This is a genomic window from Burkholderia sp. SIMBA_062 (assembly GCF_046534765.1).
Taxonomy (GTDB): Bacteria; Pseudomonadota; Gammaproteobacteria; order Burkholderiales; family Burkholderiaceae; genus Burkholderia; species Burkholderia ambifaria.
The window spans coordinates 56634-113909 of sequence record NZ_JAWRYD010000021.1; the positions used below are offsets into that span (position 1 = coordinate 56634).

The 57276-nt window shown below is 66.0% G+C and carries 54 protein-coding genes and 5 pseudogenes (2 of these 59 running past the window's edge); 40 read left to right on the forward strand and 19 right to left on the reverse strand.

All coding sequences use genetic code 11. From position 1 onward, the window contains the following. A protein-coding gene (locus SB786_RS22690) for a LysR substrate-binding domain-containing protein (protein WP_410729439.1) crosses the window boundary here: on the reverse strand, positions 1-64 show its start. 821 nt of this gene lie to the left of the window's left edge; only the first 64 of its 885 coding nucleotides appear in the window; the start codon lies at positions 62-64; the stop codon falls past the left edge of the window. A gap of 127 nt (positions 65-191) precedes the next feature. On the opposite strand from SB786_RS22690, the gene SB786_RS22695 reads away from it, so the two are divergent. Next, a complete protein-coding gene (locus SB786_RS22695; protein WP_410729440.1) occupies positions 192-917 on the forward strand; it encodes a pirin family protein in 726 nt (241 codons plus the stop codon). A 66-nt stretch (positions 918-983) separates the two neighbouring features. After that, entirely contained in the window at positions 984-1586 is a 603-nt protein-coding gene (gene wrbA, locus SB786_RS22700; protein ID WP_410729442.1) for an NAD(P)H:quinone oxidoreductase, read from the forward strand. Between the two features lie 134 nt (positions 1587-1720). Here wrbA and SB786_RS22705 read toward each other — a convergent pair whose 3' ends face one another. Further along, complete coding sequence (locus tag SB786_RS22705) at positions 1721-2038, reverse strand: hypothetical protein (RefSeq protein ID WP_410729443.1); 318 nt, start codon at positions 2036-2038, stop codon at positions 1721-1723. Positions 2039-2282: 244 nt separating this feature from the next. Further along, a pseudogene (locus SB786_RS22710) lies at positions 2283-2621 on the reverse strand (LrgB family protein); the annotation flags it as partial. A gap of 141 nt (positions 2622-2762) precedes the next feature. Between SB786_RS22710 and SB786_RS22715 the strand changes: the two are divergent. Then, positions 2763-2807 (forward strand): annotated as a pseudogene (locus SB786_RS22715) (hypothetical protein); the annotation flags it as partial. A 267-nt stretch (positions 2808-3074) separates the two neighbouring features. Continuing rightward, positions 3075-4247, forward strand: coding sequence for a porin (locus SB786_RS22720; RefSeq protein ID WP_410729493.1), 1173 nt, complete (start codon positions 3075-3077; stop codon positions 4245-4247). Positions 4248-4324: 77 nt separating this feature from the next. On the opposite strand, the gene SB786_RS22725 is transcribed toward SB786_RS22720, so the two are convergent. The 4 genes and pseudogenes from SB786_RS22725 to SB786_RS22740 all read right to left on the reverse strand — a co-directional run. Next, on the reverse strand, positions 4325-4816 hold the full coding sequence (locus tag SB786_RS22725) for a hypothetical protein (RefSeq protein WP_410729444.1): 492 nt from the start codon (positions 4814-4816) through the stop codon (positions 4325-4327). Between the two features lie 154 nt (positions 4817-4970). Then, a complete protein-coding gene (locus SB786_RS22730; protein WP_410729445.1) occupies positions 4971-5438 on the reverse strand; it encodes a sodium:proline symporter in 468 nt (155 codons plus the stop codon). A 37-nt stretch (positions 5439-5475) separates the two neighbouring features. Continuing rightward, the gene (locus SB786_RS22735) at positions 5476-6135 is read right to left on the reverse strand and encodes a hypothetical protein (protein ID WP_006749736.1); all 660 of its coding nucleotides are present in this window, start codon (positions 6133-6135) and stop codon (positions 5476-5478) included. Between the two features lie 127 nt (positions 6136-6262). Beyond that, positions 6263-7012 (reverse strand): annotated as a pseudogene (locus tag SB786_RS22740) (LysR substrate-binding domain-containing protein); the annotation flags it as partial. Positions 7013-7133: 121 nt separating this feature from the next. Here SB786_RS22740 and SB786_RS22745 point away from each other — a divergent pair. From SB786_RS22745 to SB786_RS22755, 3 genes and pseudogenes are all read left to right on the forward strand, one after another. Further along, positions 7134-7301: pseudogene (locus SB786_RS22745) on the forward strand (EamA/RhaT family transporter); the annotation flags it as partial. 598 nt (positions 7302-7899) lie between these two features. Next, positions 7900-9054 (forward strand): branched-chain amino acid ABC transporter substrate-binding protein, encoded by a 1155-nt coding sequence (locus tag SB786_RS22750; protein ID WP_006756574.1) that lies wholly within the window; start codon positions 7900-7902, stop codon positions 9052-9054. An 87-nt stretch (positions 9055-9141) separates the two neighbouring features. After that, positions 9142-9444, forward strand: a complete 303-nt coding sequence (locus SB786_RS22755) for an XRE family transcriptional regulator (RefSeq protein ID WP_410729446.1) — start codon at positions 9142-9144, stop codon at positions 9442-9444. A gap of 313 nt (positions 9445-9757) precedes the next feature. On the opposite strand, the gene SB786_RS22760 is transcribed toward SB786_RS22755, so the two are convergent. Beyond that, entirely contained in the window at positions 9758-10561 is an 804-nt protein-coding gene (locus SB786_RS22760; RefSeq protein WP_410729447.1) for a thioesterase II family protein, read from the reverse strand. A gap of 56 nt (positions 10562-10617) precedes the next feature. Further along, entirely contained in the window at positions 10618-11244 is a 627-nt protein-coding gene (locus SB786_RS22765) for a hypothetical protein (protein ID WP_410729448.1), read from the reverse strand. A gap of 179 nt (positions 11245-11423) precedes the next feature. On the opposite strand from SB786_RS22765, the gene SB786_RS22770 reads away from it, so the two are divergent. The 12 genes from SB786_RS22770 (at position 11424) to SB786_RS22825 (ending at position 21014) form a co-directional block, all read left to right on the forward strand. Next, a complete protein-coding gene (locus tag SB786_RS22770) occupies positions 11424-11687 on the forward strand; it encodes a hypothetical protein (RefSeq protein ID WP_157768468.1) in 264 nt (87 codons plus the stop codon). Between the two features lie 69 nt (positions 11688-11756). After that, a complete protein-coding gene (locus SB786_RS22775) occupies positions 11757-12179 on the forward strand; it encodes a DUF4902 domain-containing protein (RefSeq protein WP_006756570.1) in 423 nt (140 codons plus the stop codon). Positions 12180-12243: 64 nt separating this feature from the next. Beyond that, entirely contained in the window at positions 12244-12849 is a 606-nt protein-coding gene (locus tag SB786_RS22780) for an acyl-homoserine-lactone synthase (RefSeq protein WP_410729450.1), read from the forward strand. Between the two features lie 79 nt (positions 12850-12928). After that, positions 12929-13789 carry an alpha/beta fold hydrolase gene (locus tag SB786_RS22785; protein WP_410729451.1) on the forward strand — a complete coding sequence of 287 codons (861 nt, stop codon included), beginning with the start codon at positions 12929-12931 and terminating at the stop codon, positions 13787-13789. Beyond that, positions 13786-15306 carry an amino acid adenylation domain-containing protein gene (locus SB786_RS22790; RefSeq protein ID WP_410729452.1) on the forward strand — a complete coding sequence of 507 codons (1521 nt, stop codon included), beginning with the start codon at positions 13786-13788 and terminating at the stop codon, positions 15304-15306. The genes SB786_RS22785 and SB786_RS22790 overlap by 4 nt, the downstream gene beginning before the upstream one ends. 16 nt (positions 15307-15322) lie before the next feature. Then, complete coding sequence (locus SB786_RS22795; RefSeq protein ID WP_006756566.1) at positions 15323-15571, forward strand: acyl carrier protein; 249 nt, start codon at positions 15323-15325, stop codon at positions 15569-15571. 78 nt (positions 15572-15649) lie between these two features. Then, positions 15650-16576, forward strand: a complete 927-nt coding sequence (locus tag SB786_RS22800) for a chlorinating enzyme (RefSeq protein WP_410729454.1) — start codon at positions 15650-15652, stop codon at positions 16574-16576. A gap of 72 nt (positions 16577-16648) precedes the next feature. Further along, complete coding sequence (locus tag SB786_RS22805) at positions 16649-16915, forward strand: phosphopantetheine-binding protein (protein WP_006749752.1); 267 nt, start codon at positions 16649-16651, stop codon at positions 16913-16915. A gap of 47 nt (positions 16916-16962) precedes the next feature. After that, positions 16963-17784: a hypothetical protein gene (locus tag SB786_RS22810; protein ID WP_410729455.1), complete on the forward strand. Its 822-nt coding sequence runs from the start codon at positions 16963-16965 to the stop codon at positions 17782-17784. Then, on the forward strand, positions 17784-18833 hold the full coding sequence (locus tag SB786_RS22815) for a succinylglutamate desuccinylase/aspartoacylase family protein (protein WP_410729456.1): 1050 nt from the start codon (positions 17784-17786) through the stop codon (positions 18831-18833). The genes SB786_RS22810 and SB786_RS22815 overlap by 1 nt, the downstream gene beginning before the upstream one ends. Positions 18834-18857: 24 nt before the next feature. After that, positions 18858-19679: a hypothetical protein gene (locus tag SB786_RS22820; protein WP_410729457.1), complete on the forward strand. Its 822-nt coding sequence runs from the start codon at positions 18858-18860 to the stop codon at positions 19677-19679. Positions 19680-19811: 132 nt separating this feature from the next. Then, positions 19812-21014: a PLP-dependent aminotransferase family protein gene (locus SB786_RS22825; RefSeq protein WP_410729458.1), complete on the forward strand. Its 1203-nt coding sequence runs from the start codon at positions 19812-19814 to the stop codon at positions 21012-21014. 63 nt (positions 21015-21077) lie between these two features. On the opposite strand, the gene SB786_RS22830 is transcribed toward SB786_RS22825, so the two are convergent. After that, positions 21078-22322: a cation:proton antiporter gene (locus SB786_RS22830; RefSeq protein WP_410729460.1), complete on the reverse strand. Its 1245-nt coding sequence runs from the start codon at positions 22320-22322 to the stop codon at positions 21078-21080. Positions 22323-22534: 212 nt separating this feature from the next. Beyond that, positions 22535-23440, reverse strand: a complete 906-nt coding sequence (locus tag SB786_RS22835) for a LysR family transcriptional regulator (protein ID WP_410729461.1) — start codon at positions 23438-23440, stop codon at positions 22535-22537. Positions 23441-23599: 159 nt separating this feature from the next. Between SB786_RS22835 and SB786_RS22840 the strand changes: the two genes are divergently transcribed. Then, the gene (locus tag SB786_RS22840) at positions 23600-24199 is read left to right on the forward strand and encodes a LysE family translocator (RefSeq protein WP_006756557.1); all 600 of its coding nucleotides are present in this window, start codon (positions 23600-23602) and stop codon (positions 24197-24199) included. A gap of 493 nt (positions 24200-24692) precedes the next feature. Continuing rightward, complete coding sequence (locus SB786_RS22845; protein ID WP_410729462.1) at positions 24693-25379, forward strand: autoinducer binding domain-containing protein; 687 nt, start codon at positions 24693-24695, stop codon at positions 25377-25379. Positions 25380-25601: 222 nt separating this feature from the next. On the opposite strand, the gene SB786_RS22850 is transcribed toward SB786_RS22845, so the two are convergent. Beyond that, positions 25602-28646, reverse strand: coding sequence for an FAD-binding and (Fe-S)-binding domain-containing protein (locus SB786_RS22850; RefSeq protein WP_410729463.1), 3045 nt, complete (start codon positions 28644-28646; stop codon positions 25602-25604). A 153-nt stretch (positions 28647-28799) separates the two neighbouring features. Here SB786_RS22850 and SB786_RS22855 point away from each other — a divergent pair, with 153 nt between their 5' ends. Beyond that, the gene (locus SB786_RS22855) at positions 28800-29690 is read left to right on the forward strand and encodes a LysR substrate-binding domain-containing protein (protein ID WP_410729464.1); all 891 of its coding nucleotides are present in this window, start codon (positions 28800-28802) and stop codon (positions 29688-29690) included. Positions 29691-29714: 24 nt separating this feature from the next. On the opposite strand, the gene SB786_RS22860 is transcribed toward SB786_RS22855, so the two are convergent. Continuing rightward, on the reverse strand, positions 29715-30566 hold the full coding sequence (locus SB786_RS22860) for a LysR substrate-binding domain-containing protein (RefSeq protein WP_410729465.1): 852 nt from the start codon (positions 30564-30566) through the stop codon (positions 29715-29717). A gap of 111 nt (positions 30567-30677) precedes the next feature. On the opposite strand from SB786_RS22860, the gene SB786_RS22865 reads away from it, so the two are divergent. Further along, positions 30678-31325, forward strand: a complete 648-nt coding sequence (locus tag SB786_RS22865; RefSeq protein ID WP_410729466.1) for a LysE family translocator — start codon at positions 30678-30680, stop codon at positions 31323-31325. Positions 31326-31487: 162 nt separating this feature from the next. Here SB786_RS22865 and sfnG read toward each other — a convergent pair whose 3' ends face one another. From sfnG to SB786_RS22880, 3 genes are all read right to left on the reverse strand, one after another. Further along, a complete protein-coding gene (sfnG, locus tag SB786_RS22870; protein WP_410729467.1) occupies positions 31488-32591 on the reverse strand; it encodes a dimethylsulfone monooxygenase SfnG in 1104 nt (367 codons plus the stop codon). A gap of 29 nt (positions 32592-32620) precedes the next feature. Further along, the gene (gene msuE, locus SB786_RS22875; RefSeq protein ID WP_410729468.1) at positions 32621-33181 is read right to left on the reverse strand and encodes an FMN reductase; all 561 of its coding nucleotides are present in this window, start codon (positions 33179-33181) and stop codon (positions 32621-32623) included. 188 nt (positions 33182-33369) lie between these two features. Then, complete coding sequence (locus SB786_RS22880; RefSeq protein ID WP_410729469.1) at positions 33370-33606, reverse strand: hypothetical protein; 237 nt, start codon at positions 33604-33606, stop codon at positions 33370-33372. Between the two features lie 86 nt (positions 33607-33692). Between SB786_RS22880 and SB786_RS22885 the strand changes: the two genes are divergently transcribed. The 8 genes from SB786_RS22885 to SB786_RS22920 all read left to right on the forward strand — a co-directional run bounded on the left by SB786_RS22885 (position 33693) and on the right by SB786_RS22920 (position 46163). Next, a complete protein-coding gene (locus SB786_RS22885) occupies positions 33693-34829 on the forward strand; it encodes a sigma-54 interaction domain-containing protein (protein ID WP_410729471.1) in 1137 nt (378 codons plus the stop codon). Positions 34830-35277: 448 nt separating this feature from the next. After that, positions 35278-36996 carry a dihydroxyacetone kinase family protein gene (locus tag SB786_RS22890; protein WP_410729472.1) on the forward strand — a complete coding sequence of 573 codons (1719 nt, stop codon included), beginning with the start codon at positions 35278-35280 and terminating at the stop codon, positions 36994-36996. A 493-nt stretch (positions 36997-37489) separates the two neighbouring features. Continuing rightward, positions 37490-38506 carry an AraC family transcriptional regulator gene (locus tag SB786_RS22895; RefSeq protein WP_410729473.1) on the forward strand — a complete coding sequence of 339 codons (1017 nt, stop codon included), beginning with the start codon at positions 37490-37492 and terminating at the stop codon, positions 38504-38506. A 494-nt stretch (positions 38507-39000) separates the two neighbouring features. Further along, positions 39001-40689 (forward strand): tannase/feruloyl esterase family alpha/beta hydrolase, encoded by a 1689-nt coding sequence (locus SB786_RS22900; RefSeq protein ID WP_410729474.1) that lies wholly within the window; start codon positions 39001-39003, stop codon positions 40687-40689. Positions 40690-41134: 445 nt separating this feature from the next. Next, positions 41135-42493 (forward strand): MFS transporter, encoded by a 1359-nt coding sequence (locus SB786_RS22905; RefSeq protein ID WP_410729475.1) that lies wholly within the window; start codon positions 41135-41137, stop codon positions 42491-42493. Positions 42494-42573: 80 nt separating this feature from the next. Continuing rightward, positions 42574-43338, forward strand: coding sequence for a nitroreductase (locus tag SB786_RS22910; protein ID WP_410729476.1), 765 nt, complete (start codon positions 42574-42576; stop codon positions 43336-43338). 14 nt (positions 43339-43352) lie between these two features. After that, positions 43353-45005: an AMP-binding protein gene (locus SB786_RS22915; protein WP_410729477.1), complete on the forward strand. Its 1653-nt coding sequence runs from the start codon at positions 43353-43355 to the stop codon at positions 45003-45005. A gap of 225 nt (positions 45006-45230) precedes the next feature. After that, positions 45231-46163, forward strand: a complete 933-nt coding sequence (locus SB786_RS22920; RefSeq protein WP_410729478.1) for an MBL fold metallo-hydrolase — start codon at positions 45231-45233, stop codon at positions 46161-46163. Positions 46164-46288: 125 nt separating this feature from the next. On the opposite strand, the pseudogene SB786_RS22925 reads toward SB786_RS22920, so the two are convergent. Then, a pseudogene (locus SB786_RS22925) lies at positions 46289-46478 on the reverse strand (aspartate aminotransferase family protein); the annotation flags it as partial. Between the two features lie 280 nt (positions 46479-46758). On the opposite strand from SB786_RS22925, the gene SB786_RS22930 reads away from it, so the two are divergent. From SB786_RS22930 to SB786_RS22965, 8 genes are all read left to right on the forward strand, one after another. Beyond that, entirely contained in the window at positions 46759-47238 is a 480-nt protein-coding gene (locus SB786_RS22930) for a MarR family winged helix-turn-helix transcriptional regulator (protein ID WP_410729479.1), read from the forward strand. Beyond that, on the forward strand, positions 47235-49376 hold the full coding sequence (locus SB786_RS22935) for an FUSC family protein (RefSeq protein ID WP_410729480.1): 2142 nt from the start codon (positions 47235-47237) through the stop codon (positions 49374-49376). The genes SB786_RS22930 and SB786_RS22935 overlap by 4 nt, the downstream gene beginning before the upstream one ends. 34 nt (positions 49377-49410) lie before the next feature. Beyond that, complete coding sequence (locus SB786_RS22940) at positions 49411-49623, forward strand: DUF1656 domain-containing protein (protein WP_006755496.1); 213 nt, start codon at positions 49411-49413, stop codon at positions 49621-49623. 2 nt (positions 49624-49625) lie between these two features. Beyond that, positions 49626-50609, forward strand: a complete 984-nt coding sequence (locus tag SB786_RS22945) for an efflux RND transporter periplasmic adaptor subunit (RefSeq protein ID WP_410729481.1) — start codon at positions 49626-49628, stop codon at positions 50607-50609. Beyond that, positions 50606-52105, forward strand: a complete 1500-nt coding sequence (locus SB786_RS22950) for an efflux transporter outer membrane subunit (protein WP_410729482.1) — start codon at positions 50606-50608, stop codon at positions 52103-52105. The genes SB786_RS22945 and SB786_RS22950 overlap by 4 nt, the downstream gene beginning before the upstream one ends. Before the next feature lie 182 nt (positions 52106-52287). Further along, positions 52288-52713 carry a TOBE domain-containing protein gene (locus SB786_RS22955; protein ID WP_410729483.1) on the forward strand — a complete coding sequence of 142 codons (426 nt, stop codon included), beginning with the start codon at positions 52288-52290 and terminating at the stop codon, positions 52711-52713. A 107-nt stretch (positions 52714-52820) separates the two neighbouring features. Beyond that, a complete protein-coding gene (locus SB786_RS22960; protein ID WP_410729494.1) occupies positions 52821-53117 on the forward strand; it encodes a nitrogen fixation protein NifQ in 297 nt (98 codons plus the stop codon). Between the two features lie 118 nt (positions 53118-53235). Beyond that, on the forward strand, positions 53236-53601 hold the full coding sequence (locus SB786_RS22965) for a bleomycin resistance protein (protein ID WP_410729495.1): 366 nt from the start codon (positions 53236-53238) through the stop codon (positions 53599-53601). 108 nt (positions 53602-53709) lie between these two features. Here the strand turns inward: SB786_RS22965 and SB786_RS22970 are convergent, their stop codons facing one another. Both SB786_RS22970 and SB786_RS22975 read right to left on the reverse strand, forming a co-directional pair. Continuing rightward, on the reverse strand, positions 53710-54771 hold the full coding sequence (locus tag SB786_RS22970; protein ID WP_410729485.1) for a DMT family transporter: 1062 nt from the start codon (positions 54769-54771) through the stop codon (positions 53710-53712). A 681-nt stretch (positions 54772-55452) separates the two neighbouring features. After that, complete coding sequence (locus tag SB786_RS22975; protein ID WP_410729496.1) at positions 55453-56112, reverse strand: ProQ/FINO family protein; 660 nt, start codon at positions 56110-56112, stop codon at positions 55453-55455. 673 nt (positions 56113-56785) lie between these two features. Here SB786_RS22975 and SB786_RS22980 point away from each other — a divergent pair. Further along, positions 56786-57276, forward strand: partial view of a DUF2889 domain-containing protein gene (locus tag SB786_RS22980; protein ID WP_410729486.1) — the 5' portion only. Its footprint extends 94 nt past the window's final position; 491 of the gene's 585 nt are visible here — the first part of the coding sequence; it begins with the start codon at positions 56786-56788; its stop codon lies off the right edge, out of view.

A 57276-nucleotide genomic window follows, 5' to 3' on the forward strand; every position in this document is an offset into this window, starting at 1 on the left:
CCGCCGCCGTGAAGCTGCCCGCATCGACGGTCGAGACGAAGATCCTGAGGTCGTTGAGTTCCATATTGTCCACCTGAAAGTGACAGTCATTATCTCTACAACCATTTATTTGTCAAATCGATTGACCTAAGATTCATCTCAACGAACGGCCGGGCCCACTTTCGAGGTCCGGCGACAACCAGGACAAAATCATGATCGAGACTCGTGCAGCAAACCAACGTGGCCAAGCCGAACATGGCTGGCTCAGCTCCCGTCACACGTTTTCGTTCGCGAACTACTACGATCCGAAGCAAGTCGGCTTCTCCGACCTGCTGGTGATCAATGACGACCGCGTCGCACCGGGCCGCGGCTTCGGCACGCACCCGCACCGCGACATGGAAATCCTGTCGTACGTGCTCGACGGTGCGCTGGAGCACAAGGATTCGATGGGCACCGGGTCGGTGATCGTGCCGGGCGACGTCCAGTTGATGAGCGCGGGTACCGGCGTGCGTCACAGCGAGTTCAATCACTCGCACGAGACGCCCGTCCACTTCCTGCAGATCTGGGTCGGACCGTCCGAGAAGGGTGCCGAGCCGCGATATCAGCAGACGAATGTCGCGGCAGCCGACAAGCGCGGCAGGCTCACGCCGATCGTGTCGCCCGACGGTAACGGCGGTTCGCTGAAGATCCGCCAGGACACGCGGATCTACGCGGGCCTGTTCGACGGCGACGAGCGCGCCACGCTCGAACTGGCACCGGGCCGCTTCGCCTACGTGCATGTCGCACGCGGCAGCGTGACGGTCAACGGCGTGACGCTCGGCGAAGGTGACGGCGCACGCATCCGCGGCGAACAGGCGCTCACGTTCGCCGACGGCAAGGACGCCGAGGTGCTGGTATTCGACCTGCGTCCGGTCGAAGTGACGGCCGAGTGGGCGTGACGCCCGTTCGGAAAACCAGGCCCCGCTGAGCGCGGGGCCTTACCTTATCAATCGGAGATTCGCATCATGGCCAAGGTACTCGTTCTTTACTACTCGTCCTACGGGCACGTCGAAACGATGGCGCAGCACGTCGCGGAAGGCGCGAAATCGGTGCCCGGCGTCGAGGTCACGCTCAAGCGCGTGCCGGAAACCATCCCCGCCGACCAGGCGAAGGCGATCGGCGTGAAGGTCGACCAGGCCGCGCCCGTCGCAACCGTGGACGAGCTCCCGGACTACGACGCGATCATCTTCGGCACGCCGACCCGCTTCGGCAACATGGCCGGCCAGATGCGCACGTTCCTCGACCAGACCGGCGGCCTGTGGATGAAGGGCGCGCTCGTCGGCAAGATCGGCAGCGTGTTCGCGTCGACCGGCACGCAGCACGGCGGCCAGGAAACGACCATCACGTCGTTCCACACGACGCTGCTGCACCAGGGGATGGTGATCGTGGGCGTACCCTACGCATGCAGCGGGCTCGTCAACATGAGCGAGATCACGGGCGGCACGCCGTATGGCGCCACCACGCTCGCGGGCGCCGACGGCAGCCGTCAGCCGAGCGCGAACGAGCTCGACATCGCGCGCTACCAGGGCAAGCACGTCGCGGAACTGGCCACGAAGCTCGCGTCGTAACGCGGGCGCCGCCGGCCCCGGCCAAGCCCGGGACCACGGCGCGTGCCGCCTGCGCGGGACGCACACGAACCAACGGCGCCGGTTGAACCGGCGCCGTTCGTCATTGCGCGAACGCCGGCCGTGAACCCCGGCCCTTACTGGCCCGATGCCGGCGCGGCAGGAGCGGCAGCCGGCGCCGCCTTCGTCGCGGGCGCCTTTTCGACCGCGTTCTGCGGGTAGTTGCTCTGGTCGTTGGTCAGCCGGTAGCCGCTGCCCGTGCCGATCGCGTTCAGGTCCTTCGCGTGGCGCGCGCGGGCTGCCTTGCGGGCGGCCTTCTTCTGCGCCTTGTCGAGCTGCTTCTGCGTCGGCGCGGACGCCGGATCCTGCGCGTATGCCGCCGGCGCCGCGGTCAACAGCAGACCGAACGACGCCGTTACTGCCACTGCCACCGAAACCACGCGAAACTTCGTCATCGCCGGTTCTCCTTGTCGATTGTTGGATGTGGGTCGAACGCCGGCACGCACGCGACGGGTGTCGGCATGCGACGACGGCGCCGATGCAACGTTAGCCGATCGCCGCACGAATGTCCGTGCCGGTTCCTGAATTTTCCTGATAACGGCAGCGATACGTGCGCGGCAGGCGCCCGGCCGGCCGGCGCGGCGCACGCGGCCATCAGGGAAACCGATAGCCTCACGCGCGGCCGGCGCGCGCCGCCGCTCAGATCCAGCGCGACAGCACCGGCAGCAGGATCGGCACGACGAACGCGGTCAGCACGCCGTTCAGCCCCATCCCGAGCCCGGCGAACGCGCCGGCTTCCTCGCTGACCTGGAACGCGCGTGCGGTGCCGATCCCGTGCGACGCGACGCCGAGCGCGAAACCGCGCACGGCCGGCTCCTCGATACGCAGCGCGTTCAGGATCCCGCGTGCGCACACGACGCCGAAAATCCCGGTCGAGATCACCAGCACCGCGGTCAGCGACGGAATCCCGCCGATCGCCTGCGCGACGGCCATCGCGATCGGCGTGGTCGCGGATTTCGGCGCGAGCGATGCGATCGACGCGCCGCGACGGCGCTGTCTGCGCGGACGAAGGGGCCGCGCGACGAATTCGATCTCGACCTCGTCGCGCAATGGCTTACGGAACTGCAGGAACGGCTGACCGCGCGCGAGATGCATGCGTGCGCATCGTTCATCCAGGGCATGACGTCGGCGGCGGTCGCACCGTCGATGGGGCTCAAGACGTCCACCGTCGACACCTATGCGAAGCGTGCATTCGCGAAACTCAGCGTCGATTCACGCCGGCAGCGATGGCGCTCGTGCTCAGGAATGCATCGCGTCGGCACGCTGCGGGAAGGCCCGGCGAGCGCGCCGCCGTCCGGTTGCGCACGCAACGATACGGCGATACGCCGCCCCCCTCATAACGATCCGAAAATTTATTGGTTCCCTCGACGATGCGCGGTCCGTATCGTTCACCGACTCGTCAGACCTATCGACCAACGGGGGAATCCAATCATGAAACGAATCCGGTCATTCGCGCTGCTCGCCCTGCCGGCCTCGCTCCATGCCGCCGGCGCGCACGCGCAAAGCAGCGTCACGCTGTACGGCATCGCCGATGCGGGCATCGCGTACGTGCACAACGTGCGCGACGCGAACGGCAGCAATGCGTCGAACCTCGTCAGGTTCAGCAGCGGCAACCTGTCCGGCAGCCGCTGGGGCCTGCGCGGCATCGAGGATCTCGGTGGCGGGCTGTCCGCGCTGTTCCAGCTCGAGAACGGCTTCAACCTCGGCACCGGCGCGCTCGGCCAGGGCCAGCGCGAATTCGGCCGCAAGGCCGTCGTCGGCCTCGCGAACAGCACCTACGGCACCGTGACGCTCGGCCGCCAGTACGATCCGGTCGTCGATCTCGTGCAGGGCCTCACCGAGGACAACTACTTCGGCGGCGTGTTCGCGACGCCGGGCGACCTCGACAACTACGACAACAGCCTGCGCGTCAGCAACTCGGTGAAATACACGAGCCCGTTGATCTCCGGCTTCCAGTTCGCCGCGCTGTACGGCTTCGGCGGCGTCGCGGGCGCGACCGGCAGCGGCCGCACGTACAGCTTCGGCCTGAGCTACGCGAACGGCCCGCTGTCGCTCGGCGCCGGCTACTTCTTCGCGAACGGCGGTTCGACGGTCGCGAGCGGCGTGCGCACGTGGTCGAGCAGTTCGGACACGCTGTTCAACACCGTGATCAACCAGGGCTTCTCGAGCGCGAAGTCGATCCAGATCGTGCGCGTGGCCGGCCAGTACGTGGCCGGCCCGGCGACCTTCGGCCTCGCGTATTCGAACACGCAGTACGGCGCGGACACGCTGTCGGCCTTCACGCAGAACGCGAAGTTCAACAACGGCTCGGCGTTCTTCAACTGGCAGTTCTCGCCGGCGCTGCGCGCGGGTGTCGGCTACAACTACACGTCGCTGACGGGCCCGGCCTCCGCGCACTACAACCAGGTGAACCTCGGCGCGGACTACGCACTGTCGAAGCGCACCGACCTGTATGCGCTGTTCGGCTATCAGAAGGCGAGCGGCAATACGCTGAACGCGAGCGGCGCGATCGTGAAAGCCGCGGCATCGGTCGGCTCGTATGGCGTGAACTCCGGCACCGATACGCAGGAACTCGCGATCGTCGGCATCCGCCACAAGTTCTGACGGCGCACGTCGCGTCGCGTCGACGCGGCGGAAGGCACGTTGCGGTGTGCGTCCGCCGCGCGCCGTGTCGTTCAGATCTAATGCCGTCGCATCCCGCCGAATCCGTGGCCGCCGCCTACGAAGGCCGGGCCATGGTGAAAGCCCGCGCCCATCGGAACGCCGACGTGGCCGTGCCCCACCCCGTCGAAGTGACTGAAGTGACTGAAGTGGCTGAAGTGACCGAAGTGGTCGAAGTGATGGCGATGATGGAAGCGGTCGATGAAGACGAAACTCACGCCCGTGCCGACGAAAACCGCCGGCCCCCAGTACCACGGGTCGGTGTACGGATAGGCGGTGTCCGGGTACCACACGATGCTGCCGTCCGGGCTTTGCACCATCTGCCAGGTGCCGTCGCTTTGCCGGCACGCGCGCCCGACGATCTGCTGTTCCGTGCCGTCGATTTCCGCTTGCGCGACGACCGCACGACAACGGGCGCCTTCTTCCAGCGCGTCGTCGTACGTTTGCGCAAGGACGCACACCGAACACCCGAGACAGACGACGCCCATCCCGAACCGAAACAAGTTACACATGATCGGCTCCCGCATTGTTGCCCCCGACCATTCGACCGTTGGCGTCACGCACGGCGCCGGCTTCGTATAGGGTCACCCGACGATTGAACGACGGGGCACGCCGGATTATTCCAGGGGTCGTGATGCGAAAGCGTGACGCGGCAACCGCTGTCGGTCAGGCACGCGGCGAGCGCCGCACGATGCAGTAGATGCCCGCGGCGGTCACGCCGAAGGCCAGATGGGCGACCAGCGTGATCGCGCCGCGTACCGGAACGAACCACGGAAAGATCGCGGTGAACGCGTGCAGGTTGACGCCGTAGAGAACGAGTCCGAACACGCCGCCCGCAAGCAGCGCCGCGCCGGGCGACAGGTTGCGGACCAGCTTCGCCAGCACGGCCGCGTAGGCAAGCGACAGCGCGGCATGCACCAGCGTCGCCACGCCCATGATCAGCGGACCGAACCCCAACGACGGGCCGAGCACGGCTCGCCCCATCACGATGGCGGCCGTCAGGCGCGCATCGCGAAGCAGGTTGTGAATCGCATTCTCGCCGGCGATCGGCCAGAGCATCAGCTCGATGACGGTCGAGCCGACCGCCGCGCCGAACGCGGCCCAGAGAACCGGCACCGGACCGTTCCGCTTCAAGCGCCCTCCGCGATGGCCGCCCGCCGCACGGCGGGGCCTACAACGGACGTTCGCAGTCCGTCCAGTACGCGAACGGATCGCGATGCTTCGGATAATGCTCGTCGAGCCATTTCAGCAACGTCGCACGCGCGTTGTCCATGTCGGCCTTCGACGACGACGTCGTCAGCTCGTGCACTTCGACGGACTTTTCCCGATCCATCACGTAGCAGTTCCAGTCCGGGCCGTCACCATCCGGATCGTCGGACGCCTTCGACGACTTGCCCCAGCCGAACCCCTTGCGCGCATCGATGTAGTAGCGCGGATGCACTTTCAGATACGACATCTCGCCGCCCTGCAGGCTGCTTTCCGCGCGCAGCACGTCGCGCTCGTCGACGATCTGCGTGACGTCCGGAAGCCGGCGCGAGCGCCAGCCGGCCGGCAGCGTCGCCGTCGCGCGAACGGCGTCGTATGCGCCCCACGTGAGGCCCCAGGCTTCGGCCATGCGCTTCATGAACGCATCCGCACCCGGATAGCCGCGCAGTTGGATCCGCGTCGACAACGTGACTTCGACCCGGCCGTCGGGGCCGGCGGGGTCGCCTGCCGCTTCGAACGGGTTGCCCGGACGCGACGCGCGCTGCTGCGCGTCCGCGGGCGCCATGCCCGAAAACAGCTGGTCGAGCGCCGCACGCGCTTTCGACGACTTGTCTGGTCTATTCATTACTCACTCTCTCCCTTTGCATCCGTACGTCTGCAAAAACTGTCGATTCTCATTCATTATCGGATCTCGCGGTTTCCCGCGATCGCATTGTCGATCATCCGGCATCCCGGGTCGAGCCGCGGCGACGTCAGGCGCCCTTCGTCGCGCGCGCCGCCGGCTGCACCACCTGCCCTAGCGCCGCCCGCATGCGCTCCATCAGCGCGAGCACCTTCGGACGATTCTCGCCCTTCGCATGCACGAAGTGATACCTGAGCGGCGACTCGACCTCGTGCTGGCTCACGCGGACGAGCGCGCTGCGCTCGAGATACGCATCCGCGAGCGGCATCCGCGCCAGTGCCACGCCGAGCCTCGCTTCGGCCGCCGCGAGCACCAGGTTGTAATCCTCGAAACGGCGATCCTGCGCACGCGGCTTGAACGGTATGCCGAGCGCGTCGAACCAGGTACGCCAGCCGGTCACGTCGGAATCGTGCAGCAGCGGCATCGCGAGCAGCGCGGCGGCGCCGCTTCGACGGCGCAGCGCGGCCAGCTGCGCGGCGAGCCGTGGATGCGCGACCGGATGGCGCGTCTCCGGCATGAACGCGCGGGTTTCGAGCTGACGCCAGTTGCCGCGCCCGTAGCGGATCGACAGATCCGCCTCGCCGGCGGCGATATCCACGTTGCGCACTTCGATGCCGAGCTCGATGCGCAACGCGGGCGCTTCGCTCTCGAGTGCATGCTGCCGCGCGAACAGCCAGAGCTGCGCGAATGCCGGCACCACGCTCAGCTTGACGAGCCGCGGCGCACGCGGCAAGCGCCACTGGTCGGCCGCGCCGTCGATGATCGTGAACGCCTGTTCGATCCGGCCGACGAAGCGCTGGCCGTCCGGCGTGACGCGCACGCTGCACCATTGTCGCATGAACACCCTTTCCTCCTCGCCCCGCAGCACGCGGCAGCCGCTCGTCCCGGCCGGCGCGGTGGCGTTCGCGATCGCCTCGTGGGCCTCCGCCTTCTCCGCACCCGGCCACTTCGGCGCGGCGCGCGCCGCCAATTTTCTCTACCTGACGCAGGCGGTCGCGACGGCATTGTCGATCGTGCCGACGGGCCAGCGGCCGGGCATCGAGACGGTGTGCGGCGGCCTGCTGGCGATTGCGGGCGTGATATTCGTCGCGTTGCGCGGCCGGACGTAGGCTCGCGATTTCATCGAACGGCAAGACCGATCCGAAGAACGATCCGGCAACGGTCCGGCAACGTCGGGCCCGGTTATCTGCAAAGCTGAATGCATACCCCCGCTCATGTCGGCCCGCCCCAATTCGCCGACGCCAACGGGCTTGACCGTTAGTTGCATCAAACGGATGGCGGTGAAAGTGTGCAGACAAATCGACCGAACAGTTCTCGAGTGATTGCCTCGCACTGTCCATGGCCATCGGCATCGGCCCGGTCGAATAATCGGACCAATCGACAGCGGCGCGAGACGGCCATGAACCTGCCCGACCGGCCGGCGCAACAATCGCGCGATAGCCTCACATTTGGGCAAGGCTACGCAATTCGGCGAAGCGGGCGCATAGGCGTTCGGATATATTCATACCAATTGCGTGTCGTCTGACGAAAGCATCCCGCTCGCTCGGGAAACGTTCGGCGCCGGCGTTTTCCGTCGACGTCGAAAGCCCGCGGCATGCAAGCCGGCCCCCTCACGGGTCATGGAAATTCGTCCGGCACGCCGGCCGCCTCACAAGGGCGCGCGAACGACCGGACGGCACTAGAAATATCAATCAACGGAGATGGCAGATGGAACGAAGCACTGTCGGCATGCGCTGCAAACCCCTGATCACCGTCGCACTGGCAGCCGCCGCATTCGCGGCCGCGTCCGGCGCGATGGCCGACCAGGTCGTGAAGATCGGCAGCGTCGAACCGACGACGGGCGGCATTTCGCACCTGGGCAAGGACAACGAGAACGGCGCGCGCCTCGCGGTCGAGGAAATCAACGCGAAGGGCCTGACGATCGGCGGCAAGAAGATCACGCTGCAACTCGACGCACAGGATGACGCGGCCGACCCGCGCCAGGCCACGCAAGTCGCGCAGAAGCTCGTCGACGACAAGGTCGTCGCCGTCATCGGCCACCTGAACTCGGGCACGTCGATCCCCGCGTCGAAGATCTACAGCGACGCGGGCATCGTGCAGATCTCGCCGTCGGCCACCAACCCGACCTATACGCAGCAGGGCTTCAAGACGACCTACCGCGTGGTCGCGACCGACGCGCAGCAAGGTCCGGCACTCGCGAGCTACGCGCAGTCGAAGGGCGTGAAGAGCGTCGCGGTGATCGACGATTCGACCGCGTACGGCCAAGGCCTCGCGAACGAATTCGAGAAGAAGGCGAAGGCGCTCGGCCTGAAGGTGCTGTCGCACGACGCGACCAACGACAAGGCCGTCGACTTCCGCGCGATTCTCACGAAGGTCAAGGGCGAGAACCCGGACGCGATCATGTACGGCGGCATGGACGCCACCGGCGGCCCGCTCGCGAAGCAGGCGCGGCAGCTCGGCCTGCGCGCGAAGATCCTGTCCGGCGACGGCGTGTGCACCGACTCGCTGGCCGAGCTGGCCGGCCCGGCGGCCGACAACGTGCTGTGCTCGCAGGCGGGCGCCGCGCTCGAGAAGATGCCGGGCGGCGCGGCGTTCCTCGCGAAATACCAGAAGCGCTTCAACCAGGGCATCAAGTTCGATGCGCCGTTCGCGTACGACGCGGTCTACATCGCGGTCGATGCGATGAAGCGTGCGAACTCGACCGACCCGGCGAAGGTTCTCGCCGCGATGCCGTCGACGAAGTACGAAGGCGTGATCGGCACGACGACGTTCGACGCGAAGGGCGACTTGACGCACGGGATCATCTCGATCTACGGCTACAAGAGCGGCAAGAAGACCTTCCTCGACCAGGTGAAGATGTAACCCGCCGCGACGCCGGCACGACGGGCACGCCACCCGTCGGCGCCGGCGCCGCGCGGGTCGATTCGCGTTTTGCGGAGATGAAGCGACATGTGTGCAATGGCGTACGCGGAATTTCAACAGGAGTTGAAGAAAGCGCAGTTGACGGCGCGGGAATTCGCCCGTTTGATCCGGATGAACGAAAGTTCCATCACGAACTATTCGAGCAAGGGCACCGTCCCCTCCCACCTCGCGGTCATCGCGACCCTGATCGGCGCGCTCGCCGCGCACGAGATCGATTTCCGGCACGTGATCGGCAACACGGCGATCGAACCGAAACGCCCGCGCGGCGTCGGCGCGTTTCCGGCGGCGAGCAGCACGCCGGCCGGGAAAAAGAATCGCGGCGCGTCGTGATCGGCCGCGCCTGACAGTAGCACGCTCGATCGACGCCGCGACATCCGGCGCTGTCTGGGGGCAAGTGAACGGCGTACCATTCTTGCGGGCGGCGCGGCCCGCATCGCAATGCGTACCCATCGGGCAGCGGTCTGACCTTCTCGAGCAGCACCGCCAGCGCGGCCCGTTCCGACCAGTTGCGGCGACCGTCGCGTCGGAACGCGCGCTGCGCCAGTGTCGCCGCGCCGACCACGCCGGTGGCCAGCACGCTGCAGCAGTCCCGCCCTTCGGTCAGCCGCGCGTCGAACCGGGGATGCCGTTTCTGGGTCGTCTTCTAGACGATCCGTTCGGCGGTTGATGTCGATGCCCGCTTCACCGCACCACCGCCGGCCGGCGCCGGCGGCTCGCCGAGGATTTCGCGCAGATGCGCAAGCACCTCCGCGCGATGCGAGTCGATGAAAAAATGCTCGCCGCCGAACACCCGCACGCTGACCGGCAACGACGAATACCGTTGCCATTCGCCCAGATCATCGAGTGCGACGAGTGCATCGTCCGCGCCGGCGAGCACATGGATCGGGACCGGCACCGCGCGAATCGCCGCACGCCAGGTTTCGCGGCACTCGAGGTCCGCCCGGATCGTCGGCAGGAACAGATCGATGAAGGCATCCGCATCCAGCATCCCCGCAGGCAGCCCTTCCAGCAGATTGAGTTCCTGCACCAGTTCGTCGCGGGGCAGATCGTGCAGCCGGCGCCGGCGTCGCGACGGCAGATGCGGCGCCGCGCATCCGGACACGGCGAGGGTCGACGGCGGCATGCCGAGGTCGACGAGCCGGCTCGCCAGCTCGAGCGCCAGCGCGCCGCCCATGCTGTGTCCGAACAGCACGACGCCCGCGTCGGCGAGTGGCAGCAGGCTTGCCATGACATGGTCGGCGAGCGCGTCCATCGTGCGCAACGGCGGCTCGCGGAACCGCGCGCCGCGCCCGGGCAGTTCGACCGCGCACACTTCGACGTCGTCCGGCAACCCGGCATGCCAATGGGCGTACGCGGAAGCGTTGCCGCCGGCGTACGAGCAGCACACGAGCCTGATACGCGGCGCGCGAACCGGCATGAAGACTTTCAACGCAGCGATCGGGGTCATGAGTGTCGGGGTCGGGAGGTCGGGTTCATCGGTCGAGCACGCGCCGGACGCGTACGTCACGCAGGCGAGCCGGTATGCCGCCGCGCTTCCCACAGTGCTTCCATGCGCGCGGTAATGGCCGGCAGCTGATCCCGCGTCACGCAATACCTGACCGTACGCAGCGGCGTGCGCAGGATCGGCAGATCGAACACGCCCTCTCCTTGCGCGTCGATGCCGAGCCGCGTCTTGACCCGATTGGCGCCCACGTTGTCGGCCGGCGACTCGAACCGGATCGAATCGAGCGAGAAGCGCGCGAAGAATGCCGCCATCGCCTTCACGTACGACACGATGCCGATGCCGAGTCGCCGATGTTCCGGGCTCCAGATATGCGCGTGCATGACGCCGCTCACGTACTGCCCCGGCGCGGCCCCGACGCGCGGTTCGAGATGCGTCAGTTCGTGCACGCCCACGGTCTGTCCTTTCAGCGCGACGCTCAGGATCGCGTTGCGCGGCATGTCGGCGCGCGTGTCCCGCTCGATGTTGAGCGCGAGCATGTCGCGCATCTGGCGGCGGCCGGGCAGCCGCGCCGGGTCGACGCCCATTTCGATCAGATGGCTGTCGCCGCTGTCGTACCAGTACGCGATGAAGCCGTCGATGTCGCTGCTGTCAAAATCTCGTACCTCAATATCCGCTACGTCGATCACACCACACTCCATTTGTCGCTTCGCCGCGGTCGACCGGGCCTTTGGTGCCCCGCTCGGGCCATGCCGTGCAGCGGCCTGCCAATCCGTCTGTCGCGATGATGCAGATATCCGGCACCGACCGTCAGCTGTAGTTTTTTGCAGGATGAAAGGAATTGCGCGCCGCCACGGTTAGTCGCAGAATGTCTTCCAAATCCGGCCATTCATGGCATCGAGTCCGCACAGTTGCATCGCAGCGGATCGCGCGGCCGCATGGCCGTTTTGGTATCCGAACCAATCCCGTCCGGATCACCGCGATTCAGCCGGATCACCTCCGGCATCACACCGCACATCGTCGCGCCAACGGCTACTTCCCGCCGCGCGATCCGATCCGTTCCGCATCGATGTTTTTCCGCTTCCGGCCTGCCGTGGCGACGCTGCGCGGCCAGTCGTCCGCCCATGTTTGAAGGTCACGGTCGTCATTCGCGCGCCATGCGCACATCGGCCGGGACACACGCCAAACAAGGAGGTTGCTCTTGGATCTGAAATCGGACGGACGTGCGGTGCCGGCTTACTTCGACACGTGTTCACACGACGGATACGTCCGCGTGTCCGCTACCCAGCTCGCATCGGTCACGCTCGGCCTGCTCTACGCAGCGCGCGACGAACGCGTACTGAGCGACGCATGGGATCTCGGCCTTCCCGCGTGCCACGCCGGCCATTGCGAATGGATCGATACCAACTGGCGCCCGCCGATGACCTTCGGCTGGTCCTGGTTGACGGATCGCGATCGCACTTGCCGAATGTTTCCGAACAGCGTGACCTCCAACGTGATGATCGTCTGCGCAAGAGGCTACGACGTCGGGCCCGACCACACCCGATCGCTGCTCGCGGACTGGATCAATACGCTGCCGTGGACCGCGAGTGTCCGCGCGCATCTCGCATTGCCGGTCCTGTAAAAAGTTGCAGTTTCGACGCGTCCTCCATTTCGCATTTAATGCGTACGTCAATTGGAGTTCGCACATGCACCACACCACTATCGGAAACGCGTCGCAACTGTCCGCATCGAACCTTGCGGCACTCGCGTCGTATCGACACGCAATCTTCATCGAGAAGCTGGGCTGGCAGCTTCCGGTAGTCAATCAGCAGGAGTTCGATCAATTCGATCGACCGGACACGATTCATATCTTCGGTCGCGAGGAAAGCGGCGCGATCTGCTCGTGCGCCCGACTGCTGCCGACGACCCGACCGTACCTGCTGAGCGAGATTTTTCCCGGGCTGATGGGCGCGGCACCGGTTCCGAATGCGCCGGATATCTGGGAACTCTCGCGCTTTTCGTCCTACATCCTCGGTGCCGATTCCGGCGGCCTCAAGCGCGCGCATGCGAATACGCGCAGATTGCTGGCGGACGTCGTGGGTTTCGCGCGATCGAATGGCGTTCGACGGCTCATCACGGTGTCGCCGCTCGGCGTCGAACGGCTGCTGATGCGTCTGAACGTTCACGCGCACCGTGCGGCGCCCCCGCAGATCATCGACGGAAAGCCGGTGTTCGCGTGCTGGATCGAGATCGATGAAATCACCTGCGCGTCGCTGGGCATCGAATGTCCGCGCACGCCGACGCCGAGCTGAAATCCGGCCGGCTTCGGTCCAAAGGCATGCCGTCCCGCGCGACGCGGCGACGCCCCTCCTTCCCTACGATATTCGCCTCATGCAGCGAGAGACCATTCCGGCCTTCGACGGTCGGCCCCTGCGAGTGTTTCATACGGAGCGCTCGACCGGCCGACGCAACCTGATGCTCGTTTTGCCGTTCGGCGTGCGTCATGCGATGGTCGAGCGACTGTGCAACGCGCTCGAGCCGCACTTCAATGTGATCACGTGGGAATCGCGGTTCGTGCTCGACCTGCAGGATGATGCGACCGACGACGCATTCGACGTCGAATACCACGTGCGCGATCTCGTGACGGTCGCCGCGCATGCGAACGACCGCGTCGGTCACGACGGCCCGATCGATGTGATCGGCTATTGCTCCGGCGCCGGCGTCGGCCTGCTGGCCGCCGCGCGCTACCCCGACAGCGTACGCCGGCTCGCGCTGGTGTGCGGCGAATTCATGCTGAAGCCGTCGGTCTGTCCGCCGAGCAGCTTCCAGCGTGAAGTGGACGTGCTCCTTCCGGTCGCGGCGACGAGCAAGGAGATGGCCGGCATGCTGTTCGACAAGATCTCGTCCGGCCGCAGCGCGCCCCAATCCGAATTTCATTCGTTCATCTCGGTGCCGTTCTCGAGCGCGGCGCACCTGCACCGCTACGGACTGAACTACGTCGCGTACCGGCGCACCGACTTCCTCGACGAAGCCGCCACCGTCACGCAGCCGACGCTCGTGATCGCGACGCGAAGCGATCGACAGGTGCTGCCGGAAAGCGCACACATCATCGTGGCGCACCTGCCGGACGCGAGCGGCGTGCATGAATTCGACGGCGACCACTACGAGCTGTGCCGCGCGCAGCCGGCCATGACCGACACGCTGCTGCAATTCTTCGGAACGCAAGCCAACCGATCGGGACCTGTTCAATGAACCACTCGACAATCGACGGCCGCTTCGCCGAGCAGGTGCGCCGCACGCCGGAGCGCATCGCATTGGCAGGAACGGAGCACGCGGCGCCACTCACTTACCGCGAACTCGACCGATGCGCGAACCGGCTTGCCGCGGTGCTTGCCCGGCATGGCGTGACGCAAGGCGCGCCCGTGTTGCTGATGCTGCCGCGCTGCTCGAACGCCGTGATCGCGATGCTGGCGATCGTCAAACTCGGCGCGACCTTCATCCCGCTCGATCCGAACTACCCCGATGCGGTCAAGCACGCGTACGCACGTGACAGTGCGGCGCGGCACGCGATCGCGGCCGCCGGCGACGACACGCTGTGCGAGGCAGGACTGTCGGTCATCCACGTCGCCGATCTCGCGAACGACAGATCGGCGGAAGATGCCGAAGATGCCGACGCTCCGCCGCCCGCCGCATCGCACGGTGGCGACGCGCCGGCCTACGTGATGTTTACCTCGGGAAGCACCGGCAAGCCGAAAGGCGTCGTGGTGCCGCATCGCGGCGTCGTGCGGCTCGTCGATCGGCCGAACTACATCGCGATCCAGCCGGACGATGCATTCCTGCTGCTGTCCCCGATCACCTTCGATGCGTCGACGTTCGAGATCTGGGGCGCCTTGCTGAACGGCGCGCGCCTCGTGGTATACGACGGCGCCATCTTCGATCCCAATGCCGTTTCGCAGCTGATTCGCGAACAGCGCGTGAGCGTGATGTGGTTGACCGCCGCGCTGTTTCATCTCGTCGTCCGCCGCTATCCGGCCATGCTGACCGGCGTGCGTGTGCTGCTGGCGGGCGGTGACGTGCTGCATCCGGACGCGGTCAATGCCGCGCTCGATGCGTTCCCCGGCATCACCGTGGTCAACGGATACGGCCCGACCGAAAACACGACCTTTACGTGCTGCCACGTGATGACGCGCGACAACCGGCCCGACGGCGTCGTACCGATCGGCACGCCCGTGACCGGCACGTCGGTCCATGTCGTGCGCGGCGACGGCGATCTCGCGTCCGTTCCGGACGGGCAGGAAGGCGAGCTCTACACCGGCGGCGACGGCGTCGCGCTCGGCTATCTGAACAAACCCGACGCGACCCGCGCGGCCTTCGTGCCGAATCCGTCCGGGCCCGGCCGGCTCTACCGCACCGGCGACATCGTCCGGCGCCGTGCGGACGGCACGCTCGAATTCGTCGGTCGGCGCGATCGGCTCACGAAGATCCGCGGCTACCGCGTCAGCCTCGACGAGGTGCAGCAACTCGTTGCGCGCCTGCCGTGCGTGGAGGATTGCGTCGTCCAGGTTCGCGAAGACCCGAACGGCGAAAAGTCGCTGGTCGCCACGGTCCAGACCAACGAACAGCGCGACAACATGCCTGCGTTCATTCGCGGCGAACTGCGCAAGCTGGTGCCTGGTTTCATGATTCCCGACGCCATCGCCGTGTGCGCCGAACTACCGGTCAACGCGAACGGCAAGGTCGATCGGGTTCGACTCGCAAGTCCTATCTGAAAATCCGGAGAACGTAATGACTGAAAAGACTGTTGCCATCCCCGACCTGATCGCCTCGACCTGCCGGGACACGCTCGGCTTCGCCGACCTGCGCGGCGACGAGGATTTCTTCGACCGGGGCGCCAGCTCGCTGACGATCGTCGAACTGCAGATTCAGGTCGAAACCCTGCTGCAGGTGCGGGTGCCGACCAGCAAGCTGATGGCTGCGCCCACGATCGACGGCTGGGCCGGCATCTACGAAGCAGCGGCCGCCGAACTCGCGTAAGCGCGTGCGTCATTTCCCGAACACCGCTTCGTGCCTTCGAAGCGGATGCATTTAATCGATTCGACCAGGAGCACCTCCATGCAGAACTTTCGACTGACGCCCGAGGAAATCGCCACTTTTCGCGCGCAAGGCTACATCGGCCCGTTCACGCTGTATTCGCCTGAGGAAGCGCGCGAGCGCTACAGGACGATCCGCGCCCAGTTGTTCGATCGTGAATACGCGGTCTATGACCTGCCGCCGACGAGCCCGATCGCCAATTACGATCGCCACCTCGACGTCAATCTTCTGAGCGAGCATATCGGCCGGCAGGAAATCGTCCAGCGGCTCAACTCGATTCTCGGGCCCGACGTCATCTGCTGGCGTTCGGAGATGTTCCCGAAGTATCCGGGCGACGAAGGAACCGACTGGCATCAGGCCGACACGTTCGCGCATGCGTCGGGCCAGCCGCAGATCGTGTGGCCGGGCGACCAGCGGTTCGGCGGCGCGATCACGGTATGGACCGCGCTGACCGACGCGACCGAGGAAAACGGCTGTCTGCGGTTCGTGCCGGGCACGCATGAAGAGATGTTCTACGACGAATCGAGGAAGATGCAATTCGATCCGTCCAACATCAATTCCCTCGAGAAGGACGGCATCAAGCGCGGCTTCTTCGGCTACGACTATCGCAGCCTGCAGAAGGATCCGGACTGGAAGCCGGACGAGAGCAAGGCCGTGTCGATCGTGATGAAGCCCGGCCAGTTCGTGATCTTCTGGTCGACGCTGATGCACTCGTCGTTTCCGAACTCCACGGTCGACCAGACACGGCTCGGATACGCGAGCCGCTATGTGCCGGCCGCGGTCAAGGTCTATCCGGACACCGACACCGTCGACGAATACGGCAGCAAGATCTCGCTCGACAAGTTCGGCGTCGTGCTCGTCTCGGGCGAGGACCGATTCGGGCATAACCGCCGCGTCGAGCGCAACGCACGCGGCGTCAGCTTCGCGCAGCAACCGTCCTACGCCTGACCGACCGCACCCGCGGCCATGAAACCGGCGAACGGCGCGGCGCGCCGTTCGTCATCCGACCGGTGCCAACCCATGATCCAGCCTATCGAGATACCTCATGTCCGGCGCGTCGACCACGTCGTCGCGTCCGTCGTGGCGAGCGTCCTCGGCCGCGACGCCGTGACGCCCGACGACGACTTCTTCACGATCGGCGGCTCGTCGATTTCCGCCGCGCTGGTGAGCACCCAGCTCGAGCGGCAGCTCGGCCACGACGTGCCGGTGCGCCTGCTGTTCGAATATCCGTGTCTTCGCGTCTTCAGCGAAAAGCTGCTCGAATCCATGAGCGTGGCCGCACGGTAGTCCCGAGATCACTGTCCTGAATCGCCTTCTCTTCGGAGGAATTCGCTTTGAACAAGCACTATCGCGCCGAAATCTACGATTTCGACAAGCAGGTCGAGCGCGCGGATCTCACGCTCGCCGATGCCGCATTGCTGATTCGCGATCGCAAGGCCGCCGCCGTCCTCGTCGATCTGGTCGATCCGAGCGCGCTCGACCGATGGTGGGACGATCCGGCCTTCCCGCCGGTCACGCAGCACCAGAGCTTCGCCGGCGCCGGCAAGTCGGGACTGGCGATCGGGCCGACCCAGCGGCTCGTGAAAGAGCAGTTGATCCCCGGTCTGATCGACTACTTCTCCTATGCAGGCCGCACGAATGCGGCGCTGCGCGACACGGAATTCGTCAAACTGTGCGCCCGCGAACTCGGCGCGGGTTCGGTTCGGGTCGGCGACTGGGGCGAACTCCCGCTCGTGTCCAAACGGGAATACCAGCCGGTGCCCAACGGGCTCTACAGCGTCCCGCCGCATTGCGACGCGATCCACTTCGGCCGCGAACCGCTGAACTGGCCGATCAAGGAGGGTTACGACGAAGGCTACGATCAGATCTCGCTTTTCCTGTCGGTCCAGGACGCGGAAAACAGCGCAGGCCTCGTCATGTGGGACTACCGGCCCGCGACGCGCGCCGAGCTCGACGAACTGATGAGCGAATTCGCGCAAACCCGGCGCATCGACCGGCTGGACCGCGTGCGCAGCGTCACCATCAACGGGCGGCCCGGACAGCTGAACATTCTCAACACGCGCGTCATGCACGCGGTCGAACAATGCACGACCGTGCGCCGCACGCTCGGATCGTTCCTGGTCTGGCACGACGGTCAATGGCGGATGTTTCACTGATGACGGCCATCGCTTCAACGGCAGGTAACGACGCCGCGCGCAGTCGGCTCGACGCGGAGATCGCCGCGTTCGAACGTTTCGCCGCGTCGAGCACGATCGGCCGCGCGCGCGTCGAGCGCATCGAGCGTTTCGGCTTCGTGATCCATCCGCCCCACGCGAACGCGGCGCACGAGCCGCGATTCGATCTGTTGTTCATCGCGCTGACGCACGGCAACGAATACGCCGGACTCCCCGTGCTCAATGCGCTGTGCCGCTACGTGGAAGCCGGCGTGCTGGCGCCGTCGGTGTCGATCGGCTTTCTGCTGGGTAACGTCGACGCCGCGCGGCGCGGCACGCGCTTCGTCGAACGCGACTTGAACCGCACGTTCGGCCGCACCGGGCGCGACACGGCCGACGACCGGCGCGCGCGCGAGATGGAACCGGTGATGAAGCGCGCCCGCTTCTGCGTCGACCTGCATCAGACGATCGAGCCGTCGGAAGCGCCATTCTTCGTCTTCAACTACCACCCGACGAGCCTGCAACTGGCGCACGCGATCGCACCGGACACCCCCGTCGTCACGCATTGGGGCAGGCCCTTTTCCAGCGCGTCCGCAGGCGGCTGCACGTCGGACGAATTCATCCAGCAGGGCGACGGCGTCGCGCTGAGCATCGAGCTTGGCCAGAAGGGCTTCGGCCTCTATCAGATCGCGGCGGGCGTGCGCGTGTGCCTGGACGCGATCACCACCGTCAGCGCGGTCGTCCATGGCGCTTCGCTGCCGCCCGTCGATGCGTGCGCGAATCCGATCTATACGTGGGCGCACATCGTCCCCTATCCGGACGGCGAGGTCAGGCTCGACGCAGGCTTGCGGAATTTCCAGCCGGTCCGGGCCGGGGATCGGCTCGGCACGCGCGACGGCGCGCCGCTCGTCGCCGGCACGAGCGGCCTGCTGCTGTTCCCGAAATACCGGCGATCCGAATCCGAGCCGAAGCCCGCGGAGCTTTACCGTGTATTGAGGCAACCGGCATTGTCCGAACTGGGCAAGGGCGACTGCCTTATGCCGCAATCCTAATCATTCCGCATACGTGGAGGCATCATGCAGACTACCTACCCAGCTCAACTGATGCGCTTCGGCACGCCGGCGCGCGCCGAGCGCATGACCATCGCCGCGGCGGTTCACGCGCTCGATGCGGACGAAGCCGACGCAATCGTCATGGACATCGTGCCCGACGGCGAGCGCGACGCGTGGTGGGACGACGAGGGCTTCTCGAGCTCGCCGTTTACGAAAAACGCCCACCACGCGGGTATCGTCGCCACCTCGGTGACGCTCGGCCAGCTCCAGCGCGAACAGGGGGACAAGCTCGTTTCGAAGGCGGCGGAGTACTTCGGGATCGCCTGTCGCGTCAACGACGGCCTGCGTACGACCCGATTCGTTCGCCTGTTTTCGGATGCGCTTGGCGCGAGGCCGCTGACGATCGGGCACGACTACGAAGTCGAGTTCCTGCTGGCGACGCGACGCGTGTACGAACCCTTCGAGGCGCCGTTCAACTTCGCGCCGCACTGCGACGACGTGAGCTACGGGCGCGACACCGCGAACTGGCCGCTGAAGCGGTCGTTTCCACGGCAGCTCGGCGGATTCCTGACCATTCAGGGCGCCGACAACGACGCAGGCATGGTGATGTGGGACAACCGACCGGAATCCCGCGCCGCCCTGGACCAGATGCATGCCGAATATCGTGAAACCGGTGCGATCGCCGCACTCGAAAGGGCCGCGAAGATCATGCTGAAGCCGCAGCCCGGTCAATTGACGCTGTTCCAGAGCAAGAACCTGCATGCGATCGAGCGCTGTACGTCGACGCGCCGCACGATGGGCCTGTTCCTGATCCACCAGGAAGACGGCTGGCGCATGTTCGATTGAGCGACGGCAATCGTGCTTCGTGCGCGATTCGCGCCGACGCGCTTCCTATCCGCCGGCAGGTTCGACGAACCTGCCGGCCTTTTTCACTTCCGGCGGCCGTGGGCGCCGGCATCTTCGACAACAGGCACCTCCATGAACGACATCGTGCTGGCCATGCGCGCGCGTGGCATCAAGTCCTCCGCAGTGCGCGAGCTGCTGGAATTCAGCAAGAACCCGGACGTGCTCTCGCTGGCCGGCGGCATCCCCGCGTCCGACCTGTTCGACATGGACGGCATCGACGACGCACTCGGCGCGATCCTGCGCGATGAGCACCGCGACCTCTTCCAGTATGGCCTCACCGAAGGCGAATCAGGCTTGCGCGAACAGATCGGCACGTGGGCCGGCACGCTCGGCATACCGGCTTCGCCGGAATCGATGCTGATCACGTCCGGATCGCAGCAGGGGCTCGATCTCGTTGCGCGCGTCCTGTTCGACCAGGGCGACCGCGTACTCGTCGAACGGCCGACCTATGTCGCCGCACTACAGGTATTCCAGTTCATCGGCGCCCGGATCGACGGCATCAACGGCGGCCCGGACGGGCTCGATCTCGATCAGGTCGAACGCGAGCTGAAGCGCGGCGGCGTCAAGGCGATCTACCTGACGCCGAATTTCGCGAATCCGACCGGCTACACGATGCCGCTGACGCAGCGTGTCCGCCTGGTCGAACTCGCACAGCGTCACGGTTGCGCGATCATCGAGGACGACCCCTACGGCCAGTTGCGCTTCAGCGGCGAAGCGATTCCGAGCCTGCTGTCGATCGCTTCGCAGCAGCCGGGCGGCAACCGCACCGTGTGCTACCTGTCCACCTTGTCCAAGGTCTTCTCGCCCGGCGTGCGCGTCGGTTGGATCGTGCCGCCCTCGGCGCTGCGTCCGCCGATGGCCGTCGCCAAGCAGGCATTCGATCTGCACACGTCGACGCTGACGCAGAACATCGTCGCGCGTTATCTCGCGTCGGGCCGCCTGACGTCCCGCCTCGAGGTGCTGCGGAGCGCCTACCGCATGCGACGCGATGCGCTGACGAAGGCATTGCGCGACGCATTCGGCAACGACCTGTCGTTCAACGAACCCGAAGGCGGGATGTTCCTGTGGTGCCGCTTCGCGCGGCAAGTTCCGGCGGAAAAGGTGCTCGAAGCGGCCATCCGCGAAAAGGTCGTGTTCGTGCCCGGCAGCGCATTCTATGCATCCGATCCGGAGCGCGACACGCTGCGCGTGTCGTACTCGATGCTGGCAGAACAGAGTGCCGAAGAGGCTGCTCGCCGGTTGAAGCGTGCGTGGGACGCCGTCGTACGCGATTGACGAAGTCGACGCTGTCGTGGCGCGGCGCGCATCCGGATACGCTTCACGGTGCGCGCCGGCCCGTCACTCGCCGACGATCTGCATCGCCGGGGCCGAGCGCGAATGCGCGCGCAGCGTGAGCCGCACGAGCGGCGCAGTCAGCGCCGTCGTCACCAGCGCGAATATGACGAGGATCGTATAGACGCGGGTCGGCAGAATCTGCATCTGCAGCCCGATCGACAGCACGATCAGTTCCATCAATCCGCGCGTATTCATCAACGAACCGACCAGCATCGCGTCGCGCGGCGCCAGCCCCGTCACGCGCGCACCGACGTAGCTGCCGCCGAACTTGCCCACGAACCCGCCGGCGAGAAACACGCCGAACCACAACCATGAAGACGCATCGTCGATCATCGCGATCGACGCGTGCAACCCGGCGTAAGCGAAGAACACCGGCATCAGCACGAGCTTCACGAAGCCCTCCACATTCTCGCGCCACTCCACGTCGAGCCCCGGCACGCGACGCAGGAACAGCGCCGCCGCCAGCGCCCCGAATGCGCTATGGAAACCGATCAGCGACGTTGCGACCGCCGACGCCAGCACGAAGCAGAACAACACCACCAGCCGGTCGCGCGTCGCGTGCGCCGTTTGCGCCAACCGCATGAGCAGCGGGCGAACGACAAAACGCGCAAGCAACGCACTCAGCGCCAGATACACGAGCAAGCTGGCGAGCATGCGCGCGAAGGCCCAGCCGGGCCCGTTCGACAGCGACGCGATCGTCGCCAGCAACATCCAGCCGAGCGCATCCGTCAGCATCGCCGCGGACATCGCGTGCCGCGCGCCGCTCATCGCGCCGAGCCTCAGATCGTCGACGATGCGCGCCATGACCGGCACGGCCGACACCGCGAGCGCGACACCGCAGAAGAGCACGTACGGCAGCCACGGCGCGTCGGCCGCGAGCGTGTCTTTCGACACGACCGCGATGACCATGCCGATCGCGGCCGGTATGCACAAGCCGCCGATCGCGACGGCGACGGGCACGCGCCACCGGCCGCCGCGCAACGTGACGCCGAATTCCATGTGCAGCCCGAGCTGGAACATCAGCAACACCAGCCCGATCTCACCGACCTGCGCCATCGCCGACGGCGCGTGCGCGCCGAACAGCACGTCGTAGAAATCCGGTGCGATCGCGCCGAACAGCGAAGGGCCGAGCAGGAGCCCGGCCGCGATTTCACCGACAACCGCACATTGGCCGAGCCGCTCGGCAAGACGGCCGCAGACGTTGCAGCACGCGATCACGAGCATGAGTTGCAGCAACCAGATAGTCATCGAATGCCTCGGGAAAAATCGAGTGGCGGAAACGGGGAAGCGGCGCAAAGCCGAAGTGTGGTCGAACGTGGTCGCAACCGGTGCAGTACGCACGCGTCGCGATGCCGTCAACCGAATCTCGGCATCGATCCTATAGTGCGGCTACGCGTGGCGATACTGGAAGGACCTACAGGCGCGCGGCGTCCGGCCAGGGCCGCATCCGAAGCACGCGCTCATGCCGCGCGATCGGCCGCACCGGACAACCTGCCGTCGCCAACGGACGACGCGTCGAGAAAACCGTTTCGAATGAAGTTCGCCATTTCCTCGACCAGCGGCGTCGTTCCGGATGGCGGCAGATGCAAGGTCACGGCGAAATCCGGCAACGTGGGCAAGCCCTGCGCCGATCGAAGCATCTGCAGATCGGCGGGGACCGTCGACGCGAGCCATGCGGTCACCGCCATGTCCAGTCGGACGGTCGCCTTCGTCGCCTCGATGTCGCCGTTTTCGAACACCGTCCGCCACGCGATCTGGTGCTGCGTCAACGCGTCGAACAATGCCGGGCGGAACACGCACGCGTCGCTGACGATCGACACCGCCAGCGGCCGCTTCAGGTGCGCGCTGCCGCCGACCGCGCCGACCCACGCGAGCGGCTCGACACGCAGGCACTCCCCGCCCGGCTCGCTCGCCGGCTGCTCGATCACCGCGATATCGACTCTTCCATCGAGCAGCGCGGCCGACAGTTCGACCGACGCAAGATTGACGAGCACGATTTCGACGTGCGGATAGTGGTGAGCAAACGCCTTGAAGATGCCGGCGAGATAGGTGCCGACCAGATCGGACGGCGCCCCGACGCGCAGCACGCCGGCAAATACCGGCTCGCTCATGTCTTCCCAGATGCGGTCGTTGAGCCGCACGAGCTGCTCCGCCCGCTCGAGCAGACGTTCGCCCGCGGCAGTGAGTTTCAGGCGCCCCTGCGATCGATCGAACAGCCGCTGGCCCAGGCACTCCTCGAGCCGCTTGATCTGCTGGCTGATCGCGCCCTGGGTCAGATGCAGCGCATGCGCCGCCGCCGTCATGGTCGAACGACGCGAAACGGTGACAAAGGTGCGCAACAGGCTCGTATCGAGATTGCGGGGCATAGGGGGGCAAATAGACTATTAGCAACGCTAATAGGCCCATTATAAACATTCCATACCCTAGCTTGCGAAAGACTTTTAGAGTTTGTCAGGCACGCGATCCCGTTCGCGCGAAGACGGATTCCAAAGCCGCCCCGGCTCTTCATACGAGGTTCTCCAACCATGTCCCAGACGCTGTTCTCGCTGATCGTGTTCGTCATCGTCGCCACCATCACGCCGGGCGGCGCGACCACGCTCGCGACGGCGTCGGGCACGCAGTTCGGGTTCAGGCGCAGCGTGCCGCTGCTCGGCGGAATCGCGCTCGGCCTCGCGTCGCTCGCCGCCATCGCGGCGGCCGGGCTGGCCGGGCTGCTGCACGCGGTGCCGGCGCTGCAACTGATCATGAAAGTGCTGGGCTCCGCCTATCTTCTGTGGCTCGCGTGGAAAATCGCGTCGAGCGGCGCGCCCAAGAATCACGTGAATGCATCGCAAACGCCGACCAGCTTCATCGGTGGCGCGCTGCTGCTGTGGCTCAATCCGAAAGGATGGACGATGGCGCTCGGCGCGGCCGCGTCGTTCGCGGCGCTGACGCCCGACCCGATGCACCTCGCCGTGATACTCGGTATTGCATTCGGCATCGCAGCGATCTTTTCCCTCGTGCTGTGGTGCACGGCCGGCGTGCTGCTCGGCCGCACGCTGCGGACCGACCGTCATTGGCGCATCGCAAACGTTACGCTGGGACTCCTGCTCGCGCTTTCGATCGTGCCAATCTGGATCGACTGATCGTGCAGGCATGCCGTACCGCATGAACGAGGCGACGTGCGCGCGTCACACGAGATGCGCGTAACCGACAAGAACGAACGGCGGTTCGTCGTACCACGCCGCCGACCACGCTCTACTACATCACCAACCGGGTCTGCATGACGCACGTGCGAAGAATCCGTGCGTGCAGCCGGCGAAAGCATTCTCGAAGCACTTCAGGCGCCGGGGTCAGCGCGCTTTCCAAAACAACAAACACAACAGCATCCGGCCGGAACCAGATGCATGACGTCGGTCGCACTCGAGTGGCTTCACGCTTCTTCCCCGACTGATTCAGCCAGTCGATATCGACACGCCGCAGAAACCTCCGAGATTACTGTGTTGCGCGCGAGCTCGAGCTTCCCGGCTCCATGCGCAGCGAACATGTCGTCCGCGCACGCGGCGTGGCCATCGACCGCGTGCGTTTGACACTACACGCTATTTGGAGATTGTTGTGGATGCATGGAGAGAAGACGTCATGACGACGTTGTCGCGCGCGCTGAGCTTCGACGATGTATTCGAAATCGTTGCCGCACAGGCACGCGCGCTCGATTTTGAAATGTGCGCCTATGGCGCACGCGACCCCTTACCCGTGACCCGGCCCACGTACCGTACGCGCAATACCTATCCCGACTCGTGGCAACAACGCTACGTCGAGGGAAATTATTTCGCACGCGACCCCGTCGTCCGTTACGGGTTGGTCTATACGTCACCCCTTGTATGGCCCGTCGACGCTTGCGCCGACAAACCATTCTGGGAGGAAGCGAAGGCGCATGGTGTTGCGCACGGCTGGTCGCAGCCCATCCGCGACAAACACGGGCGCATCGCGATGTGGAGCGTCGCGCGCAGCGCGGATCCCATTTCGGATCTGGAACTTGCCGCAACGGAAAGCCGGCTGATCTATCTGGCGCACGCCGCTCACGCGGTGAATTCGCGCCTGGTTGACGCGCCCGCGGCCGCGATGCAAATGGGCCCATTCACCACGCGCGAAAAAGAAGTGCTGAAATGGGCCGCTGACGGGAAGACCGCGCTGGAAATCGCTTCCATTCTTTCCATATCGGAGCGAACCATCACCTTCCACATGCAGAACATCATGGAGAAACTCAACTCGGTCAACAAGACACAAGCCATCGTCAAAGCCGTGTTGCTCGGCATCATCTACTAATTACAGGCGGCGCGATTCGGCCTCCCGTACCGGTTGCCGTCACAACGGCATGCGTGCCTGAAGCGCGTACATGCACGCCGCGGGCCCAGCCGCATGCGGAGCCCGTGCGCCGCCCCGGTGTCCGGCATCATGCCGGCGCCGGCCATGCCGAACGCAGACGCGCCGTGCTCCGCACGCAGCCGTCGGCGCGCCGCGGGCCCGTATCGACGATTCGACCGGCCGTCAACGTCCATGACGCACGTGATCGAGCAGCGCCTGCAGCGGATGACGCACCTGCCGTGCGGACATGCGCTTCACCTGGCTGCGGCACGAATATCCGGTCGCGAGCGCTTCGCCCTGCTCCTGCGGCGCATCGACATGCGCGGCCCACGATTGTGCATAGATCGTCTTCGATGTGTGCAGGTTGCGCGCCTCGTGCCCGTAGGTCCCCGACATCCCGCAGCATCCCGTCGCCTGAACCGCCAGGCGCAGCCCGCGGCGCGCGAACACCTGCACCCACTGCTTGCCGCTGTCCGGTGCGTTGGTCTTCTCCGTGCAATGCGGCAGCAACCGGTACGCTGCGCCCGCGCCCGTGCCGGCTTCCGGCAGCGCGTGCAACAGCCACTCCTGCGGCAGCGCGACCTTCGGCACGTCGGGCAGCCCCGTCACCTTCAGGTATTCCTGCCGATAGGTGAGCGTCATCGCCGGATCGAGGCCGACGAGCGCGACCCCCGAGCGCGCGAGCGCGGCCAGTTGCGTCGCGTTGCGAATCGCCGCCTTCTCGAACGCGCGAAGAAAGCCCTGCACATGCAGCGCCTTGCCGTTCGGCGCGAGCGGCGCGAGCCACACCTGGAAGCCGATGCGCGCGGCCAGCTCGATCAGCGTCGCCAGCTGCTCGGTGTCGAAATAGCGCGTGAACGTGTCCTGCACGATGACGACGCTGCGCACGCGCTGCGCGTCGCTCAGCGCGGCGAGCGCCTGCGGATCGGCCGGCCGCACGTTCCACCGCCGGATCACGGCCGCGAGATCGAAGCGGCTCAGGAGCGGGCTGTCGACCATGCCGACGCGCCGCTCGAGTAGCGTGCGCATCCAGCCGGCACGCATCAGCCCGTTGTACAGCGCCGGCACGCGCGCCATCCACGGCATCGTGAATTCGAGCGAGCCGATCAGGTAGTCGCGCACCGGCCGCAGGTAGCGCTGGTGATACAGCTCGAGAAAGCGCGAGCGGAACTCTGGCACGTTGACCTTGACCGGGCACTGGCCCGCGCACGATTTGCACGCGAGGCAGCCGGCCATCGCGTCATACACCTCGTGCGAAAAGTCGGCTTCACCGTTGCGCGCGGCGCGGCTGTTGCGCCAGCGGGCCGCGAGACCGCGCAGGAACGGCTCTCGCGCACGCGCCGCCGCGACGACGTCGATGCCGGCCTGTCCTTGCAGGCGCAACCATTCGCGCATCAGCGACGCGCGCCCCTTCGGCGACTGCACCCGTTCGCGCGTCGCCTTCCACGACGGGCACATCGCGTCGTCCGGATCGAAGTTGTAGCACGCGCCGTTGCCGTTGCAGTGCATCGCCGTGCCGTAGCGCTGCCACACGCGCTCGTCGATCTGCCGGTCGTGGTCGCCGCGCGTGGGCACCTCGTCGATCTTCAGCAGCCGCAGCGTGTGGTCCGGCGGCGTCGCGATCTTGCCCGGGTTGAACTGGTTGTGCGGATCGAACGCGGCCTTCAGCTGCTGCAGCGACGGATACAGCTCGCCGAAGAACGCCGGCGCATATTCGGAGCGCACGCCCTTGCCATGCTCTCCCCATAACAGGCCACCGTGCCGCTGCGTGAGTTCGGCCACCGCGTCCGACACCGGCCGCACCAGGGCGGCCTGCTTCGGGTCCTTCATGTCGAGCGCCGGGCGCACGTGCAGCACGCCCGCGTCGACGTGGCCGAACATCCCGTACTGCAGCCCGTGGCCATCGAGCAGCGCCCGGAATTCGGCGATGTACGCGGCCAGGTTCTCGGGCGGCACCGCGGTGTCCTCGACGAACGGCTGCGGGCGCGCCTCACCCTGCACGTTGCCGAGCAGGCCGACCGCGCGCTTGCGCATCGCGTACACGCGCTTGACCGCGTCGTCGCCCGTCGCGAGCGTGTGGCCCAGGCGCTCGACGCTCGTATCGGTGCGCAGATGGTCGACGAATGCACGCACGCGCGCATCGACGTCCTGCGCATCGTCGCCGCTGAGTTCGATCAGGTTGATGCCGAGCGTCGGACGCGCTTCGTCCTGCGGGAAATACTCGGCCACGCTGCTCCACACGAAATCCTTCATCGCGAGCATCAGCACCTTCGAGTCGACCGTCTCGATCGACAGCGGCTTGAGCGCGAGCAGCGCGCGCGCATCGCGCAGCGCGTCCATGAAGCCGGCATAGCGCACGTTCACCAGCACCGAAACCTTCGGGATCGGCAGCACGTTCAGCTTCGCCTCGACGACGAAGCCGAGCGAGCCTTCGGCGCCGCACAACACGCTGTTCAGGTTGAAGCGGCCGTCCGGTTCGCGCAGGTGCGCGAGATCGTAGCCGGTCAGGCAGCGATTGAGCTTCGGAAACTTCGCGTCGATCAGCGCGGCTTTTTCGTCGCTGATGCGGCGCGCGGTGCGATAGACCTTGCCGACCCGGTCCTGCCGCGCGCAGCGGCGTTCCAGCTCGTCGTCCGCGAGCGCGTCGCTGTGCAACTGCTCGCCGCCCATCAGCACGAAGTCGAGCGCGAGCACGTGGTCGCGCGTCTTGCCGTACGTGCAGCTACCTTGCCCGCTCGCATCGGTGTTGATCATCCCGCCGACCGTCGCGCGGTTCGAGGTCGACAGCTCCGGCGCGAAAAAGAGGCCATGCGGTTTCAGCGCGGCATTGAGCTGGTCCTTGACGACGCCCGCCTGCACGCGCACCCAGCGCTCGTCGGCATTGATTTCGAGGATCCGGTTCATGTTGCGCGACAGGTCCACGACCACGCCGTCGGTTAGCGACTGCCCGTTGGTGCCGGTGCCGCCGCCGCGCGCCGCCACCGCGACGTCGCGGTGCGCCGGTTCGGTCAGCAACCGCGCGACGAGCCGCACGTCCTGCGCATGCGCGGGACAGATCACCGCCTGCGGCAGACGCTGGTAGATCGAGTTGTCGGTCGCCTGCACGGTCCGGTTCGCATGGTCCGCGCGGATTTCGCCGGCGAATCCGGCGGCCTGGAGAGCGGCGAGAAAGTCGCGGTAACGGCCTTCGGGCGGGCTGACGGGGCGGGGCAACGGAGCGATCGACATGGGATGAAAGCGCGAGATGAATGAGGGCGCTGCGCTGTCTCGATCCGAAACATGAGTTTTGAGCAAGATTCCACGCAACACGGAAATGCAGTATCTTGCGAATCATCGCGAGAAACAAACGAATTCTCGCCCGGCAAAACTTGCATAAAACTCATGAATTACCGCCGTCTCACGCCGTCCATGTCGCTATTGCTGGTGTTCGAGGCCGCCGCGCGCCACGAAAGCTACACGCGCGCGGCCGACGAGCTGTCGCTGAGCCAAAGCGCGATCAGCCGGCAGGTGCAAACGCTCGAGGATCAGCTCGGCGTGCCGCTGTTCCGGCGTGAGGGCCGCTCAGTGAAGCTGACGGAAGTCGGGCGGCGCTACTTCGTCGAGCTGAGCGGCGCGCTCGGGCGCATCCGCGGCGCCACGCTGCAGGCGATGTCGCACCAGGCAGGCGCCGGCACGCTGCGGCTCGCGACCTTGCCGACCTTCGGCTCGAAATGGCTGCTGCCGCACCTGCACGACTTCTATGCCGCGCATCCGGGCGTGACCGTGCACCTGCATTCGCGGATCGGCGGCATCGACTTCCATACCGACGATCTCGACGCGGCCATCACCGTCGGCGCGGGCGACTGGCCCGGCCTGCACGCGCACCGGTTGTACAACGAGTTCCTGATCGCGATCGCGAGCCCCGATGCGGCCGGGCGCCGCAAGGCCGGCCGGCGCGCGCCGGCATGGGCGGTCGGGCAGACGCTGCTCGGCGTGACGAGCAATCAGCACGCGTGGGCGGAATGGTTCTCGCACTTCGGCCTCGATCATCGCGAGATGCGGATCGGCCCGAGCTTCGAGCTGACGTCGCACTTGATCCAGGCCGTGCGGGCCGGCATGGGGATCGGCCTCGTGCCGAAGGTGCTGGTGGAAGACGAACTGAGCCGCAACGAGCTCGTGTCGATCGGCGACGCGATCACCAGCCAGCGCAGCTACTACCTCGTGTACCCACCGGAAAACGACACGCTGCCGTCGCTGGCGGCGTTTCGGGAGTGGCTGCTGAAATCGTGCTGACGTGCCGCCGGACGGCCAGCGCGATCACGTGCGCCATTCATCGAGAATCTGCTCCGCAAGGTAGTCGCACGGCGGGCGCGCGGACTTGGCGCTGCGGGCCAGCACGACCTCGAGTTCGCCGAGCGGCGGCAGCCCGTGGCTTTCCGACAGCTGCACGAGATGATCGGGAATGCAGCAGCGCGCGAGCGGCGCGACCGCGAGCCCGGCCTCCACCATGCTCAGCAGCCCGAGGTGGCTCGGGCTTTCGTAAGACATCCGGTACGGGATCTTCCGCCGGCTCAGCGCCCTGACCGCGTGATCGCGCGCCATGCTGCCGCCGTGCGTGAAGAACGCGACCGGCAGCGGCCGCTCTTCCCACACGTTACGCTTGGGTGAGCCGACCCAGACGAGCGGCTCCATCCGGATCAGCTCGCCGGTCACGCCCTTGATGCGCGTGAGGCACGCGAGGTCGACCGTGTTGTTCTTCAGCATCGGCACGAGCGCGCTGCTCGGCTGGCCGATCACGCGCACTTCGACGCGCGGATGCGTCGCCGCGAACTTGCCGAGCACCTGCGGCAGCAGCGACGAGATGTAGTCGTCGGGCACGCCGATCGTCACGCGACCGCGGATCTCCGGCCGCACGACCGACGCCCACGCCTCATCGCGCATCGCCAGCATCCGGCGCCCGTATTCGGCGAGCATGCGGCCGTCGTCGGTAGCCGTGACGTTGCGCGTGTCGCGGATGAACAGCGGCTTGCCGAGCGCATCTTCCAGCGCCTTGATCTGCATGCTCACCGCCGACGGCGACCGGTGCACGGCCTGCGCGCCCTGCGCGAACGATCCGGATTCCGCGACGGCCACCACCATCGCGAGTACATCGAGGTCGAGCTTTTTCATGTCGATTCAGAAAAACTGATCAATCGATTCAGTTTATCCCGTTTTACTGTCTTCCTCCATGGTCGGACAATGAATCCCGTCAGCACTCATTCGATGCAGGAAGCGAACAACATGCATACGTCCGGATCGCTCTACGGGTTTCTCGTCATTGGCGGCATGCTCGCGGTCACGCCGGGGCCGAACATGGTCTATGTGATGTCGCGCTCGATCGCGCAGGGGCGCGCCGCCGGGCTCATTTCGCTCGCCGGCGTGATGATCGGCTACCTGTTCTACATGTTCGGCGCGGCGTTCGGCATCACGACGCTGTTCATGAGCGTGCCCTATGCGGGCACCGTGCTCGGCGTGGTGGGCGCCGCCTATCTGCTCTACCTCGCATGGCAGGCCGTGCGGCCCGGCGGCCGCTCGCCGTTCGAGGTACAGACGCTGCCGAACGAGCAGCCGCTGCGGCTGCTCGCGATGGGCGCGACCACCAGCGTGCTGAATCCGAAACTCGCGATGCTGTTCGTGTCGCTTTTGCCGCAGTTCATCGATTACCGGCAGGGCAGCGTGTTCGGCCAGTCGCTGTTTCTCGGTTCGTTGTTGATCGCGGCGTTCGTGTCGGCGAACGGGCTGGTCGCGATCTGCTCGAGCGGCATCGCGCAGTACCTGCACGCTCGCCCGACGCTGCTGCTCGCGCAGCGCTGGGCGATGGGAGCGGTGCTCGGCTGCCTCGGTGTGCAGATGCTCGTCGACGCGTCGAGATTGGCGAGTGCCGCGTAGCGCGCTCGGCGGCTCGCGGATCGGCTGAAGCACGGGCCCGCACGCGCCGCCCGTCGTGCGGCAGCGCTCGTCAATGGCCGGCGACATGCATCGCCGGCCATTGCATTCACACGTTCGGGCAGTCCCGGGTGACTGCAAGCGGCTGCCGAACACCCGCCCGCATCACGCGGCAACCGCCTGTCGCCGCGCTTCGAGTTCGCGCACGAGCGGCAGCACGCGCTGGCCGAAGTACTCGACTTCCTCGATGAAATGCAGGAACCCGGCGAGCACGAGATCGACGCCGATCGCCTTCAACGCGACGATCCGTTCGGCGATCTGTTGCGGCGTGCCGATCAGGTTCGTGCGAAAGCCGTCGTTGTACTGCACGAGATCCTCGAACGTCGATTTCGCCCAGTTGCCCTCGCCTTCCGGCGATGCGCTGCCGGCCTGTTTCACTGCATCGCCGAACGCATGCACGGCCTCGACGTGCGCGTGCCGGACGATGTCGTCGAGCACGGCCCGCGCTTCTTCCTCAGTGTCGCGCGCGATCACGAACGCATTGACGCCGATCCGCACGCGATGGTTGTTCGCCGCCGCCTTCGCGCGGATGTCGTCGATCTGCGCCTTCAGGTTTTCCGGCGTATTGCCGTTCGTGAAGTACCAGTCCGACACGCTCGCCGCGTTATCGCGCGCCGCGCGCGAACTGCCGCCCTGGAAAATCTCCGGATGCGGCTTCTGCACGGGTTTCGGGCTCAGCGTGTAGTCGTTGAAGCGGTAGAAGTCGCCCTTGAACGTGAAGTTGTCCTGCGTCCAGATACCCTTCAGCGCCTGGATGAATTCCTTCGAGCGCCGATAGCGTTCGTCATGCTCGAGCCACGGCTCGCCGATCGCGGTGAATTCGCCTTTGAACCAGCCGCTGACGACGTTGATCGCGATGCGTCCGTTCGAAGTATGGTCGATCGTCGCGAGCTGCTTCGCGACCACGGCCGGATGCCACGGCCCCGGCAGGATCGCGGCGAGCACCTTGAGCTTCGTCGTCGCGTGCAGCAGCGCCTGGCTGAACGAGACCGATTCGTGCTGGTATTCGGCGCCGTAGCCGGCCGTGAAGCGGATCTGGCTCAGCGCATAGTCGAAGCCGGCCGCCTCGGCCGTGCGCGCGAGCTTCTGGTTGTATTCGAGACTCCAGTCGGTACGCTGCTCGATCGTGCTGACGACGAGGCCGCCGCTGACGTTCGGCACCCAGTAGGCGAATTTGACGCCGTCGGCCGAAGGTTCGTGAATGCTCATGAAGGATCCTGATAGAAGGGCAAAACGGGTTACGCAGCCACGGCGGCAAGTGCGCGCGGCCGCAGTTGCGGCACCGCACGGTCCACCGCGAGCGCGATGCGGGCGCGCAGCGCGGGGTTCGCGATCTCGTAGCCGTCGAAATCGCTTTCGGCCGCGTACACGCCGATCGGCAGCGTGCGCGCCTGGAAGAAGCTGAACAGCGGCCGCAGTTGGTGGTCGATCACCAGCGCGTGGCGCTCGCTGCCGCCGGTGGCCGCGAGCAGCACCGGCACATCGACCAGCGCTTCGTGATGCACGAGGTCGAACAGGTGCTTGAAGAGGCCGGTGTACGACGCGCGATACACGGGGCTCGCGACGATCAGCGCATCGGCCGTCTCGATCGCGCGGATCAGCGCGTCGAGATCAGGTGGTACCTGCGCGCGCTTCAGCGCGCCGGCCAGCCGGTTGCCGATCTCGCCGAGTTCGATCAGCCGCGTGTCGATCGGCAACGCGTCGCCGAGCGCGGCAACGATCGCGTTCGTCAGTGTCAGCGTGCGTGACGGTCGTTGCAGCCCGCCCGACAGGGCGACTACGTTGAGAGGGTTGCTCATGCCATCCGTTCCCGTTGTCGAGCTGCGCGTTGTCGCGCCGATACGGTGCCACGGTCGCAAGGACCGTGCCATTGCGGACGGTTGCGCGATCACCCGATCGTCTGCATCACGAAGTTTTCGTCGATCGGCCGCCCGGTATGGGTTCCGCGGCCAATCAGGCAGCCGTGGCAAGCGTTCCAGGAAACGCCTCACATCGATATTCCACAGCGAGATGAACCGGCGGAAACAGCGTTGCTGATGCGCTGCTGCTCGATCAGCAGTTTTGCGCGCGGCGCTCGTCCGATCGCGACGGTCAGGCACCGTCGCATCGAACACGATGACGTCGGATCCGCTGTCGCCGCAGCGCGCTCGCGCGTCGCTGCATCCTGCGCAGCAATGCCGCTTTCGTTATCAGAAATCGATGCTTCCCGCGCGATGCAAAACACGGAACACTCTGCTGACCAGGCAGCAACCGGACCACGCGCCCGTCGGCGCGGGTCCGCCCGTTCGAACGACTCACGCCTTCATCGCCATGACCTCCCTGTTTGCAACGCCGCGTCCGGTCAATCTTCGTATCGTCACCGCTGCGCCGGACGAATCGCGCCCGCGCTCGTGCGGCGCGCCCGCTCTCACCGGCTCGGCACATCACGCGGCGGATCGCACCCGTGCACACGTGTTCGTCGATCCGCGTTCACTCGCGCTGCTCGAACGCGTGCGGCGCGTCGCGCCGAGCGACGCGAACGTGCTGATCGCCGGCGAGACCGGCACCGGCAAGGAATTGATCGCGCGCCACGTGCACGACGTCAGCCATCGTGGCGACGGGCCGTTCGTTGCCGTGAACTGCGGCGCGCTATCCGACACGCTCGTCGACAGCGAACTGTTCGGTCACGAGAAAGGCGCATTCACGGGCGCGGTCGGCGCGAAGCCCGGCTGGTTCGAAGCCGCGAACGGCGGCACGCTGTTCCTCGACGAGATCGGCGACCTGCCGCTGTCGATGCAGGTCAAGCTGCTGCGCGTGCTGCAAGAGCGCGAGGTCGTGCGGCTCGGCGCGCGCGCGAGCATCCCGATCGACGTGCGTATCGTGGCCGCGACCAACGTCGACTTGGAGCAGGCGGTGGCGGCCGGACGGTTTCGCGGCGACCTGTTCTATCGGCTCAACGTCGTGCGGCTCGACGTGCCGACGTTGCGCGAACGTCCCGCTGACATCCTGCCGCTCGCGCGCCACTTCCTCGACACATACCGCGGCCGCCTCGGCCACGGGCCGCGCAGCATCGATCCGCGCGCGGCGCGCCGGCTCGAAGCGCATCCGTGGCCCGGCAACATCCGCGAACTGGAGAACGTGATGCATCACGCGCTGCTGGTGAGCCGCCACGATGCGCTGCAGGACACCGATCTGAATCTGTCGTCGTCATGCGCACCGGCCACGGCCGCGGGCGCGCGGGAAGCGGTGAGCCATGCGCCCGCTCAGGAAGCGCTGGAACTGGCGCTCTGCGCGCTGTTCGACGACGCGCACGAGAACCTGTTCGAGCGTATCGAGGACACCGTGATGCGGGTGGCGTTCGACTTCAGCCACCGCAACCAGATCCAGGCTGCGAGACTGCTCGGCATCAGCCGCAATGTGCTGCGGGCGCGACTGATTCGCGCGAAGGTGATCGCGGCCGTCAAGTAAGCGGAAGCGCGCGGCGACATGCAGTGCCGCGCTTTCGCGATGCGGGTAGCGCTTGCGCCGAGCCCGCCACGACCCCGCTGCGTCGTCAACCGACGCAAGCGACGCGGCACACGTGACGCCGTCACGGCGGGCGGCGGTCAGCGAACCGAGCGGCGTCGGGCCGAGTCCCGACAACAAGCCGCGTAGCGGGCCCGAGCCGCCCGAACCGTTCGTCGCGCCATTCACCGGCCCGTTCCCGCATGGCCGTGACCGAAGCGCCGGCGAGGCTCACGATGAGGGACCGGGCGCGACGCTGTTATCGTTACATTCGTGCCACGAATGCATCGCCCGTAACGCCGACGGTGCGGCGCGCCGTTTCCGGTGCGCGTCGCCTATCGTTTACAGCACGCCGCCGGCCGGCCCCGCGCGGTTCCGCTGGCCTCCGTCCCACCGTCAGGAAACTGTCGCCATGAAAAAGCTCGTGAACCACCCGTCCGATGTCGTGCGCGAAATGCTCGAAGGCATCGCGCGGCAGTCGCCGCATGTTGCGATCCTCGGCGACGAGCACGTGCTCGTCCGCCAGCCGCTGCCCGAGCCGTCGCAGCGCCCGGTCGCGATCCTGTCCGGCGGCGGCAGCGGCCACGAGCCCGCACACGGCGGCTATGTCGGCGAAGGGATGCTCAGCGCGGCCGTCTGCGGCGAAGTGTTCACGTCGCCGTCGACCGACGCCGTGCTCGCCGCGATCCGCGCGAGCGCCGGCCCGAACGGCGCGCTGCTCGTCGTGAAGAACTACACCGGCGACCGCCTCAATTTCGGGCTGGCCGCCGAGCTCGCCCGCGCGGACGGCATTCCGGTGGAGACGGTGATCGTCGCCGACGACGTGTCGCTGCGCGGCCGCGTCGAGCGCGAGCAGCGGCGCGGGATCGCGGGCACCGTGCTGATCCACAAGCTGGCCGGCGCTGCCGCCGCGCGCGGGCTGCCGCTTGCTCGCGTCGCGGCAATCGCGCGCGATGCGGCGGCCGAACTCGGCACGATGGGCGTCGCGCTCGATGGCTGCACGATCCCCGGCGCCGAGAAATCGGGGTTCAGCCTCGCCGATCACGAGATCGAGCTCGGCCTCGGCATCCACGGCGAGAAAGGCGTCGAACGCACCGCACCGCTGCCGGCCGACGCGCTCGTCGAGACGCTGCTGTCGAGCATCATCGCCGATCTCGTGCTCGATCGCGGCGAACGCGTCGCGCTGTTCGTCAACGGTCTCGGCGCGACGCCGGACATGGAGCTGGCGATCGTGCTGCGCGCCGCGTACGACAACCTGAGCCGGCGCGGCATCACGGTCGCGCGCGCCTGGGCCGGCACGTTCCTGTCCGCGCTGAACATGCCCGGCTGCTCGATCTCGCTGCTGCGCTTGAACGACGAACGCGCCGCGCTGCTCGACGCACCGACGCAGGCGCGCGCATGGCCCGGCCGCGGCGCGGTCAATGCGCAGATTCATGTGGCCGCGGCGGCCGCGCACGATGAGCCGTTGCCGCCGCTCGACGCGGCCGGTCGCGCGTGGGCCGCGCGGCTGCAGCCGGCGCTGCATGCGGTCGCGCAAGCGTTGATCGACAATGAAGCGACATTGACGGAACTCGATACGGCCGCGGGCGACGGCGATCTCGGCGCAAGCATGCATCGCGCCGCGCAAGCGATGCTCGCGTTGCCGGAAGCCGCGTTCGGCACGCCGGCCGGTGCGCTCGCGGCGCTGGGCGCCGCGTTGCGTCGCGCGATCGCCGGCAGTTCGGGGCCGTTTTATGCGACCGCCTTGGTGCGCGCGTCGCGACGCCTCGCCGCGACCGACGACTCCGACGCTACCGACGAGCCGTCGGCGCGCGACTGGGCCGCGGCGTTCCGTAGCGCGGTAGAGGCGATCGGCGAATTGGGCGGCGCACGCGCCGGCGACCGGACGATGCTCGACGCACTGGTGCCGGCCGCCGATGCGTTCGACCGCGCACTCGACCATGATCGCGACCCCGCGAGCGCATGGGCGGCCGCAGTGGAGGCCGCGGAACACGGTGCGCAGCAAACGGCCGGCATGACGCCCCGCGCCGGGCGGGCGAGCTATCTTGGCGAACGCGCGATCGGCATGCCGGATGGGGGCGCGGTGGCGGTCGCGTGCTGGCTGCGTGCGTTGCTGCCGCATATTCGGTAGGCACCGCTTCCGGAGACGCGCCGGCCTCGGGGGCCGGGCTGCCGGGCCCGCGCATCGCCGCATCGTCGTCCATGGCACGGGGAAAACCCCGACCGGCAATACGATGATTCCGCGTACTACATGATGGCGGCCTGTGCGGTCGGACTGGTTGCGCTGGCGGGCATGATCGAACGCGCGGCTGCTCGCTGCGCGGGGACACGGTGCCGGAGCGACCGGGCTGATGCGCGACTGATCGGCTTCCCATAAACGGCATCCTTCGCATCGCCCGCCTTCCGGCAACGGACGGCGGGCGATGCGCGTTTCAGGGGTACACCCACTTGCCGCGCAGCGTGATGTCGTTTCGCATGCTCGACGGATACGGCAACTCGAGTCCCGCCGCCCGGCATGCCGACGCCACCCATCAGCACCACGCGCACGGCCATCACGGGAAGCAGGTTTCGCTTGCGCCTGGCAGCGATTAACATCACTGCACTTTCCGTGGATGAGCCTGACCATGAACGATGCTCAAGACAAGGGCACAACCTCCATCAGCCTGGTACGTGAGGCCATTCTCGTGGCGACACAACGGAATCTCGATGTGTCGGCCGTCCTCCAGCACGCTGGAATCGCGGCAGAATTGTTGAATGCGCCGAGAGCCCGTGTGCCGGCGTTGGCCTTTTCGCGCCTGTGGGCGGCCTTGGCCGACTTGATGGACGACGAGTTCTTCGGTCTCGACAGCCACCCACTGCGCCGGGGTAGTTACGCGCTGATGTGTCACGCGGTGCTGCATGCGGACAATCTTGAACACGCGCTGCGTCGCATGCTGAAGTTCCTGCGTGCCGTGCTCGACGACATTCACGGCGAGTTGCGCTGCGAAGGCGAGCATGCAGTGATCGTCCTGCATGACGATGGGCGCACACGCCGGCTCTTTGCCTACGGCACATGGTTCATCCTCGTGCACGGTTTTGCATGCTGGCTCGCACGCAGACGAATTCCCCTGATCGAGATGAGGTTTCGCGCGTCCGCACCAAGCGATGACAGCGACTACCGCATGCGCTTCTGCGAGGACGTGACGTTCTCCGCGGAGGAGACCCTGATCCGGTTCGATCGCAGTTTTCTCGACCTCAAACTGTCCGGCACGGAAGCGAGCCTGCGTGCCTTCCTCGAGAATGCGCCGGCCAATATCCTGGTCAAGTATCGCAATGAATCGAGCACGACGGCCCAGGTCAGGCGGCGACTCAGAAACCAGGCCCCCGACGACTGGCCGGACCTCGACGCACTCTCGCGGTTGCTTAATCTGTCCGCGGCCACGCTGCAACGCCGCCTGCTGGCCGAAGGCACGAATTACCGGCAACTGAAAGACGAATTGCGCCGTGACATCGCAATCGAGTTGTTCTCCAGCACGTCTCTCACGGTCGCCGAAGTCGCGGCACGAACCGGATTCCAGGAAGCCAGTGCTTTTCACAGGGCCTTCAGGAAATGGACGGGAGCCAGCCCGGGAATGTACCGCCACGGCAAGGCGAACGCTTGATCGTACGTCCGAGCGGCCGAAAGGCTCGAGCCTCGTTTCCAAACGAGCATTGCGCAAAAGCATGGCTGCCGAGGCCAGGCAAGACAAAGCCGCGCAATCGATGAATCGCATCCAGGCGGGCAGCGTCGAAGCGGCATCCCACTCATGCTCCCTCGAATTCTCGGGGTGATGGGGCAGCCCACGCACGAAGCACAACGAAAACCCGGCGTGTCCACAGACCTCACGCAAACTGAGGTCGGCGGGCATGGAATGGTGTGCCGGCCAGGCTGACACTGCAATCGCGTTCGGCAAACAAAATCTGCCTCGCGCCCGGTTGCGCGGCGTAACCGGGGTTGGCTCCGCAAAAGCCCTCACTTGATAAACACCGCAAGATAAGCAATCGCTTACTCGGGCCGCAGTTTTCCCTTCGACGCGCCACCAAATCAGCGGCGCGACAAGAAGAACTGCCCTCGATGAGCAGCGCATTGCGGTAGCAAAAATATATGGAGACGAGAATGAGAACCCGGTTCAGAACCCGCCGAAGCTCGGCTATTTTGAGTGTGCTATTCGCAGCATCGGCCGTTACCGTATCCGGCTGCGGCGGCGATGACGCGGCGCCGGCAAACGCCGCGGTCGTGACAGCAGCCGCGAAGTGCAGTGCGTTGGCTGGCGTGACCGTTCCTGCCAGCTCGATCGGGTTGCCGACAACCGGTGCGACTGTCGTGTCCGCGACGCTCGTCGCCGATACCGATTCTGGTAACCGCAACGGTGAGTACTGCAAAGTGCTCGGAACGATTCACCCGATCGATTTCAATGCGCCCGATATTCGGGCGGAGGTGGATCTTCCGACCAACTTCAACGGAAAGGCTGTTCACTTTGGCGGCGGGGGATTTGACGGCACCATCGCCAATCCTGAGGGGCCACCCGCTGACGGGTTCTTAAACGGGTCAGAGCCCGCAGGCGTCAGTACGCCGTTGCGCAGGGGTTACGTAACGGTCGGGAGCGACAGTGGACATGAGGGAAGCGCGCTGGATGGTTCCTTTGCAACAAACGACGAGGCACTCGCCAACTACGCAGGCGACCACATCAAGAAGACACATGATTTCGCAGCCTACATCGCAAAGGCACGATATGGCTCGGACTTCGTGCACAGTTATTTCATTGGCGGCTCGAGCGGCGGACGACAAGGCTTGATCGCGGCGCAACGATTCCCGCACGACTACGACGGCATCATTTCGACATCTCCCGCTTCAGGAATAACGGGACTGTGGCTGCAGATGGGCAGGATCACGCAATCTCTCCTTGCGCCCGGAGGATACGTCACACCTGCTAAAGGCAAGGTCGTTCTCGCAGCGGTCATGAAGCAATGCGATGCTCTGGACGGCGTGACTGACGGCATTATCAGTAACCCTGCAGCGTGCGTGTTCGACCCAAGAGTGATTCGCTGCCCCGGCGGGGGCGACACCGGAGACACCTGCTTGTCCGACGCGCAGATCAGTACGATGACCGCCGCTGGCACACCGCTTAACTTGGGCTTCGATCTGGCAAACGGGATTCAGACTTTCCCGGCATATAACGCGTTTGCGGGGGCGGATTTTTGGTCCACCGGCTTCGCTTGGGGCGCGTCAGCCGCCGATGCGATAGTCGAGCCCGGGGTGGCGGGCAAGAGCGCGTTTTATTACACGTTCTCAAATGACTGGCTCCGGTTTGCAATCGCTCGCGACGCTGGGCTGAGCATTTTGAATTTTAATTCTGCCAATCCGGGATCATTAACCTCGCGCGTCCAGACAGTGAGCGCACTCGTGGACAGCACGAGCACTGATCTGAGTCAATTCCAGAGCCGCGGCGGCAAGATCATTCTCCAGCACGGGCAATCAGACCAGTTCATTCCAGCGCAATTGTCGGTTGACTACTATAACCGGCTGGTATCCCGGTTCGGGCAGGGGCCACTTAGCCAATTTTTGAAGTTCTACCTGGTGCCGGGCGCGGGCCACGGTTACGCGGGCCAATTCAATGGTTCATATGACGGTCTGACGGTATTGGACAACTGGGTGACGAAAGGAATCGCGCCCAAAGATCTGACTATCACCGACCTCACTCCGGCAACAGCCGGACGTACCAGACCGATGTGCGAATACCCACAGTGGCCCAAATATATCGGGGGCGACCAGAATCTGGCGGCGAGCTTCTCGTGCTCGAATTAGTCCAGTTCGGCGTGCGCGCCAATCGGCTGTGCCGGGCGGTGGGCTTCCGCCCGGCGTTGTCCGCGCCGACCCAACTGGGTCCGCACGTTCCAGCCCGATGCAAATCGGCAGCCTCGTTACGCCCGTACTCAAACGAATAGACGCATAACCCGTGCGATGCGGACCGTCGCACGGGGCACGGTTGGTCCGACGGACCGCGGCAATCCATCGTCACGAGAAGCGATTTCTCAAACTGGCTGCCGCCCGTGGCGTTCGCCGCAAACGTCGGTGTCCGGCGACCTCATTCAGGTTGAAGTTCACGGACATGGACCGCCCGTCGCGTCCGTCCGACACTGGTCGCAGCATGGACGGCAACGGTCAATCGAGATGCGATAAGGCCGCCCCATCGATGGCGCCCTTCGCTCGCGCGCATTTCAATGCACGACAGTAAATCCAAGGAGACGACATGAACCAGATAGACGTGTATTCACTCGCCGGTCGGGCCAGATTCAATGGCTTTCATGCGCTTGTTCTGTTCTGGTGTGTCCTGATGTTGATACTCGACGGCTACGATCTTGCCGTCGTCGGCGCGGCGCTGCCTTCGATCATGAAGGACATGCGCATTGACGCGACCAGCGCCGGCATCATGGCCGGCTCGACGCTGTTTGGCGTCATGCTAGGGGCCATTTTCCTCGGCACGCTGGCTGACCGTTTCGGACGACCAACGATGATGTGCGTTTGCGTGGCCCTGTTCAGTCTGTTCACCGCGGCCGCCGGGTTCACGAGCGACCCCGTCAGCTTCAGCATCACGCGCTTCATCGCCGGCCTGGGCATCGGCGGCGTCTTGCCGATCGTCACCGCGCAGATGGCGGAGTTTTCGCCCAATGCGTTGCGAACCAGATTGGTCACGCTGGTGTTCGCGGGATATTCGATTGGCGGGATCCTGGTGGCGCTGACCGCGAAGCAGCTTATCGGCAGCTACGGCTGGCAATCGGTCTTTTTTGCCGCGGGCCTCCCTGTGCTGCTGATCCCGTTCATCATCAAGACGATGCCCCATTCGATGGTCTTCCTGCTCAAACGCGGCCGGCACGACAAACTGCGCGCGGTGATGATGCGGTTGGTTCCCGACTATCCGTTGAGCGCTCAAGAGCAGTTTGCGGGAGGTTCGTCAGACAAGGCTCAGGACGCCTCGGTGCGACGCCTCTTCCAGGATGGTCGGGGCTTCAGTACCACGATGATCTGGGTCGCGTTCATGACGGGCCTCTTCATGGTGTACGCGCTCAGTTCGTGGTTGACCAAGCTGATGGCCATGGCCGGATATAGCCTGGGCTCGGCCTTGAACTTCGTGATTGTCTTCAACGTGGGCGCCATCGTCGGTGCGATCTTCGGTGGCTGGCTCAGCGACAAGGCCAACATCAAGCGGGTGCTGATTGCGTTCTACGTCGTCGGGGCGGTTGCGCTGTCACTGATGGGCTACACGAAGTCGACCGTATCGTTGTTTGTCGTCGTATTCGTGGTCGGCGCATCGACGCTCGGTACGCAATTGCTTGCGTACGCTTATGCGGGTGACTTCTATCCGCATGCGATCCGGTCCACGGGTGTCGGCTTTGCTTCCGGCGTGGGCCGGATCGGCGCGATCGTGGCTCCGGTGCTCATTGGTTGGCTCGTGTCCTTGAAGCTGCCGCTCGAACAGAATTTCATGGCGATCGGTCTGGCTGGCCTCATCGGCGCGGCGGCGGTGACGCTGATCAACCAGACACGTGCCGACTCGCATCGCTCGAACAGTGCGCCTGTTGTCGCGGTTCAGGGCAGCGCGGGCCGCTGACGCTTCGGCCATGGCAACGCCATCGCCGACATGCTTGCGAACAATACGGCTCGTATGAGCTCACCCTCAACAAACACCACATGGCTCAGTGCAAAGCACCTTTCAATGCCGGCATCGAAATGGACCGTCTATCTCCTCCTCCGTTGAACTCGTTCGACGACGTGGCCCGAGCCGTCGATTGGGCGCTCGTCACACGGCGCAGCGTCCGTGCTTTCCTGCCCACGCCGGTTCCTCGTGAGCAAATCGAGGCCATCCTCGACGTGGCTCGCTTCAGCGCAACGGGCGTCAACATCCAGCCTTGGCATGTGCATGTCGTGACAGGCGCGACGAAGTCCCGCCTGTCTGCCGCCATCAACGAGATCAATGACGATCCTGGCCGCAGCGCCGACCTGGACGAGCCCTACGATTACTACCCGCGCGAATGGATCGCACCCTATCTGGATCGCCGGCGCGCGGTTGGCTGGAACCTGTATGGATTGCTGGGCATCGAGAAGGGCGACAAGGAGCGGATGCACGTCCAGCACGGTCGCAACTACAACTTCTTCGACGCACCCGTGGGCCTGTTCTTCACGGTTGACCGGGTCATGCGTGAAGGCAGCCTGCTCGACACGGGGATGTTCCTGCAAAGCGTCATGATCGCCGCGCGGGCGCGGGGCCTCGACACCTGCCCGCAGGCGGCTTTCAACAAGTTCCACCGCGTCATCGCCAACGAATTGGCCATTCCCGACAACCAGATGTTGGTGTGCGGAATGAGCCTGGGTTATGCGGATCACGGCTGCATCGAGAACACGCTGGTAACGGAGCGCAGTCCGGTACGCGATTTCACTACTTTTTATAATGAATGAATGGAGACAACGTCATGAGTGCAACGGCCTATTCTCGAGGTCTTGAGAAGAACGCGGCAAACCACGTTCCATTGACGCCCCTGACCTTTCTCGATCGAACCGCCGACGTCTTTCCGAATCGAACCGCGATCATTCATGGCCACTTCCGGCAGACATGGGCGAAAACGCGCGAGCGTTGCTATCGCTTCGCGTCGGCGCTCGTTCGGTTGGGGATCGAGCCGGGCGACACGGTGTCGATCATCGCGCCGAACACCCCGGCCATGCTCGAGGCCCACTTCGGCGTCCCGCTCTCGGGCGCCGTTCTCAATGCCATCAATTGCCGCCTCGATGCCGACGGCATCGCATTCATTCTGCGCCATGGAGAATGCAAGCTCCTGCTCGTGGATCGCGAACTGGCGCCTCTGGTCGCGAAAGCGTTGCAGTCGGTGCCCCATCCGCCGCGCGTGATCGATATCAACGATCACGAGGCACCCGACGGTCCGGCCATCGGGGAAACCGATTATGAGTCGCTGCTGGCGAGCGGCGACCCGGAATTTGCAGGCCGCCGCCCGGCCGACGAATGGACGCCGATCGCGTTGAACTACACCTCGGGCACCACTGGAGATCCGAAGGGCGTCGTTCCGAGCCACCGTGGCACCTATGTGATGAGCCTGTTGCAAATGACGAACTGGCCGCTCCCGCGCGCGCCGATCTACCTGTGGACGCTTCCCATGTTCCACGCGAACGGCTGGTGCTTCACATGGGCGATTACCGCAGCGGCGGGAACGCATGTGTGTTTGCGCAAGGTGAATGCCGCGAATATTCTCTCCGCGATCGCCGAACACGGCGTCGATCATTTTTGTGCGGCACCGATTGTCCTCGCCGGTATCGCGAGCGTGCCCCCGTCGGAACTGCAGCCGTTGCCTCGTCGAGTGCGGGTCCTGACCGCCGGATCGCCGGCACCGGCAGCCGTGCTGGAGGCCGTCGGCGCGATGGGTTTCGACGTCGATCACGTCTATGGCATTACCGAGATCGCCGGTACGCCGATCAGCTGCGCATGGCACGACGAGTGGGATACGTTGCCGCCGGAGCAGCAAGGGAGATTGAAAGCGCGACAAGGTGTACGCGCGGCGGCGTTCGAGAACATGACGATCGCCGATCTCGCGACGCTCGAACCGGTCCCTGCCGATAGCGCGTCTTGTGGCGAAGTTCTGGTCCGGGGGAATACGGTCATGATGGGGTACTTCAAGAATGCCGACGCAACGGCAAAAGCTTTCGCCGGCGGCTGGTTCCATACCGGCGATCTTGCGGTCGTTCATCCCGACGGCTATATCCAGATCACGGACCGCTCCAAGGACGTCATCATCTCGGGTGGAGAAAACATTTCGTCCGTGGAGGTGGAGGAGGTCATTTATCGCATGTCCGGCGTGCTCAATGCGGCCGTGGTCGCTCAGCCGGATGACAAATGGGGCGAGACGCCTTGTGCGTTCATCGAACTGAAACCGGATGCCTCTCACATCACCGAGCAGGACGTCATCCTGTTCTGCCGCGAGCGACTGGCGCATTTCAAATGCCCGCGTCGTGTGATTTTCGGCGAATTGCCCAAGACCGCTACGGGCAAGATCCAGAAGTTCCGTCTCCGGGAGCAAGCGGGCAGCCAGGCGGCGATCACGAGGTTGGCGGGATAGCGCTGTTGGTCCGCCGGGCGCCCCCATGTCGGCGCCCGATTGTTGTCGTCCGGACAACATCATGTGCGCACACGCGGTGCTACTGGCATCCGTCGCCCTTTCCTACAATCGCTCACACGCTCGATCGACATGCGAGCGAAGCGAAGTGCGCGACATTCACGGTCGTGCGCGCGAACCGCGCTGCGCAGTGCGGCTTACCCCACATGATTCACAGGACGATTGACCATGAACAAATCAATCCGCAACGTACAGCCGGTTACGACCTGCCTCGGCAGCGAAGATGCGGGCGAACTCGTTTCTTCCCGCTACGCGGTGCGCATCGGCGACGTCGATGTCGTGCTGGTCAGCGACGGCGTTCTGCCGCTGCCGACCTCCACCATGTCCACCAACGTAAGCGAAGCGGACCGCAACGAATGGTTCGACGGCCGTTTCCTGCAACGCGACATGTTCGACTGGGCGCTGAATATCGCGCTCGTGCGCAGCGGCGAGCGCCTGATCCTGATCGACTCGGGCGTGGGCGACGGTTTCGAATACTTCACGCGCGCCGGGCGATCGGTCATGCGTCTGGAATCGGCCGGCATCGACCTCGCTGCGATCACCGATATCGTGATCACCCACATGCACATGGATCACGTGGGCGGGCTGAACACCGACGGCGTCAAAGCCCGGCTGAGCCCGGACGTGCGCATTCACGTATCGGCCGCGGAAGTCGCGTTCTGGAAGAATCCGGATTTCAGCAAGACGGTGATGCCGGAAACCGTTCCGCCCGCGCTGCGCAAGGCGGCCGCGAAGTTCGTCGAACTCTACGGCGAAAACATCGTGCAGTTCGACCGGACCGTGGACGTCGCGGCGGGCGTGTCGGCGCGCGTGACGGGAGGGCACACGCCTGGACACTGCGTGGTGGACATCGCGTCGAAGGGTGAAAAGCTGACGTTCGTCGGCGACGCGGTCTTCGAAGTCAACTTCGACAATCCCGACTGGCAAAACGGCTTCGAACACGACCCCGAAGCAGCGGTCGACGTGCGTATCGCTCTATTCAACGAAGCCGCCGAAACCGGTGCGCTGCTGGCCGCGGCGCATGTCGCGTTCCCGTCCATCGGGCATGTTGCAAGGAACGGCGAAGGTTTCCGCTTCGTTCCCGTTACGTGGGACTACTGAGTGATGCTCGGCTGACGACGGACGACGTTTTCCGAACCGGCACCCATCAATGGAAAGACGCCGCCGCGCTTCCGTGCGGCGGCGTCATCTCGCGCACCAACGCGCACATCAGCACCGCATGACACTCACGCGACGGTAGAAATATTCCGTTGCGCGACCTCGTCCATGGCGTCCTTCACGATACCGGCGATCTCGTCCGCTTCCTCGCGCGCCATCACTCACGAGCGGCGGCCCAAAGCCGAGCATGTCCCCATGCGGCAGCGCGCGAGCGATCACGCCGCGCTGCAGCGCCGCGGCCGACACCTGCGCGCCGATCGCGTCGTGCCAACGCGCCGATACCTCGGTCCGTCCCATCTCGATGTCTCCGTACCCGCGCACGGATCGGCTCGCCGCCAGCGGCGATCCCGATCGCCACAGTCGGGCCGGTATAGTCTGTGTCGATCCGCCGAGAATTCACCAGCTTACAGCTCGACCAGCCGCGTGCCTGCTGCCTGAATTGCTCGTTACAGGCTGGCGCCGCGGCGTGCGGCAATGACTCCGAGGTGACAAAACCGATAGTTTGCTATCGAATGTTATTGCCTCTATCATCTCGCCCATGACCAATCTGCACGACCTTCGCCTCGCCGTCAGCAGCCTGCTGGTGCTCACCGCGCGCAAGTGGCGCCGCGCGAGCGACGCCGTGCTGACCGCGTACAACGTGTCCGAAGCCTGCGCGACCCCGCTGCTGATCGCCGGCCGCCTCGGTGAAGGCGTGCGCCAGGGCACGCTCGCCGAGCACGTCGGCATCGAGGGGCCGTCGCTCGTGCGCCTGCTCGACCAGCTGTGCGCGGCCGGGCTGGCACGCCGCGACGAGGATCCGCACGACCGCCGCGCGAAGACGATTTCGCTGACGGCCGCCGGCCGCGCGATCACCGCGAAGATGGAAGAAGACCTTCGCGTGCTGCGCGCGCAGGTGCTCAAGGGCGTCACGCGCGCCGATCTCGAAGCGACGCTGCGCGTCCTGAACGCATTCGGCGCGGCCGATGCGCAGCACCCGGCGTCGCGTCCGTCCCACCCTGCCGATTCCGCGTCATGACCTATCCGAGCCTTCGCGACTGGCTGTTCTCGGGCAAGACGTTCGCCGCGTCGATGCTGGCGCTGTACCTCGGCCTGTATTTCCAGTTGCCGCGTCCGTACTGGGCAATGGCGAGCGTCTACATCGTGTCGAATCCGTTCGTCGGCGCGACGCGCTCGAAGGCGCTGTATCGCGCGCTCGGCACCGCGCTCGGCGCGGCCGCCGCGATCCTGTTCGTGCCGCCGTTCGTCGAGACGCCGCTCCTGTTCAGCATCATCGTCGCGACGTGGTGCGGCACGCTGCTCTACCTCGCGATCTCCGACCGCACCGCGCGCAGCTACGTGTTCATGCTCGCCGGCTACACGATGCCGCTGGTCGCGCTGCCTACCGTGACCGATCCGTCGACGGTCTTCGACGTCGCGATCGCGCGCACCGAGGAAATCGTGCTCGGCATCGTGTGCGCGAGCGTGGTCGGCAGCGCCGTGTTTCCGAACCGGCTTGCGCCGACGCTGATCGATCGCACCGACGCGTGGTTCAAGGACGCCGCGTTCTACGGCCGCGAGACGCTGTCCGGGCACCTCGCCGGCAAGGCGCTGTCCGCGTGCCGGCAGCGCCTCGCCGCGACCATCACCGGCCTCGAATTCCTGCTGAGCCAGCTGAGCTACGACCACGCGCACCCACACGTACTCGCCCGCATGCAGGCGCTCGCCGGCCGGATGCAGCTGTTCCTGCCGCTGATGTCGTCGCTCGCCGATCCGCTGATCGCGCTGATGCGCGACCTTCACGTGCGCCCTCCCGCGCTCGACGCGCTGCTCGCCGACGCCGCGAAGTGGTTCGACGCGCCGCTGCCGGCCTTGAAGGCCGGCACCGACGGCGCGATGGCCGACGACCCGGTCGCGGACAACCTGCGCGCGCGCATCGCGGCGCTGCAGCCGCCCGACAGCGCGCTGACGAGCTGGGACGGCGCGCTGCTGTCGAACGCGCTGTGGCGGTTGCGCCAGGTCATCGACATCTGGCAGGACTGCCGCTCGCTGCGCGCGCTGATCGCGAACGAGTCGGGTGTCTGGCGGCCGCGATATCGGCACTGGCGGCTCGGTGGCACCGAGCGCTTCTTCGATCGCGGGATGATGCTGTTCTCGACGCTGACCGTGGCCGGCGCGATCGTGTTCGCGTGCTGGCTGTGGATCCAGTCCGGTTGGCACGACGGCGCCGGCGCCGTCACGCTGGTCGCCGTCGCGTGCAGCTTCTTCGCGGCGCTCGACGAGCCCGCGCCGCTGGTGTTCAAGTTCTTCCTGGCCACCACCGCGAGCGTCGTGTTCGCGGGCCTGTACCTGTTCGCCGTGCTGCCGCACGTGCACGACTTCGCGATGCTCGTGCTGATGTTCGCCGGCCCGTTCATCCTGATCGGCACGCTGTTGCCGCGCCCGCAGTTCAACATGGTGACGATGCTCGTCGCGGTGAACACCGCGACCTTCATCAGCATCCAGAGCGCGTACGACGCCGACTTCTTCGTGTTCCTGAACAGCAATCTCGCGGGCGTCGCGGGGCTGCTGTTCGCGTACGTGTGGACGCGGGCGACGCGGCCGTTCGGCGCGGAACTCGCGGTGCGGCGACTGCTGCGCTCGGGGTGGGAGGACGTCGCGCGCTCCGCGTCGACGCAGCCGCTCGACGACCAGCGCAACCATGCGTCGCGCATGCTCGACCGCGTCACGCAACTGCTGCCGCGCCTCGGCGCGTCCGACGACCACCGCCATCCGTCGATCGAGAGCTTCCGCGACCTGCGCATCGCGCTGAACGCGCTCGACCTGCGCCGCTCGCGCCGCAAGCTGTCGGGCGACGTGCCCGGCGCGATCGACCGCGTGCTGGCCGGCGTCACCGATCACTACACGCGCTGCGCGGCCGCGAACGCGCGCCAGCCCGCGCCACCGGCGCTGCTCGCGTCGATCGACGATGCGTTGCAGCGCGTGGCCGGCCGCAACCTGCCGGGCGCGCCGGCGGCAGCGGCGGACGGCGGCACGACGCCCGCGTCCCCCGCCACGCCCGCGACGCACCGCCGGCTGCGCGATACGCTGCATGCGCTCGTCGGCCTGCGGCTGTCGCTGTACCCGGCCGCGTCCGCGCAGCCGCCGCAAGCGGCGCCGGACGGAGCAAGCGCATGATCCCGCTTTCCAACCTGTCTTTCCGACCGCGACCATGATCGGCGAAATCGACATCTTCGGCGTATTCGTGCCGGCTCCGCTCGTGCTGATGCTGATCGCCTACCTGATCAACATCGTCGTGCGCGCGCTGCTCGAGCGCGTCGGCTTTTACCGCCTCGTCTGGCACCGTTCGATCTTCGACCTCGGCATCTACGTGTTCGTGTTTGCCGCGGTCGTCATCGTGTCTCACCATCTCGTGGCTAGCTAACCGTGAAAAAAACCTGGCTCTCGGCAGGGCAGATCCTGCTCACCCTGATCGTCGTCGTCGTGGCCGCCCTCGTGCTGTGGCGGATCATCAACTACTACATGTTCTCGCCGTGGACACGCGACGGGCACGTGCGCGCCGACGTGATCCAGGTCGCGCCCGACGTGGCGGGGCTCATCACCGCGGTGCAAGTCGCCGACAACCAGGAGGTCAAGCGCGGCCAGGTGCTGTTCGTGATCGACCAGGCGCGCTACGCGCTCGCGGAACGGCTGGCCGAAGCGACGCTCGCGCAGCGCCGCGCGACGCTCGCCCAGGCAAAGCGCGAGTACGCGCGCAACCTGCAGCTCGGCAACCTGGTCGCCAGCGAACAGGTCGAGGAAAGCCGCACGCGCGTCGAGCAGGGCGAAGCCGCCGTCGCCGATGCGCAGGTGTCGCTCGACACCGCGAAGCTGAACCTGCAGCGCACGACGATCGTAAGCCCCGTCGACGGCTACCTGAACGACCGTGCGCCGCGCGTTGGCGAATACGTGCCGGCCGGCCGCGCCGTGCTGTCGGTCGTCGACCGTAATTCGTTCCGCGTCGACGGCTACTTCGAGGAAACCAAGCTGCGCGGCATCCACATCGGCCAGCCGGTCGACATCGTCGTGATGGGCGAGCCGCATCCGCTGCGCGGCCACGTGCAGAGCATCGTCGCCGCGATCGAGGATCGCGACCGCACGCAGGGTGCGAACCTGCTGCCGAACGTCAACCCGGCATTCAGCTGGGTGCGGCTCGCGCAGCGCGTGCCGGTGCGCGTCGTGATCGACGAGGTGCCCGACGACTTCCGGATGATCGCCGGCCGCACCGCGACCGTCGCGGTGCGCACCGACACGCGCCGCGACGGCAAGACGAAACCGGCTGCCGGCGCTTCCGCCGCAGCCGTGCCGCCCGCTTCGTCGCCCGCGGCATCCGCACCCGCGGCCGCGAGCGCGACGGGAGCATCGCGATGAAGCGGCACGGCCTGCGCCTCGCGGCGGCACTCGCGCCGCTCGCGCTCGCACTCGGCGCGTGCAAGTCCGTCGGCCCCGATTACAAGCTGCCGCAGCAGGCGTACGTGAATGCGCCGCTCGCGAACCATGCGCTCGACGACGCGAACGGCGCGCTCGTATCGCGCAACGCCGTGCCCGGCAACTGGTGGCAACTGTACGACGATCCCGTGCTTGACGCGCTCGTGCGTAGCGCGCTGAAATCGAACACCGATCTGCGCGTCGCCGCGGCCAGCCTCGCGCGTTCGCGCGCGGCGCTGGAAGTCGCGAACGAACAGGGCGGCTTTTCCGGCAGCGCGGAAGCAGCCGTGCAGCGCGCGCAGGAATCGGCCGAGCAGTATCTGCTTGAAAACAAGCTGCCGGTCGTCAACGAAGGCACGGTCGGCATCAGCGTGTCGTATGAACTCGATCTGTTCGGCAAGTTGCGGCGCGGCGTCGAGGCCGCGCGCGCGGACAGCGAAGCCGTGCAGGCGGCCGCCGACCTGGCGCGCATCACGGTCGTCGCGGACGTCGTGCGTGCCTACGTCGAATCATGCTCCGCCGGCGACGAGCTCGCGATCGCGAAGCAGTCGCTCGCGCTGCAGCAGCAGCGCGTGAAGCTCTCGCAGCGGCTGCGCGATGCGGGGCGCGGCAACCAGACCGACGTGACGCGCGGTGTCACGCAGGTACGCACGCTGTCCGCCGACATCCCGCGTTTCGAAGGTCGACGCAAGATCGCGCAATACCAGCTCGCCGCGCTGCTCGCGCGCTCGCCGGCCGACTTGCCGAAGGCGGTTGCCGAATGCGAGCGCCTGCCGAGGCTGCGCCAGCCGATTCCGATCGGCGACGGCGCCGCGCTGCTGCGCCGCCGCCCCGACGTTCGCGAAGCCGAGCGCCAGCTCGCCGCCGCGACCGCACGGATCGGCGTCGCGACCGCCGCGCTGTATCCGTCGATCAGCATCGGCGCGTCGGCCGGCTCGGTCGGCGTCGCCGCCGACCTGTTCTCGTCCACCACGAATCGCTGGTCGTTCGGACCACTGATCAGCTGGTCGTTCCCGGTCAATGGCCAGCGCGCACGGGTGCGCGAAGCCGAAGCCGCGACCGGCGGCGCACTCGCGCACTTCGACGGCGTCGTGCTGAACGCGCTGCGCGAAACGCAATCGAGTCTCGCGACCTACGCGGCCGACGTGCAGCGCACCGATGCGCTGCGCACGGCCTACGAATCGGCGCGCAATTCCGCTGACGAAACGCACCGGCTCTACACGGCCGGCCGCGAATCGTTCATCTCCGATCTCGATGCGACGCGCACGCTCACGAGTGTGCGCGCGCAGGTCGCCGCGGCCGAAGGGCAAGTCGCCGCCGACCAGGTGAAGCTGTTCCTCGCGCTCGGCGGCGGATGGGAAGGCGACGCGGCGCCCGCTGTGTCGCAGCAGACGTCGGCGGCCGGTGCGCCGGCTGCTGCGTCGGCCCCGACCAGGTAATCGCGTGCGGCGCGGGATAGCATGCGCGACACGCGTGCGTCCCGCATCACCCCGTGCGCGGTCTCGCAAGTCCGGTATGTCGATGCCGACGGCGCGCGTCACCGGCGTTGCCGGTAAACTCGTCCGCGGTTTCCATCATTCGCTCACCGCCCGCCGGGCAGCCCATGTTTCGGAGGATCATCATGCGTAGCAGTGCCCGTAATCAATTCGCCGGCCAGATCGCCGCCGTCAAGCCCGGTGCCGTCAACGACGAAATCACGCTGCGTACCCAGGACGGCCTCGACATCGTCGCCGTGATCACGCACGGCAGCACCGCATCGCTCGGTCTCGCGGCCGGCACGAAGGCGTTCGCGCTCGTCAAGGCATCGTCGGTGATCGTGATGGTCGACGTAGACAGCAGCAAGGTGTCGGGCCGCAATTGCATCGCGGGCACCGTGTCGTCGATCGCGAAGGGCACGGTCAATTCGGAAGTCGTGATCCGGGCCGTGGGCGGCGCGGAAATCGTCGCGATCGTCACCAACGACAGCGTCGATCGTCTCGGCCTCGCGAGCGGCAAGGCTGCGTCGGCGATCTTCAAGGCGTCGAGCGTGATCGTCGGGGTCGAGTGATGGACTGATCGATTGATCGATTGATCGACTGACCGATTGCGATGGCCCCGTCGTTCGCCGCACCTGCAAGCGGCGCGCAACGCTCGACCGGCGTGCGGGCGCCCACGATGACGTCCGCGCTCGGGCACGCGCATCGGCGCGTATTGCAATCGCTGCTGTCCGCGGCGGCCGATGCCGCGTCCCCGGATGCACGTCTGTTCGGCGCACTGGTTGCGGCACGCGCATGCCGCAACGAACTCGCGCTGCTCGATTTCCCCGCGCTCGCCGCGCGCAATATCGCGCAGCAGCGCTGGAAGAAATTTCTCGCGCTGGAAATGGCTGCATCGCTCGGCCTGACGCGCGGGCCCACGCCCGGATGCCCGCGCTACGAGGATTTCGGATCCTGCTGTCCCCTGCAACGATAGTCACGACGACGCCCTGCGTGGGTTGCCGATACGCAGCGTTTGATCAATCATGCGCGACATCCATCCGTGCGCTGTCCCGCGCGCTCGGTCGATCCCAACGCCCACCGGAGGACCAACCTTGACCGACTTGGCGACTCCCAATCTGCCGTCGCGCGATTTCGAAGCCACATCGCTGTTCTATGCGAATCTCGGCTTCGTCGAAACCTGGCGCGACGACACCTGGATGATCCTGAGGCGCGGCGACCTGCTGCTGGAATTCTTTCCGCATCCCGACCTCGATCCGGCCACGAGCTGGTTCAGCTGTTGTTTCCGGCTCGCCGACGTCGGCGCGTTTTTCGATGAGGTGCTCGCGGCCGGCATTCCGGAGCAGACGACCGGCTGGCCGCGTGCGCATCGGCCGAAACGCGAGCCATGGGGCGGTACCCGCGGCGCGCTGATCGACCTGGACGGTTCATTGATTCGGCTGATTCAGACGGGCGACTGAATCGTTGAGTGTCGAAGGGGCGCGGCGGGCACGAACCGACACCCCATAAACGGTTACCTTGCGATACACGTGGCGCGCGGCGCGGGTCTTTGTCCGTGGGCCGCGCGGTCAGTGTCGATGGCGGTGGTGAATGTCCGGGAAATGCGCGTGACTGTGCGTGATCGGCAGATGCACGTGCGGATGCGTGTGCGGTTCATCGCCATCGTACGGAAAGTCGTGCGTGTGCTGATGATGTTCGTCATGCCGATGCCGGTGCGTATGCGCGAGCCGCTCGTGTGCATGTTCGTGTTCGTGCCGTTCGCGCACATGCAGCCAGATGCCGAGCGCCATCAACGCGGCCGCGATCCAGAACGTGACGGACGGCAGTGCCGGCCAGATCAGCAGCGACAGCACGACGCCGAACAGCGGCGCCACGGAAAAATACGCACCCGTGCGCGCACTGCCGAGATGACGCAGCGCGACGACGAACAACACGAGACTGATCCCGTAGCCGCCGAGGCCGGTCAGCATCGCGGCGGCCGTGGCCGGAACGGCGGGCAGCGTCGCGCCGGCCGCGAGCGCGATGCCGATATTCACGGGCCCGGCGACCAGCCCTTTCACGCATGCGATGACCATCGCATCGTTCGCGGCGACCTTGCGGGTCAGGTTGTTGTCGATCGCCCAGCACAGGCACGCGGCGGCGATCAGCAGCGCACCGACCGGCACGCCCGCGCGCCCCGGCATCCGCGACAGCAGCGTGCCGCCGGCGACGATGGCGACCATGCCGAGAAACACCTGGAGATCCACGTTCTCGCGAAACACGGCCCACGCGATGACGGCCGTCAGTACACCTTCGAGATTGAGCAGCAGCGCACTCGTCGCGGCCGGCGTGCTCGACAGCCCGAACATCAGCAGCGCTGGGCCCGCGACGCCGCCGGCCGCGATCGCGCCGGCAAGCCACGGCAGGTCCGCGCGTTGCAACGACGCGGTATTCCCGGCCGGCGCGCGGTGGCTGCGCAGCCCGCGAAGCAGGATCCCGATGGCGAGGCCGATCCCGCTGCCGAGATAGAACAGGCCCGCGACCATGAACGGCGACATCGCGCCGAGCAGCGCCTTGGCGAGCGGCGTCGCGGCGCCGAACAGCGCGGCGGCGATGAGCGCGACGAGAATCGCGGAATGTCTCGGGTTCATGGGGCGGTCTTTGCGTAAAGCGTTGTGCGTATGGAGTCGGCAAGCTTCATGAGATGCCGTGGCGCGTACGGTTTGCCGGTGCCGTTCAATTTCGGAGATTGCCGGATAGATCGCGTCGGCTTTCCGGCACCTGTCGCGTCATGCGTGGTCGGCAATGTGTATCGGCCCGGCATTCCCGGTTGCTGAGATTATCGGCTTTTGTGTCGCGGGTCGCCAACCGATGGGCTGACGGCCGCCGCAGTGGTCGCGCGTCCGGATATCACGCGTCGGTCGCGCGACCATCATGGCATTTCGTGCCCGGCAACGGCTGACGCGTGACATATAGGCGTGAGTGCGAATCGGGGCGCCTCAACTGCGCTCTGTCTACTTTAGGAAAACGAACTATTGTGGTACGACGTAAGCTGTTTCGTGATGCACACCGTCCTTGTTTCGATATCCGGCCGCCATGCCCGTTCAACACGAACAATGCATTGCGCAAGCTGCGTTCGCCGACGCGCTTTCATCGCCGGTTCGATTGGCAGTTCGATGCTGATGGGTTGAGGGCTGGCTGACTGGCGGTGTCGCCAGCGGAGGCAGTCCCGACCTGCCCCGAGCGGGGTCAGGCCGGTCTGTCACGTGATGCGCTGCACGCGCGGTGCAGGCGGGCCGTCACCGCGCGATCGCGCGGCGACGCATTGCGCGTTACTCGCTCGCGGCCGTTTGCTGCTCGGCCTGCGGTGCTGCGTCTGCCGGTGCTTCCGCAGTCGCCGGCTGCGGCGCGGCGGCGGCGGCCTGCGCTTCCGTCTTCGGCTGCTGCGGTGCGCCCTTTGCCGCTTGGGCGCCGCCCTTGTTGCCCGGACGGCGCGACTTCAGCCTGCGCGCACGCGCCGCGTCGTCGTGCGTCACGCGCCCGGCTTCGTTACCTTGCAGATCGACCCGCACCGCGTCTTCGACGAGGCACGACCAGTAACGATTGCCGCGGCACCACGTGGACATCGCCTCGCGCAGTTCGGCTTCAGTCAGGCCGACGGCCTGCGCCTCGCGGGCGAGGTCGTCCCAGATGCCGACCTTCAGCGGCACCTTCGGTGCCGGATTCTTCGGGAACGCGCGCGGGAACCGGCGCTGCAGTTTGCCGATCGCGACGATGACCGGATCGACCGGGGTCGACGGCTTCGCCGAAGCGGGCTTGGCACCGGACGGCGCTTTAGCCCCGGCACCCGATTTGGCCCCACGAGCGGGCCGGTCGCCGGACTTCGGCTTCGCGCCGGCGTCCGGTTGCGCAGCCGGTCGCTTCGCGTTGCGCTCCTGCTTGGCCTTGGCTGCGAGCTGCGCCCGCAATTCGGCAAGTTGTTCAAAACCCATAAATTCAATCCACCAGGAATATAAGGTGTAGTTCGTGCTGCCATTCCGCACATCGGCGTTTTGCCGCATTGCCAGCGGCTTGTCTGCCACCGATGCGGAACATGCGGGGCCGCATCGCCACAACCGCTGTTTTCAGGCACCCGGCCACGATGCCGGACAAAAGGCAGGAGTGGAAGTATACCGGTACGCGCGGCAGTCGGCTGACTCACCGGTTCGCATTTGACGGATCCGAGAGGCGCGCAATGCGGCCGTGCGGTCGCATTGCGCATTATCGCGGCGTTTGCGACCGGTAGCGAGACACGCGTTACGTAGTGCCGCTTTCGGTACTTTCGGTTTTGGTTCGCGGCTCACGCATCGCGTCGATCATTCCACACTACGGAATGTCGAAAGGTGGCACGGACGTCCAAATATGCCGTCGCCGGCGGATTCACGCGGTTCGAAGACCGGGCTTTCGCGTACGATCCGCGCGGCGTGGCGGCGTTCGCGCCGATCGCTCCCGGTATTCAATTAGTTGCGTACGCATCGATCGCCGATCGTACGGCGGCACCGGAAAGTGCGTAGTATGGCCGGATCGACATCGTCGGCGGCCTGTGGTGGTTTCGCTACGCACCGATCAGCCAACGACATCGTTGTCGAATGCAAAGAGACCGGTTGTACGAAACGGAGCGGTTACATGGATCCCCGACACGACGTCCCGCACGACGGCATTACGCGCGAAGAGATTCACCATCGGCAGATCGATATGCGCGGCTATCGCCGCAGCGACGGCCTGTTCGAAGTCACGGCTTGTCTTGCGGATCGCAAGACGCGCGATTTCACCCCGCCGGGCGGCACGCGCACGGTCGCGGCACAGGCCCCGATTCACGACCTCGGCGTGACGCTGGTGTTCGACGTCGACATGATCGTGCGCGCGGTATCCACGTTCATTAGGTCGCATCCTTATGCGCAGTGTCCTGGCGGCGGCGACACGCTGCAGGCGCTCGTCGGGCTGCGCATCGGCGCCGGCTGGAACAGCGAGGTGCGCAAACGCCTGCCGTCCTGCGACACGTGCACCCATCTGAAGGAAATTCTCGGTCCGGTCGCGACCGCGGCCTATCAGACGATGGTCGGCGTGCGGCCGTCCTCGCTGAATTATCGCGACGACAACGGAAAGCCGCTCAAGAT

Coding starts and splice junctions, on each gene's coding strand:
- SB786_RS22695 (WP_410729440.1), top strand. CDS start 192: ATGATCGAGACTCGTGCAGCAAACCAACGTGGCCAAGCCGAACATGGC.
- wrbA (WP_410729442.1), top strand. CDS start 984: ATGGCCAAGGTACTCGTTCTTTACTACTCGTCCTACGGGCACGTCGAA.
- SB786_RS22705 (WP_410729443.1), bottom strand. CDS start 2,038: ATGACGAAGTTTCGCGTGGTTTCGGTGGCAGTGGCAGTAACGGCGTCG.
- SB786_RS22720 (WP_410729493.1), top strand. CDS start 3,075: ATGAAACGAATCCGGTCATTCGCGCTGCTCGCCCTGCCGGCCTCGCTC.
- SB786_RS22725 (WP_410729444.1), bottom strand. CDS start 4,816: ATGTGTAACTTGTTTCGGTTCGGGATGGGCGTCGTCTGTCTCGGGTGT.
- SB786_RS22735 (WP_006749736.1), bottom strand. CDS start 6,135: ATGAATAGACCAGACAAGTCGTCGAAAGCGCGTGCGGCGCTCGACCAG.
- SB786_RS22750 (WP_006756574.1), top strand. CDS start 7,900: ATGGAACGAAGCACTGTCGGCATGCGCTGCAAACCCCTGATCACCGTC.
- SB786_RS22755 (WP_410729446.1), top strand. CDS start 9,142: ATGTGTGCAATGGCGTACGCGGAATTTCAACAGGAGTTGAAGAAAGCG.
- SB786_RS22760 (WP_410729447.1), bottom strand. CDS start 10,561: ATGACCCCGATCGCTGCGTTGAAAGTCTTCATGCCGGTTCGCGCGCCG.
- SB786_RS22770 (WP_157768468.1), top strand. CDS start 11,424: ATGTCTTCCAAATCCGGCCATTCATGGCATCGAGTCCGCACAGTTGCA.
- SB786_RS22780 (WP_410729450.1), top strand. CDS start 12,244: ATGCACCACACCACTATCGGAAACGCGTCGCAACTGTCCGCATCGAAC.
- SB786_RS22785 (WP_410729451.1), top strand. CDS start 12,929: ATGCAGCGAGAGACCATTCCGGCCTTCGACGGTCGGCCCCTGCGAGTG.
- SB786_RS22790 (WP_410729452.1), top strand. CDS start 13,786: ATGAACCACTCGACAATCGACGGCCGCTTCGCCGAGCAGGTGCGCCGC.
- SB786_RS22795 (WP_006756566.1), top strand. CDS start 15,323: ATGACTGAAAAGACTGTTGCCATCCCCGACCTGATCGCCTCGACCTGC.
- SB786_RS22800 (WP_410729454.1), top strand. CDS start 15,650: ATGCAGAACTTTCGACTGACGCCCGAGGAAATCGCCACTTTTCGCGCG.
- SB786_RS22805 (WP_006749752.1), top strand. CDS start 16,649: ATGATCCAGCCTATCGAGATACCTCATGTCCGGCGCGTCGACCACGTC.
- SB786_RS22815 (WP_410729456.1), top strand. CDS start 17,784: ATGACGGCCATCGCTTCAACGGCAGGTAACGACGCCGCGCGCAGTCGG.
- SB786_RS22820 (WP_410729457.1), top strand. CDS start 18,858: ATGCAGACTACCTACCCAGCTCAACTGATGCGCTTCGGCACGCCGGCG.
- SB786_RS22825 (WP_410729458.1), top strand. CDS start 19,812: ATGAACGACATCGTGCTGGCCATGCGCGCGCGTGGCATCAAGTCCTCC.
- SB786_RS22830 (WP_410729460.1), bottom strand. CDS start 22,322: ATGACTATCTGGTTGCTGCAACTCATGCTCGTGATCGCGTGCTGCAAC.
- SB786_RS22835 (WP_410729461.1), bottom strand. CDS start 23,440: ATGCCCCGCAATCTCGATACGAGCCTGTTGCGCACCTTTGTCACCGTT.
- SB786_RS22840 (WP_006756557.1), top strand. CDS start 23,600: ATGTCCCAGACGCTGTTCTCGCTGATCGTGTTCGTCATCGTCGCCACC.
- SB786_RS22845 (WP_410729462.1), top strand. CDS start 24,693: ATGACGACGTTGTCGCGCGCGCTGAGCTTCGACGATGTATTCGAAATC.
- SB786_RS22850 (WP_410729463.1), bottom strand. CDS start 28,646: ATGTCGATCGCTCCGTTGCCCCGCCCCGTCAGCCCGCCCGAAGGCCGT.
- SB786_RS22855 (WP_410729464.1), top strand. CDS start 28,800: ATGAATTACCGCCGTCTCACGCCGTCCATGTCGCTATTGCTGGTGTTC.
- SB786_RS22860 (WP_410729465.1), bottom strand. CDS start 30,566: ATGAAAAAGCTCGACCTCGATGTACTCGCGATGGTGGTGGCCGTCGCG.
- SB786_RS22865 (WP_410729466.1), top strand. CDS start 30,678: ATGCATACGTCCGGATCGCTCTACGGGTTTCTCGTCATTGGCGGCATG.
- sfnG (WP_410729467.1), bottom strand. CDS start 32,591: ATGAGCATTCACGAACCTTCGGCCGACGGCGTCAAATTCGCCTACTGG.
- msuE (WP_410729468.1), bottom strand. CDS start 33,181: ATGAGCAACCCTCTCAACGTAGTCGCCCTGTCGGGCGGGCTGCAACGA.
- SB786_RS22885 (WP_410729471.1), top strand. CDS start 33,693: ATGACCTCCCTGTTTGCAACGCCGCGTCCGGTCAATCTTCGTATCGTC.
- SB786_RS22890 (WP_410729472.1), top strand. CDS start 35,278: ATGAAAAAGCTCGTGAACCACCCGTCCGATGTCGTGCGCGAAATGCTC.
- SB786_RS22895 (WP_410729473.1), top strand. CDS start 37,490: ATGAACGATGCTCAAGACAAGGGCACAACCTCCATCAGCCTGGTACGT.
- SB786_RS22900 (WP_410729474.1), top strand. CDS start 39,001: ATGAGAACCCGGTTCAGAACCCGCCGAAGCTCGGCTATTTTGAGTGTG.
- SB786_RS22905 (WP_410729475.1), top strand. CDS start 41,135: ATGAACCAGATAGACGTGTATTCACTCGCCGGTCGGGCCAGATTCAAT.
- SB786_RS22910 (WP_410729476.1), top strand. CDS start 42,574: ATGGCTCAGTGCAAAGCACCTTTCAATGCCGGCATCGAAATGGACCGT.
- SB786_RS22915 (WP_410729477.1), top strand. CDS start 43,353: ATGAGTGCAACGGCCTATTCTCGAGGTCTTGAGAAGAACGCGGCAAAC.
- SB786_RS22920 (WP_410729478.1), top strand. CDS start 45,231: ATGAACAAATCAATCCGCAACGTACAGCCGGTTACGACCTGCCTCGGC.
- SB786_RS22930 (WP_410729479.1), top strand. CDS start 46,759: ATGACCAATCTGCACGACCTTCGCCTCGCCGTCAGCAGCCTGCTGGTG.
- SB786_RS22935 (WP_410729480.1), top strand. CDS start 47,235: ATGACCTATCCGAGCCTTCGCGACTGGCTGTTCTCGGGCAAGACGTTC.
- SB786_RS22940 (WP_006755496.1), top strand. CDS start 49,411: ATGATCGGCGAAATCGACATCTTCGGCGTATTCGTGCCGGCTCCGCTC.
- SB786_RS22950 (WP_410729482.1), top strand. CDS start 50,606: ATGAAGCGGCACGGCCTGCGCCTCGCGGCGGCACTCGCGCCGCTCGCG.
- SB786_RS22955 (WP_410729483.1), top strand. CDS start 52,288: ATGCGTAGCAGTGCCCGTAATCAATTCGCCGGCCAGATCGCCGCCGTC.
- SB786_RS22960 (WP_410729494.1), top strand. CDS start 52,821: ATGACGTCCGCGCTCGGGCACGCGCATCGGCGCGTATTGCAATCGCTG.
- SB786_RS22970 (WP_410729485.1), bottom strand. CDS start 54,771: ATGAACCCGAGACATTCCGCGATTCTCGTCGCGCTCATCGCCGCCGCG.
- SB786_RS22975 (WP_410729496.1), bottom strand. CDS start 56,112: ATGGGTTTTGAACAACTTGCCGAATTGCGGGCGCAGCTCGCAGCCAAG.